The 56,667-nt window shown below is 62.4% G+C and carries 54 protein-coding genes (2 of these 54 cut by a window edge); 33 read left to right on the top strand and 21 right to left on the bottom strand.

Translation table 11 applies throughout. The features are described from left to right. The 4 genes from trpC to lexA all read left to right on the top strand — a co-directional run. On the top strand, window positions 1-456 hold the 3' portion of the coding sequence (trpC, locus tag Q1A91_RS07115) for an indole-3-glycerol phosphate synthase TrpC (RefSeq protein ID WP_299874932.1). The gene continues 357 nt to the left of window position 1, outside the view; only the last 456 of its 813 coding nucleotides appear in the window; its start codon lies beyond the left edge, outside the window; it ends in the stop codon at window positions 454-456. Next, on the top strand, window positions 453-926 hold the full coding sequence (gene moaC, locus Q1A91_RS07110) for a cyclic pyranopterin monophosphate synthase MoaC (RefSeq protein ID WP_299874929.1): 474 nt from the start codon (window positions 453-455) through the stop codon (window positions 924-926). Before trpC ends, moaC begins: the two co-directional genes overlap by 4 nt. Then, the gene (gene glp, locus Q1A91_RS07105) at window positions 923-2,095 is read left to right on the top strand and encodes a gephyrin-like molybdotransferase Glp (RefSeq protein WP_299874925.1); all 1,173 of its coding nucleotides are present in this window, start codon (window positions 923-925) and stop codon (window positions 2,093-2,095) included. Before moaC ends, glp begins: the two co-directional genes overlap by 4 nt. 65 nt (window positions 2,096-2,160) lie before the next feature. Continuing rightward, window positions 2,161-2,856: a transcriptional repressor LexA gene (gene lexA, locus Q1A91_RS07100; RefSeq protein WP_299874922.1), complete on the top strand. Its 696-nt coding sequence runs from the start codon at window positions 2,161-2,163 to the stop codon at window positions 2,854-2,856. A gap of 44 nt (window positions 2,857-2,900) precedes the next feature. Here lexA and Q1A91_RS07095 read toward each other — a convergent pair whose 3' ends face one another. Further along, window positions 2,901-4,943, bottom strand: a complete 2,043-nt coding sequence (locus tag Q1A91_RS07095) for a ComEC/Rec2 family competence protein (protein ID WP_299874919.1) — start codon at window positions 4,941-4,943, stop codon at window positions 2,901-2,903. 112 nt (window positions 4,944-5,055) lie between these two features. On the opposite strand from Q1A91_RS07095, the gene gltX reads away from it, so the two are divergent. The 4 genes from gltX (at window position 5,056) to Q1A91_RS07075 (ending at window position 8,610) form a co-directional block, all read left to right on the top strand. Continuing rightward, on the top strand, window positions 5,056-6,459 hold the full coding sequence (gene gltX / locus Q1A91_RS07090; RefSeq protein WP_299874916.1) for a glutamate--tRNA ligase: 1,404 nt from the start codon (window positions 5,056-5,058) through the stop codon (window positions 6,457-6,459). A 118-nt stretch (window positions 6,460-6,577) separates the two neighbouring features. Continuing rightward, a complete protein-coding gene (gltA, locus tag Q1A91_RS07085) occupies window positions 6,578-7,873 on the top strand; it encodes a citrate synthase (RefSeq protein WP_299874913.1) in 1,296 nt (431 codons plus the stop codon). A gap of 300 nt (window positions 7,874-8,173) precedes the next feature. Next, on the top strand, window positions 8,174-8,314 hold the full coding sequence (locus tag Q1A91_RS07080; protein WP_299874910.1) for a hypothetical protein: 141 nt from the start codon (window positions 8,174-8,176) through the stop codon (window positions 8,312-8,314). Further along, window positions 8,311-8,610: a hypothetical protein gene (locus Q1A91_RS07075; RefSeq protein ID WP_299874907.1), complete on the top strand. Its 300-nt coding sequence runs from the start codon at window positions 8,311-8,313 to the stop codon at window positions 8,608-8,610. The genes Q1A91_RS07080 and Q1A91_RS07075 overlap by 4 nt, the downstream gene beginning before the upstream one ends. A 28-nt stretch (window positions 8,611-8,638) precedes the next feature. On the opposite strand, the gene Q1A91_RS07070 is transcribed toward Q1A91_RS07075, so the two are convergent. From Q1A91_RS07070 to Q1A91_RS07025, 10 genes are all read right to left on the bottom strand, one after another. Beyond that, window positions 8,639-9,415, bottom strand: coding sequence for an enoyl-CoA hydratase-related protein (locus tag Q1A91_RS07070; RefSeq protein WP_299874904.1), 777 nt, complete (start codon window positions 9,413-9,415; stop codon window positions 8,639-8,641). A gap of 87 nt (window positions 9,416-9,502) precedes the next feature. Beyond that, a complete protein-coding gene (locus Q1A91_RS07065; RefSeq protein ID WP_299876141.1) occupies window positions 9,503-9,931 on the bottom strand; it encodes a cytochrome c-type biogenesis protein in 429 nt (142 codons plus the stop codon). A 20-nt stretch (window positions 9,932-9,951) separates the two neighbouring features. Continuing rightward, complete coding sequence (locus tag Q1A91_RS07060) at window positions 9,952-11,919, bottom strand: heme lyase CcmF/NrfE family subunit (RefSeq protein WP_299874901.1); 1,968 nt, start codon at window positions 11,917-11,919, stop codon at window positions 9,952-9,954. 74 nt (window positions 11,920-11,993) lie between these two features. Further along, entirely contained in the window at window positions 11,994-12,608 is a 615-nt protein-coding gene (locus tag Q1A91_RS07055; RefSeq protein WP_299874898.1) for a holin family protein, read from the bottom strand. Then, window positions 12,599-13,210 carry a holin-associated N-acetylmuramidase gene (locus Q1A91_RS07050; RefSeq protein ID WP_299874895.1) on the bottom strand — a complete coding sequence of 204 codons (612 nt, stop codon included), beginning with the start codon at window positions 13,208-13,210 and terminating at the stop codon, window positions 12,599-12,601. Before Q1A91_RS07050 ends, Q1A91_RS07055 begins: the two co-directional genes overlap by 10 nt. A gap of 87 nt (window positions 13,211-13,297) precedes the next feature. Then, a complete protein-coding gene (gene ccmE / locus Q1A91_RS07045) occupies window positions 13,298-13,747 on the bottom strand; it encodes a cytochrome c maturation protein CcmE (protein ID WP_299874892.1) in 450 nt (149 codons plus the stop codon). Window positions 13,748-13,760: 13 nt separating this feature from the next. Then, the gene (argC, locus tag Q1A91_RS07040) at window positions 13,761-14,789 is read right to left on the bottom strand and encodes an N-acetyl-gamma-glutamyl-phosphate reductase (RefSeq protein ID WP_299874889.1); all 1,029 of its coding nucleotides are present in this window, start codon (window positions 14,787-14,789) and stop codon (window positions 13,761-13,763) included. Window positions 14,790-14,840: 51 nt separating this feature from the next. Next, the gene (murI, locus tag Q1A91_RS07035) at window positions 14,841-15,650 is read right to left on the bottom strand and encodes a glutamate racemase (protein ID WP_299874886.1); all 810 of its coding nucleotides are present in this window, start codon (window positions 15,648-15,650) and stop codon (window positions 14,841-14,843) included. A gap of 14 nt (window positions 15,651-15,664) precedes the next feature. Then, entirely contained in the window at window positions 15,665-16,570 is a 906-nt protein-coding gene (locus Q1A91_RS07030) for a lysophospholipid acyltransferase family protein (protein ID WP_299874883.1), read from the bottom strand. Window positions 16,571-16,645: 75 nt separating this feature from the next. Further along, on the bottom strand, window positions 16,646-20,044 hold the full coding sequence (locus Q1A91_RS07025) for an indolepyruvate ferredoxin oxidoreductase family protein (RefSeq protein WP_299874880.1): 3,399 nt from the start codon (window positions 20,042-20,044) through the stop codon (window positions 16,646-16,648). 168 nt (window positions 20,045-20,212) lie between these two features. On the opposite strand from Q1A91_RS07025, the gene Q1A91_RS07020 reads away from it, so the two are divergent. The 3 genes from Q1A91_RS07020 (at window position 20,213) to purL (ending at window position 25,931) form a co-directional block, all read left to right on the top strand. Beyond that, entirely contained in the window at window positions 20,213-21,115 is a 903-nt protein-coding gene (locus tag Q1A91_RS07020; RefSeq protein WP_299874877.1) for a LysR family transcriptional regulator, read from the top strand. A 298-nt stretch (window positions 21,116-21,413) separates the two neighbouring features. Beyond that, complete coding sequence (locus Q1A91_RS07015) at window positions 21,414-23,672, top strand: mechanosensitive ion channel family protein (RefSeq protein WP_299874874.1); 2,259 nt, start codon at window positions 21,414-21,416, stop codon at window positions 23,670-23,672. A gap of 99 nt (window positions 23,673-23,771) precedes the next feature. Continuing rightward, window positions 23,772-25,931, top strand: coding sequence for a phosphoribosylformylglycinamidine synthase subunit PurL (gene purL, locus Q1A91_RS07010; RefSeq protein ID WP_299874871.1), 2,160 nt, complete (start codon window positions 23,772-23,774; stop codon window positions 25,929-25,931). 211 nt (window positions 25,932-26,142) lie between these two features. Here purL and Q1A91_RS07005 read toward each other — a convergent pair whose 3' ends face one another. Continuing rightward, complete coding sequence (locus tag Q1A91_RS07005) at window positions 26,143-27,411, bottom strand: VWA domain-containing protein (protein WP_299874868.1); 1,269 nt, start codon at window positions 27,409-27,411, stop codon at window positions 26,143-26,145. A 63-nt stretch (window positions 27,412-27,474) separates the two neighbouring features. After that, the gene (locus Q1A91_RS07000) at window positions 27,475-28,383 is read right to left on the bottom strand and encodes a MoxR family ATPase (protein WP_299874865.1); all 909 of its coding nucleotides are present in this window, start codon (window positions 28,381-28,383) and stop codon (window positions 27,475-27,477) included. A gap of 230 nt (window positions 28,384-28,613) precedes the next feature. Between Q1A91_RS07000 and Q1A91_RS06995 the strand changes: the two genes are divergently transcribed. The 9 genes from Q1A91_RS06995 (at window position 28,614) to Q1A91_RS06955 (ending at window position 39,260) form a co-directional block, all read left to right on the top strand. Continuing rightward, on the top strand, window positions 28,614-29,636 hold the full coding sequence (locus Q1A91_RS06995; RefSeq protein ID WP_299874862.1) for a glycosyltransferase family 2 protein: 1,023 nt from the start codon (window positions 28,614-28,616) through the stop codon (window positions 29,634-29,636). Continuing rightward, window positions 29,633-30,274 (top strand): sulfotransferase, encoded by a 642-nt coding sequence (locus Q1A91_RS06990; RefSeq protein WP_299874857.1) that lies wholly within the window; start codon window positions 29,633-29,635, stop codon window positions 30,272-30,274. The genes Q1A91_RS06995 and Q1A91_RS06990 overlap by 4 nt, the downstream gene beginning before the upstream one ends. Window positions 30,275-30,276: 2 nt before the next feature. Further along, window positions 30,277-32,634: a glycosyltransferase family 2 protein gene (locus Q1A91_RS06985; RefSeq protein ID WP_299874856.1), complete on the top strand. Its 2,358-nt coding sequence runs from the start codon at window positions 30,277-30,279 to the stop codon at window positions 32,632-32,634. A gap of 3 nt (window positions 32,635-32,637) precedes the next feature. Then, entirely contained in the window at window positions 32,638-33,687 is a 1,050-nt protein-coding gene (locus Q1A91_RS06980) for a glycosyltransferase family 2 protein (protein ID WP_299874853.1), read from the top strand. Between the two features lie 105 nt (window positions 33,688-33,792). Then, window positions 33,793-34,728 (top strand): phosphoadenosine phosphosulfate reductase, encoded by a 936-nt coding sequence (locus tag Q1A91_RS06975; protein ID WP_299874850.1) that lies wholly within the window; start codon window positions 33,793-33,795, stop codon window positions 34,726-34,728. 41 nt (window positions 34,729-34,769) lie between these two features. Then, window positions 34,770-35,804: a dihydroorotase gene (gene pyrC, locus Q1A91_RS06970; RefSeq protein ID WP_299874847.1), complete on the top strand. Its 1,035-nt coding sequence runs from the start codon at window positions 34,770-34,772 to the stop codon at window positions 35,802-35,804. Window positions 35,805-35,883: 79 nt separating this feature from the next. Next, window positions 35,884-36,561, top strand: coding sequence for an orotate phosphoribosyltransferase (locus tag Q1A91_RS06965; protein WP_299874844.1), 678 nt, complete (start codon window positions 35,884-35,886; stop codon window positions 36,559-36,561). 147 nt (window positions 36,562-36,708) lie between these two features. Beyond that, window positions 36,709-38,205, top strand: coding sequence for a replicative DNA helicase (locus Q1A91_RS06960; RefSeq protein WP_299874841.1), 1,497 nt, complete (start codon window positions 36,709-36,711; stop codon window positions 38,203-38,205). Continuing rightward, window positions 38,205-39,260: an agmatine deiminase family protein gene (locus tag Q1A91_RS06955; protein ID WP_299874838.1), complete on the top strand. Its 1,056-nt coding sequence runs from the start codon at window positions 38,205-38,207 to the stop codon at window positions 39,258-39,260. The genes Q1A91_RS06960 and Q1A91_RS06955 overlap by 1 nt, the downstream gene beginning before the upstream one ends. Window positions 39,261-39,366: 106 nt before the next feature. On the opposite strand, the gene Q1A91_RS06950 is transcribed toward Q1A91_RS06955, so the two are convergent. Continuing rightward, window positions 39,367-40,692 (bottom strand): dienelactone hydrolase family protein, encoded by a 1,326-nt coding sequence (locus Q1A91_RS06950; RefSeq protein ID WP_299874835.1) that lies wholly within the window; start codon window positions 40,690-40,692, stop codon window positions 39,367-39,369. Window positions 40,693-40,819: 127 nt separating this feature from the next. On the opposite strand from Q1A91_RS06950, the gene alr reads away from it, so the two are divergent. The 12 genes from alr to Q1A91_RS06890 all read left to right on the top strand — a co-directional run bounded on the left by alr (window position 40,820) and on the right by Q1A91_RS06890 (window position 51,825). Next, window positions 40,820-41,860, top strand: coding sequence for an alanine racemase (gene alr / locus Q1A91_RS06945; protein ID WP_299874832.1), 1,041 nt, complete (start codon window positions 40,820-40,822; stop codon window positions 41,858-41,860). Continuing rightward, window positions 41,844-42,317, top strand: a complete 474-nt coding sequence (locus tag Q1A91_RS06940; RefSeq protein WP_299874830.1) for a paraquat-inducible protein A — start codon at window positions 41,844-41,846, stop codon at window positions 42,315-42,317. Before alr ends, Q1A91_RS06940 begins: the two co-directional genes overlap by 17 nt. A gap of 71 nt (window positions 42,318-42,388) precedes the next feature. Then, window positions 42,389-43,756 (top strand): DNA repair protein RadA, encoded by a 1,368-nt coding sequence (radA, locus tag Q1A91_RS06935; RefSeq protein WP_299874827.1) that lies wholly within the window; start codon window positions 42,389-42,391, stop codon window positions 43,754-43,756. 40 nt (window positions 43,757-43,796) lie between these two features. Then, the gene (locus Q1A91_RS06930; protein ID WP_299874824.1) at window positions 43,797-44,354 is read left to right on the top strand and encodes a CvpA family protein; all 558 of its coding nucleotides are present in this window, start codon (window positions 43,797-43,799) and stop codon (window positions 44,352-44,354) included. A gap of 299 nt (window positions 44,355-44,653) precedes the next feature. Continuing rightward, a complete protein-coding gene (gene purF, locus Q1A91_RS06925) occupies window positions 44,654-46,135 on the top strand; it encodes an amidophosphoribosyltransferase (protein WP_299874822.1) in 1,482 nt (493 codons plus the stop codon). 43 nt (window positions 46,136-46,178) lie between these two features. Then, complete coding sequence (locus Q1A91_RS06920; protein ID WP_299874819.1) at window positions 46,179-46,619, top strand: hypothetical protein; 441 nt, start codon at window positions 46,179-46,181, stop codon at window positions 46,617-46,619. A 241-nt stretch (window positions 46,620-46,860) separates the two neighbouring features. After that, the gene (locus Q1A91_RS06915; protein ID WP_299874817.1) at window positions 46,861-47,124 is read left to right on the top strand and encodes a pilus assembly protein PilP; all 264 of its coding nucleotides are present in this window, start codon (window positions 46,861-46,863) and stop codon (window positions 47,122-47,124) included. Between the two features lie 42 nt (window positions 47,125-47,166). After that, complete coding sequence (locus Q1A91_RS06910; protein ID WP_299874814.1) at window positions 47,167-47,802, top strand: SDR family oxidoreductase; 636 nt, start codon at window positions 47,167-47,169, stop codon at window positions 47,800-47,802. 80 nt (window positions 47,803-47,882) lie between these two features. Further along, window positions 47,883-48,668: a 5'/3'-nucleotidase SurE gene (gene surE, locus Q1A91_RS06905; protein WP_299874812.1), complete on the top strand. Its 786-nt coding sequence runs from the start codon at window positions 47,883-47,885 to the stop codon at window positions 48,666-48,668. After that, window positions 48,665-49,321 carry a protein-L-isoaspartate(D-aspartate) O-methyltransferase gene (locus Q1A91_RS06900; RefSeq protein ID WP_299874810.1) on the top strand — a complete coding sequence of 219 codons (657 nt, stop codon included), beginning with the start codon at window positions 48,665-48,667 and terminating at the stop codon, window positions 49,319-49,321. The genes surE and Q1A91_RS06900 overlap by 4 nt, the downstream gene beginning before the upstream one ends. A gap of 56 nt (window positions 49,322-49,377) precedes the next feature. Beyond that, window positions 49,378-50,622: a peptidoglycan DD-metalloendopeptidase family protein gene (locus Q1A91_RS06895; protein WP_299874807.1), complete on the top strand. Its 1,245-nt coding sequence runs from the start codon at window positions 49,378-49,380 to the stop codon at window positions 50,620-50,622. Between the two features lie 177 nt (window positions 50,623-50,799). Continuing rightward, on the top strand, window positions 50,800-51,825 hold the full coding sequence (locus Q1A91_RS06890; RefSeq protein ID WP_299874804.1) for a Hint domain-containing protein: 1,026 nt from the start codon (window positions 50,800-50,802) through the stop codon (window positions 51,823-51,825). Here Q1A91_RS06890 and Q1A91_RS06885 read toward each other — a convergent pair. Genes Q1A91_RS06885 through Q1A91_RS06870 form a run of 4 tightly spaced genes read right to left on the bottom strand, consistent with a single transcriptional unit; the run spans window position 51,818 to window position 54,284 of the window. Continuing rightward, window positions 51,818-52,669: an ATP-binding protein gene (locus Q1A91_RS06885; protein ID WP_299876139.1), complete on the bottom strand. Its 852-nt coding sequence runs from the start codon at window positions 52,667-52,669 to the stop codon at window positions 51,818-51,820. The genes Q1A91_RS06890 and Q1A91_RS06885 overlap by 8 nt on opposite strands. After that, entirely contained in the window at window positions 52,669-53,598 is a 930-nt protein-coding gene (gene tatC / locus Q1A91_RS06880) for a twin-arginine translocase subunit TatC (RefSeq protein ID WP_299874801.1), read from the bottom strand. Before tatC ends, Q1A91_RS06885 begins: the two co-directional genes overlap by 1 nt. After that, the gene (gene tatB / locus Q1A91_RS06875; RefSeq protein WP_299874798.1) at window positions 53,595-54,059 is read right to left on the bottom strand and encodes a Sec-independent protein translocase protein TatB; all 465 of its coding nucleotides are present in this window, start codon (window positions 54,057-54,059) and stop codon (window positions 53,595-53,597) included. Before tatB ends, tatC begins: the two co-directional genes overlap by 4 nt. Before the next feature lie 3 nt (window positions 54,060-54,062). Further along, the gene (locus Q1A91_RS06870) at window positions 54,063-54,284 is read right to left on the bottom strand and encodes a twin-arginine translocase TatA/TatE family subunit (protein WP_299874795.1); all 222 of its coding nucleotides are present in this window, start codon (window positions 54,282-54,284) and stop codon (window positions 54,063-54,065) included. 174 nt (window positions 54,285-54,458) lie between these two features. Between Q1A91_RS06870 and Q1A91_RS06865 the strand changes: the two genes are divergently transcribed. After that, complete coding sequence (locus Q1A91_RS06865; RefSeq protein ID WP_299874793.1) at window positions 54,459-55,133, top strand: YafY family protein; 675 nt, start codon at window positions 54,459-54,461, stop codon at window positions 55,131-55,133. Between the two features lie 201 nt (window positions 55,134-55,334). On the opposite strand, the gene Q1A91_RS06860 is transcribed toward Q1A91_RS06865, so the two are convergent. The 3 genes in view from Q1A91_RS06860 to Q1A91_RS06850 are tightly spaced (each overlapping or abutting the next) and all read right to left on the bottom strand, a layout consistent with a single transcriptional unit that may run on beyond the window. Then, entirely contained in the window at window positions 55,335-55,703 is a 369-nt protein-coding gene (locus Q1A91_RS06860) for a Lin0512 family protein (RefSeq protein ID WP_299874790.1), read from the bottom strand. Continuing rightward, window positions 55,696-56,058, bottom strand: coding sequence for a Lin0512 family protein (locus Q1A91_RS06855; protein ID WP_299874787.1), 363 nt, complete (start codon window positions 56,056-56,058; stop codon window positions 55,696-55,698). The genes Q1A91_RS06860 and Q1A91_RS06855 overlap by 8 nt, the downstream gene beginning before the upstream one ends. After that, a protein-coding gene (locus Q1A91_RS06850; protein ID WP_299874785.1) for an ABC transporter ATP-binding protein crosses the window boundary here: on the bottom strand, window positions 56,051-56,667 show its 3' portion. It continues 487 nt past the right edge of the window; only the last 617 of its 1,104 coding nucleotides appear in the window; the start codon falls outside the window, past its right edge; its stop codon occupies window positions 56,051-56,053. Before Q1A91_RS06850 ends, Q1A91_RS06855 begins: the two co-directional genes overlap by 8 nt.

Genomic DNA, 56,667 nt, shown 5'->3' with positions numbered 1-56,667 from the left:
CGCAAGGATTTCATGTACGACACCTATCAGGTCGCCGAAGCCCGCGCTCTGGGGGCTGATTGCATCCTGATCATCATGGCTTCCGTTTCCGACGCCCAGGCGCAGGAACTCGAAGCGGCGGCTGCGGACTGGGGGATGGATGCGCTCATTGAAGTACACAGTGCGGAGGAGCTGGAGCGTGCCACCCGGCTCAAGAGCCGCCTGATGGGCATCAACAACCGCAACCTCAATACCTTTGAGACCACCCTCGACACCACGCGGACTTTGTCAAAACAGGTGCCTGCGGACCGGACAATCGTCTGTGAAAGTGGCCTCAACACGCCGCAGGACCTGGCCGACATGGCCATGTACGGCGCGCGCACCTTCCTGATTGGCGAAAGCCTGATGCGGCAGGCGGATGTGGAAACCGCCACGCGCACCCTGCTCGCCAACCCGCTGCAAGCAGGAGGCATGTGATGCTGACGCATTTCGATGCCAAGGGGGATGCGCATATGGTCGATGTCTCTGACAAGGAGATCACCGCGCGGGTCGCCGTGGCCGAAAGCCACATCAGGATGAAACGCGAAACCTTTGAGATCATTACCGAAGGCCGCGCCAAAAAGGGTGACGTGATGGGGGTGGCGCGGCTTGCCGGGATCATGGCGGCCAAGGAAACATCGCGCCTGATCCCCCTCTGCCACCCGCTGCCGATCAGCAAGGTCACCGTTGATCTGGAACCAGACGCCGACCTGCCCGGCCTGCGCATCACCGCCACGGTCAAAACCACCGGTCAAACCGGGGTGGAGATGGAAGCGCTGACAGCGGCCTCCCTCGCCGCGCTCACCGTCTACGACATGGCCAAAGCCGTGGACAAAGGCATGGAGATCGGCGGCACGCGGGTCGTGTTGAAAGACGGCGGCAAATCCGGCCGATATGAGGCCCCATGATCCCCGTTGAAGAGGCGCTTGAGAAAGTCCTCGCCCTCGTCAGCCCCCTGCCCGCCGAAGACGTGCCCCTGCGCACCGCCGCAGGTCGTGTGCTGGCCCATGATCTGGCTGCAAAGCGCACGCAACCGCCCTTCGCCGCCTCCTCCATGGATGGCTACGCGCTGCGCGGGGATGAGGTGGAGCCGGACGCGATGTTCAAGGTGGTCGGCGAAGCGGCTGCTGGTCATGCCTACGCCGGAGACGTCCGGCCCGGTCAGGCCGTGCGCATCTTCACCGGGGCCCCGGTGCCCGAAGGCGCTGATTTCGTTGTCATTCAGGAAGATGTGACGCGGCGTGGCGATCTGATTACGCTGGGCCACAAGATCGGCACCAAAACCAACATCCGCCCCGCTGGCGGGGATTTCAAAGCAGGCGACGTGCTGTCTGGCCCCCGCATCCTGCGCCCCGCCGACATCGCTCTGCTCGCCTCGATGAACCACGGCACCGTGCCTGTGGCGCGCAAGCCTGTCATTGCGGTGCTCGCCACCGGCGATGAGCTGGTGCAACCGGGCGAAGACCCCGGCCCCGACCAGATCGTCGCCTCCAACAGCTACGGGCTTGCCGCCCTGCTGGAAGCCGCAGGGGCCGAGGTGCGCATGCTGCCCATCGCGCGCGACACCACCGCATCGCTGACCGAAGCCTTCCGGCAAGCGCGCTGCGCGGATCTGATCCTGACCATCGGTGGTGCCTCCGTCGGGGATCATGATCTGGTTGCGGGCGTGGCCGGTGAGATCGGCATGGAGCAGGCGTTTTACAAAGTCGCCATGCGTCCCGGCAAACCTTTGATGGCCGGACGCATCGGCGATGCCGCGATGATCGGCCTGCCCGGCAATCCGGTTTCCGCCATGGTCTGCGGCGTGGTCTTTGTCCGTCCGGTGGTGCGCCGCATGCTGGGTCTGACGGACCTGCACGATCAGACGCGCCACGCGCCACTGGCCTGCGACATCGACGCAAACGGCCCCCGCACGCATTACATGCGCGCCCGGCTTGAGGATGGGAAACTCACCCCGGCCGACAGTCAGGACAGCTCCCTGCTCGGCGTGTTGTCCGAGGCAAACGCCCTGCTGATCCGCCCCGTTGACGATCCGGCCCGGACCGCAGGCGACAGCGTTGCATACATCGAAATCTAAACACACTTGACACAAAACGGGAACATCCATAGAACAAAGCAAAACTCTGTTCGGAAGGATCGCCCGTGCTGACCAAGAAACAACTCGATCTGCTTGCTTTTATTCACAAGCGTGTTCAACGCGATGGCGTCCCGCCCAGCTTTGATGAGATGAAACTGGCGCTGGATCTGCGGTCCAAGTCCGGCATTCACCGTTTGATCACAGCGCTTGAGGAACGCGGGTTCATCCGCCGCCTTGCGCACCGCGCCCGTGCGATTGAAGTGGTGAAACTGCCTGAAAGCCTTGGTGGTCCTGCGGGCTTCACCCCACGTGTGATCGAAGGGGACAAACCTGACGCTCCGCCGCCGCCAGCGGCGCAAACGGTATCCTCCGGCAGCGCGACGGATCTGCCTTTGATGGGCCGGATCGCAGCGGGTGTGCCGATAGAAGCGATCAGCGACGCCGCACAGGCGATTTCCGTGCCCAACGGCATGCTCGCCGGATCCGGCAGCCACTATGCGCTTGAGGTCAAAGGGGATTCGATGATCGAAGCCGGGATCAACGACGGCGACGTTGTGGTCATTCGGGAGACATCTGTGGCCGATGACGGTGACATCGTCGTGGCCTTGGTCGAAGACCATGAAGCGACGCTGAAACGCTTCCGCCGCAAGGGGGCGTCTGTCGCTTTGGAAGCGGCAAACCCCGCTTATGAAACACGGGTGCTGCCCTCGGACAAGGTCAAGGTTCAGGGCCGTCTGGTCGGCCTGATCCGCACCTACTGAAACCCCCTGTACGGCGTGACCCTTGAGAGGGTCCGCCTCTCTCCCTACCGCGCATCCTCCGGCCAATGGGTCCAGGGGCGCGCACCTGTCATTTCCCGTGCGGTGGTGATACGCCAGCCGTCCTGTGCGGCGGACAAGGCCAAAGCCCCCGTTTCCCGCAACGTCACCGGATCAAATACCCGGCATCCTTGCGCTTTCAGCGCATCTGCCGCGACGCTCGCCACGATGATCTGATCCTCACCGCATGCCTCGACCTTCGCCAGCGCGCGTTTGCCCGACACATGCACAATCTGCCCGGCCGTCCAGCGTCCTGCCGCCCAGGTCTGACTGCTGCCGTCGCCGTCATTCTCCAACCAGTTCCGCGCCACAAATCCCGCGCCTTTCGGCTTGCTCAACGCGCGGCCCTGCGCGGTCATCACCCCCACCAGCGTGCCATTCTCCGCCACCAACACATCCGGCCGGGTCGCCCCCTGCCACAGTACAAAAGCGCCCGCCATCAGCGGCACGCCCACCCAGCGCCCGCGGCCCTGCCACAGCACAAGCATCAAAAACCCCAGCACCAGCACCGGCAGCACCCATGGGCCGGGTGAAACGACATAGCCCCGTGCGCCCTCCCAGCCTGCCACGGTATCTGACACCCAGAGGATCCAGCGCAGCCCAAGGCCCATGACCCACAGCCCCAGCACTTCCAGCCCCAAGGGGGCCAGCACCACCGCAACCACCGCCGCAGGCATCACCAGAACGCCCATCAGCGGTACGGATGCAAGGTTGGCAATCAACCCGTAATGCGCAATCGCGTTGAAATGCGCGGCAGCCACGGGGGCCGTCGCCAGCCCCGCCACAGCGGAGGACACAAAGACCCCGAACACAGGGCGGAGCCACGCAGGCAGCCACGCCACTTCAATCCCGCGCAACCATCCAAAGACCGCAACCAGCGCCGTGGTGGCGGCAAAAGACATCTGAAACCCCGGCCCCATCAGCGCCTCCGGCCGCAGCACCAGCACAATCGTCGCCGCCACGGCCACGGCGCGTAGGGACAAGGCCCGCCGCCCCAGCATCAGCGCGCCCAAAGCGACCGCGACCATGATAAACGCCCGCTCCGTCGCGACGTTGCCGCCGGACAGGGCAAGATACCCGGCCGCGGCAATCAGAGCGCCGCCCGCCGCGATCCCTTTTGTCGGCCAATTGAGCGCGGTATGCGGGATGGCCGCCAGGATGAGGCGCAACGCGCCAAAGACGACCGCGCTCAGCAATCCCATATGCAGCCCGGAGATTGCCAGCAGATGCGCCAGATTGCTGGCCCTCAGCGCCTCCAGCGCAGGTTGGCTGATGGCGGAACGGTCCCCGGTGGTGATCGCGGCAGCAAAACCACCCACATCCCCCGGCAATGCCGCCTGCACCCGCGCAGATGCGGCCATGCGCAGCCGGAACACTGCCAGCCCCGCGTGCCCTTCGGACGCCGGCGCGGCCCCCATCAACGGCACGCGCGTATACCCCACAGCGCCCAGTTGCGCGAACCAGGCATGGCGTTGGAAATCAAAGCCACCGGGCTCCACCGGACCGCCGGGCGGCGACAGATGTCCGGTGGTCATCACCCGCAGGCCCGGTTCCGGCGTGATGCCGTCAGGTCCATGCAGCGACACGCGCACCCGCTCAGGTGTGCGCGCGGGCGGCACGCGGTCCAGCCGCACGTCATCCAGCGTGATGCGTAGCGCGTCCGACCCGCTGCGGTCCATCGCCACAATCCGCCCCTCAATCGCGCCGTAGTACCGCCAGCCCAGCACCGGCGCCGACAGGCTATGCGCCCGCGCACCCGCGATGAGAAAACCAATCAGGCAAAGGCTGATGCCAACCGCAAAGGGGGACACCGCCTCCGGCATCCGCCGCGCCAGCACGCCACAGGCGACGGCCCCCAGCCCAAGCAGGCAAAACTGCACCAGCGAAGGCTCCACCACCAGACTGAAATAGCAGCCAATCCCCAGCGCCAGACACACCGGCACCCAGCCGATCAGGTGACCCCGCTGCGCCAGCATCGTGCCGACCGCCCTGTCAAAACCGCTGCCGATGACGGCTGCGCGCGCGCCCATGCTTGCCCCCGTTCCCTGCACTGGATAGACAGGCGCAAACCTAGGCGCGCCATGGTTATCAAATGGTAAACGCCGCCGCCCAAGCACTGCTTTTCAAAGGAAACCGCCGCTGATGTCTTCCCCCGTTGTCACCCGTTTTGCCCCGTCCCCCACTGGCTTTCTGCATATCGGCGGCGCGCGCACCGCGCTTTTCAACTGGCTCTACGCCCGTGGCCGGGGCGGCCAATTCCTGTTGCGGATCGAAGATACGGATCGTGCCCGCTCCACCCCGGAGGCGACGGATGCCATCCTGCAAGGCATGGCGTGGCTCGGTCTGGACCATGATGGAGAGATCGTCAGCCAGTTCGACAATGCTCCCCGCCATGCGGAGGTGGCGCTGGACTTGCTCGCGCAGGGCAAGGCTTACAAATGTTTCTCTACGCAGGAGGAGATCGCCGGGTTTCGCGAGGCCGCGAAGGCTGAGGGCAAAAGCACCCTCTACCGGTCGCCCTGGCGCGATGCGGCGGCGGCGGATCACCCCGATGCGCCCTATGTCGTCCGCATCAAGGCACCCCAAGACGGCACGACCGTGATCCGTGACCGCGTGCAGGGCGATGTCACCATCCAGAATACCACATTGGATGACATGGTTTTGTTACGTTCAGATGGCACGCCCGTCTATATGTTGGCGGTTGTTGTAGATGACCATGATATGGGCGTGACCCATGTGATCCGGGGCGATGATCACCTCAACAACGCCGCGCGGCAGATGATGATCTATGACGCCATGGGCTGGGACGTGCCGGTCTGGGCCCATATCCCGCTCATTCATGGGTCGGATGGCAAGAAACTCTCCAAACGCCACGGGGCCTTGGGCGCGCAGGAATACCAGACCATGGGCTATCCCGCGGCGGGCATGCGCAATTATCTGGCGCGGCTGGGGTGGAGCCATGGGGACGACGAATTCTTTACCGATGCGCAGGCGCAGGAGTGGTTCGATCTGGATGGCATCCGCAAGAGCCCCGCGCAGTTCGACCTCAAGAAGCTCGAAAACATCTGCGGGCAGCATATCGCGGCCGGGGATGACGCTGCATTGCGGCACGAATGTGAGGCATATCTGCGCGCCAACGGAGAAACAGCACTGACGCCCGCACAGGCCGACGGGTTGGAGCGTGCGATGTATTGCCTCAAGGAACGGGCCAAAACGCTTCCGGAACTCCTTGAAAAAGCACAGTTTGTCCTGACCTCCCGGCCCATTCAGCCGGATGAGAAGGCCGCCAGGAACCTTGATACGGTATCCCGTGGTATACTGAATGATTTGACGCCGCAGTTGCAGAATGCTAGCTGGGACCGTGAGACGCTGGAGGAGGTGATGAACGGCTTTGCTGCCGCGAAAGACACCAAGTTCGGCAAACTCGCAGGGCCGCTTCGTGCGGCCTTGGCCGGGCGCGCAGTGACCCCTTCGGTTTTTGACATGATGCTTGTGTTGGGACAAACCGAAGTTCTGGCCCGGCTGAGCGACGCAGCGGCGGACTGAGGTCTGGTTCACCGCATGTTAACGCTGACTGCGACAAAGACGCGGGGCGGCCCATGTTCAGGGCCACCCGGTGCGGAGGCCACTTCGGCACCGCAACCAACAGACGGGAAGGGACCGCATGACTGAGAGCAACAAATCCGCAACGCTGACCATTGATGGCAAGGACTATGACCTGCCCATCTTCTCGCCGACCGCTGGGCCTGATGTGCTCGACATCCGCAAACTCTATGCCCAGGCAAATGTGTTTACCTACGATCCCGGTTTCACCTCCACAGCCTCCTGTGACAGCACCATTACCTATATCGACGGCGCCGAGGGCGTTCTGCTGCACCGGGGCTATCCGATTGACCAGCTGGCGGGCAAATCGCACTACCTCGAAGTCTGCTATCTGATGCTCTACGGGGAGCTTCCGACCCCGGCGGAGCTGGAAGACTTCGAAAGCCGTGTGACCAATCACACCATGCTGCATGAGCAGATGATGAATTTCTTCCGTGGCTTCCGCCGCGACGCACATCCGATGGCCGTTATGGTGGGTGTGGTTGGCGCAATGTCCGCCTTCTATCACGATTCAACCGACATCAACGATCCATGGCAGCGCGAAGTGGCCTCCATCCGCCTGATCGCCAAGATGCCGACGATTGCGGCGATGGCCTACAAGTACACCATCGGTCAGCCCTTCGTGTATCCGCGCAATGATCTGGATTATGCGTCGAACTTCCTGCGCATGTGCTTTGCCGTGCCTGCCGAAGATTATGTGGTCGATCCGATCCTCAGCCGGGCGATGGACCGTATCTTCACCCTGCACGCAGATCATGAACAGAACGCCTCGACCTCCACCGTGCGGCTGGCGTCTTCCTCCGGCGCGAACCCGTTTGCCTGTATCGCGGCGGGCATTGCCTGCCTCTGGGGTCCGGCCCACGGCGGTGCGAACCAGGCCTGCCTTGAGATGCTCAAGGAGATCGGCACACCCGACCGCATTCCTGAGTTCATCGCGCGGGCCAAGGACAAGGAAGACCCCTTCCGCCTGATGGGCTTCGGCCACCGCGTCTACAAGAACTTCGACCCCCGCGCGACCGTGATGAAGGAAAGCGCTGACGAGGTGCTGGAGCTTCTGGGTGTGGACAACAACCCGATCCTGCAAGTCGCGAAGGAGCTGGAGAAACAGGCGCTGGAAGATCCGTATTTCGCGGACAAGAAGCTGTTCCCGAATGTGGACTTCTACTCCGGTATCATTCTTGAGGCGATGGGCTTCCCCACGTCGATGTTCACCCCGATCTTCGCACTGTCGCGCACGGTCGGGTGGATCTCCCAGTGGAAGGAAATGATCGCCGATCCACAGAACAAGATCGGCCGTCCCCGCCAGTTGTATCTGGGTGAGACACAGCGCGATTACACCGATATCGAAACGCGCTGAGCGCGCCGCTCCCTTTCAGATCTTTGCAACCGCCCCGCCTGAAACGCGGGGCGTTTCGCGTTCCCCGGGTGGCTACAACATCTGTTCCGAATCAACCCATTAACCACCAGATACAGACCTGAACAATGCCGCGATTTCCCCGCGATTGTTTCCCCCGCCTTTTCACGATCCGAAACACGAACCCGTGAATAAGGGCCAAATTGTGTCATTGTTTCTGAGGCCCCGACAATCACCCCCCGCTGCTTGACCGAGTCCAATATCAGGCATTACTGATTCAGTATTGATTAGGGGGTATTGGTCATGTTGGGGCTGGACGCGGCGTTGTTTGTCGCAGGGATGTTTGTAGGGGCAGCGTTATTGACGCTGCTGAAACGGAATGAAGACCGCAAGGCCCGTGTGGCCGCACAGGCGCGGATGCGCCGTCAGAGGTCAGAAACATGAACAAGCAAGTGATCTTGCCCGGCCTGCGCTGGGACACCGCCACTGCCGTCTATCCGATGAATGATGCCAAAGCCCCCGTTCCGCAGGGCCTTCTTGTACCAGACGCCACGCAGAAATGCGATCATGTGGCCGTTGTGTTTGACAAAGGCCAGACGCCGCCGGAAATCACGATCAAACAGGTCTCAGGCACCGTGCATACCGTGCTGGCCGATGGGATTGCCGTGGCTGTCGTGGCGCGGGCCACTGGCCCTGCGCCGTCTGCTGAGGACGTCTTGCTGGTTGAGCGTCACGTCTGACCCCGGCATCGACCGGAGCAAAGCGCGCTTACCGGCCTTCGAAGGACGCAGGCCGCTTTTGCGTAAACGCCATCACGCCTTCCTTGAAATCGCGTGAGGCACCGCATTTGCCCTGCTCGCGTGCTTCCAGCGCCAGTTGCTCTTCCAGCGTGTTGTCCCAGGAGCCGCGAATAACCTCTTTCGCAGCGCGGTAGGCCGCTGTGGGTCCGGAGGCCAGATGCGCTGCCTTGGCCTTCCAGTGGGCCTCAAACTGCGCGTCAGGCACCGCTTCCCAGATCATGCCCCAGTCATCGGCCTGCCGCGCGCTGATCTTGTCGGCAAACAGCGCCGCGCCCATCGCCTTGGCCGTGCCCATCTGGCGCGGCAGCGTATAGGTGCCGCCCGCATCCGGGATCAGGCCGATGCGTGTGAAGGCTTGCAGGAAATAGGCGCTTTCCGTCGCAAAAACCACATCCGCAGCCAGCGCAAGGTTGGCCCCTGCCCCTGCTGCGGGTCCGTTCACCGCGGCAATCGTCGGCACCGGGCAGTTGATGATCGCATGCAGCATCGGCGCATATTCATCGCGCAGCGTGCGTTCCAGATCGACCGAGGCCGCGTCTGCCCGGTCCCCCAGATCCTGCCCAGAACAAAAGGCATTGCCCGCCCCCGTGATCACCAGCACCCGCGCGTCCTTGCCCGCCTGTGCGGCGGCATGGGCCACCTCTGCCCGCATCTGGGTTGTCAGCGCGTTCATCTTTTCCGGACGGTTCAGGGTCAGAACCGCGATGTCCTGCGCAACCTCATAGGTGATGGTCTGGTATTCCATGGGCGTGATATCCTCTTTAGCGTTGCCCCTTGATAGCAAATGCCGCTGGCAGGGCCAGCGAAACCGCACGTCACGCAGCCCACAGCACTATTGCTTGAGAATATCGTCCAGCCGCGCCTGCTCTTCCGCGCTGAGGGGCGCTTCCGTGACGGGTTTGGCCCTTGCCCGGCCACGCAGGTACACCAACCCGCCACCACCGGCCAGCAGCAGCATCAGCGGCCCCGCGCCCCACAGCAGCCAATTGGCGCCTGACACGGTCGGGTTCAGCAACACAAACTCCCCATACCGCGCGACGATGAATTCCACTGCTTCATCGTCCGTATCGCCCGCCACCAGACGTTCGCGCACCAAAAGCCGCAGGTCGCGCGCAAGGCTTGCGTCGCTTTCATCAATGCTCTCATTACGGCACACCAGACAGCGCAACCCCTTGGACAGTTCGCGCGCGCGTTCTTCCAGCACCGGATCATCCAGGATCTCATCGGGTTGCACCGCGGCCAGCGGCGTGGCCAGCAGCATCAGGATCAGCGCGAGCCGCCTCACTCTGCCGGCACCGGTGTGGCCGATGACTTGCGCGCGCCTGCCGCCACGCGGAAGCGTCTGTCACTCAGGCTCAGCAAACCACCAAATGCCATCAGCGCGGAGCCGATCCAGATCCAGTTGGTCAACGGCTTGATGTAGGTCCGCACCGTCCAGCCGCCGTTCGACTGCTGATCGCCAATCACCACATAGACGTCCCGCGCCAGGTCATAGTCGATCGCCGCTTCAGTCGTGGGCATCTGCGCCACCGGGTAGAACCGTTTCTCCGGCACCAGCTGCGCGACCACATCGCCGCCCTGGGTCAGCAGGATCTCCGCCCGCGTTGCCAGATAGTTCGGTCCGCGCACCTCTTCCACCGACTGGAGCGTCAGCTCATAGCTGCCCACGCTGAACGGCTGATCAATCTGCGCCACCCGGATGTCGTCAATGGTCCAGGCCGTCAGACCGGCCACGCCCGCCATGGTGATCCCCAGACCGCCATGCGCCACCGCCTTGCCCCAATCGGCGCGCGGCAGGCGCGTGAGCCGCGCCAGACGGTTGTCGCCCCGCCCGGTGCGTTGGGCCAGTTCCATCACCACGCCCATCAGGATCCACGCCGCCAGGAACATGCCAATCGGCCCAATCAGGCTGCGGCCCGTCTGCATGGCAAAGGCCAGACCGCCCACCGCAATCGCCAGCACAAAGACATAGCGCAGCGGTTTCATCGCCTTCAGCAGCCGCGCGCGTTTCCACGGCAGCACAGAGCCCACCGGCAGGATCAGCCCAAGCGCCACCATGAAGGGGGTGAAGGCCGCGTTGAAGAACGGTGGCCCGACGCTCAGCTTACGGTCAAAGAACATCTCCGCCACCAGTGGCCACATGGTGCCCACGAAGACCACAAAGCTGGACACCGCCAGCAGCAGGTTGTTCATCACCAGCGCCGATTCACGGCTGGCAAGGCTGAAGACGCCTTTCGCCTCCATCACGCCCGCGCGGATCGAAAACAGCACCAGCGCGCCGCCCATGAAGAAGCCCATGATCAGCAGGATCCAGATGCCCCGCTCCGGATCATTGGCAAAGGCATGCACGGAGGTCAGCAGGCCCGACCGCACAATGAACGTCCCGATCAGCGAAAAGCCGAAGGCGAGGATCGCCAGCAGAATCGTCCAGCTTTTCAACGCCTCGCGTTTCTCCACCACTATGGCGGAGTGCAGGAGTGCGGCAGCCAGCAGCCAAGGCATGAACGACGCATTCTCAACCGGGTCCCAGAACCAGAAACCGCCCCAGCCCAATTCGTAATAGGCCCACCAGGACCCCAGCGCGATGCCGATGGTCAGAAACACCCAAGCCGCCAGCGTCCAGGGCCGCACCCAGCGGCCCCAAGCGGCATCCACACGGCCTTCGATCAGGGCCGCCACAGCAAAGCTGAACGCCATGCTGAGGCCCACATAGCCAAGGTACAGGAACGGCGGATGGAAGGCCAAACCGGGGTCCTGCAACAGCGGGTTCAGGTCCTGCCCGTCAAAGGGCGGTGTCTCCAACCGGATGAAGGGGTTTGAGGTGAACAGGATAAACGCAAAAAACGCCACCCCGATGGCCGATTGCACCGACAGCACCCGCGCCTTCAGGCCGGGTGGCAGATTGCCGCCAAACCACGCTGCCATCGCGCCAAAAAGCGTCACGATCAGCACCCAAAGCAGCATCGACCCTTCGTGATTCCCCCATGTGCCGCTGATCTTGTAGAGCATCGGCTTGGCCGAATGGCTGTTGGCCACAACCAGTTGCAGGCTGAAATCGGAGACGATGAAGGCGTACATCAGCGCCCCGAAGGACACCAGCGTCAGCGCGAACTGGGCATTCGCCGCAGGCTCAGCCACGGCCATCCAGGAACCCCATCGTTTCTGGGCTCCAATCATGGGGACCACCATCTGCACGATGGCGACCAAAAAGGCGAGGATCAGGGCGAAGTGACCAAGTTCTGTAATCATACCCGCTAGTATATGCCGCATGGCGCATCCGCGCCATAGACCTCACGCATCCGTTGGTGCGCAAAGCGTCGCAGTCAGCGGCGCGCGGCCTTCCAAGCATCCAATGCCGCGTTACCCTGTGGATGCCAGACCGGCTGCTGCGCAACCACCGGCACGATCTTTGACAGCATCACCGGGGCAGGCAGCACCGGTGCGATCTGCGGTGCAGGCGCATCAGCGCTGCGATCCAGCGCGCGGATCGCCTCGATATTCTCCAGCACTTCCGGCACCCGCGCCATCGACCCCACCAGCCCGCGCTGGAATTCCTGTGCTTTCAACTGATGCCGGGCACCAAAGTAGAAGGACACGATGACCCCCAGCAGCCACCACAGCGGCTCCGGCACCAGCGCGATCCCCTGCATGCGTTCGGAAAACCACAAGGGCGCCACCATGGCCGAGACAAACAGCCCCAGCGTTCCCAGCGCCAGTGCGGGCCGTGGCAGGCGGTTCAGCCCATCCATGAACCTGTCAAACCGGCCCCGCCGGGCCACGGCAAACTCGGCCCCGAATTGCGCCAAAGCCTTGCCTTGCAAGTCAGAGGCGCGCTTGGCCCCGCCTTCCGCATTCTCCCGAAACACCTCGACGGTGTCGCGCACCACGTTCTGCCCGCCCCCGAAGACAAGGCTCAACACCCGTTCCATCAACCCCATGACGCCGTCCTCTTGTTGAAATCCGCCATGCTCAGGTGAAACCTGGCCGAGATAAAATCTTCCGCCCGCGTGATCCAGCCACCCTTGCCCCCCGCACGGCTGCGCGCATACTTGCGGCTGGCTTTGCGGCTGTCCGCAAGGCGGAAATAGTAGTTCCGCCGCGCAATGCCGTAGGCATCAACCACCAGATCGGGCGCGGTCTGCATGGCCTCATCCGCCGCTTGCGCGGTGCGGCCGCCCAGCTGGCCATCAACTTTAAGGGCAAAGCCCATCTCGTTGAAAAGCCTCTGCAAAATCTTCACAGCATTGCCGCCTGCATTGACGTACATGTCAAACACACTGGCTTGCAGGGCCTCCGGCAGCATCGCGATGCCGGGCTTCTCAAAATAATGCTTGATAAAGATATCCGTGGCCTGCGCGCGGGTCAGCAGCTTCACATCAGCGGCGCCCACCTTGCCATCCCCGCTCAAATCCAGCCCCAAACGCCGCATGGTATGTATGGTCACACCAAACTTCGTCGCCCCGCCCGGATCGTCAGGGTCGTTCACATAGCCGCCTTCGCGGGCAACAATCTGGGTGGCAATATCTCGAACCATTGGCATCGCAGCGCTCCTCGTCGTGATTGACGGGAACAAGCTGCGTCAGATGTGGTTAACAAGCCGCACAGGCACCGTGCGCAGGGTGTGTGCTCAGGCGTCGGGGTCGATGTAGACGCCCTGCTCCTTCAGCGCATCGATCACCTCAGCCGGCATATAGCTTTCGTCGTGTTTGGCAAGGATTTCAGTGGCTTCAAAGACACCATTGACGTAGCTTCCGGTGCCAACCATGCCTTCGCCCTCGCTGAACAGATCCGGTGGGATGTCATCGCCCACGTAATGCACCGGCACAATCGCCCCACCATCGGTGACAGAGAAGAAGAACTTCTGCCCGGTATCCGGACGGATCGAATCCTCCACCACCAGCCCGCCGATCCGCAGCACTTCGTTCGGCGCGGGCGGCTCCGCGATGATCTGTGTGGGCGACATGAAGAAGTTGATCCCATCCCGCATCGCGTAGCCAATCAGCGCGGTGGAGCCGATCAGCGCCACCACCGCCAATGCAATGATCTGGATACGTCGTTGCTTTTTCAGGTTCTTCATGGCGCCATCAGCCTTACGGGAAGAGCGGGGCCATCATCAGCCCCTCTGTCTCCGCTATATTTAACATCAGATTGGCGTTCTGCAACGCCTGCCCGCTTGACCCTTTGGTGAGGTTATCAAGGGCCGCCACCACAATCGCGCGGCCCGCAATCCGGTCTGCAGTCACCCCGACATGGCAGAAGTTCGATCCCCGCACGTGATGCGTGCTGGGCGCCTCACCGAAAGGCAGCACTTCGACAAAAGGCTCATCCGCATAGGCCGAAGCCAACGTCTCATGGATCGCATCCGCTTCACCCGACACATAAGAAGTGGCCAGTATCCCCCTGTTTACAGGCAACAAATGCGGCGTGAACTGCACCTGAACAGGCCGTCCTGCCACGGCAGAGAATTCCTGATCAAACTCCCCCAGATGCCGGTGCGTGCCGCCCAGGGCATAGGCGTGATAACCTTCAGAGAGCTCCGCATGCAGCAGGTTTTCCTTCAACGCCCGTCCCGCGCCGGACACCGCGCATTTCATGTCGAGGATGATATCCTCCAGCCCGATCACGCCACCCGCGATCAATGGCCGCAGGGCAAACTGCCCGGTCGCCGCGTTGCATCCCGTGCCCGCGACCAGCCGGGCGGCGCGGATCTCCTCCCGGTAGAATTCCGTCAGGCCGTAGACCGCCTCTTCCTGCTGCGCGATGGCCGTATGCGGGTTGCCGTACCATTTCTCATATGCTGCCGGATCACGCAGCCGGAAGTCCGCCGACAGGTCCACAATCTTCAAGGTCTTCGGCAGGGCCGAGATCGCTTCCTGAGAGGTCTTGTGCGGCAGCGCGCAAAAGCACAGATCGATGCCGTCAAAGTCGATTTCATCAATCTTTTGCAGCACAGGCAGGTCCATTTGGCGCAGGTGTGGGAACACCTCCGCAACACTCATACCCGCTTTAGAGTTCGCGCCCAATGCCTTGATCTGCATGGAGGAATGGCCAGCAATCAGCCGGATAAGTTCAGCCCCGGTATAGCCGGAGGCGCCAAGGATGGCGATGGAATAGGTCATGGTGGTTTCCCTTTGGGAAGTGGCCCTGTTCGGGCGTCTGGTACGTCAGGTTTAAGCGGCAGTAAAGATCATCTGTCGTCGCAAAAACTGCGTGGCCCGGCTGCTGACCTGAGCGGGATCACCCGTGGTCAGGCAGGCCGCCTCGCCTTTGCCCAGCATTTCCGGGCGTCTTGCCAGATAATCGGCAAGGCTTTCGGCCACCAGATCGGCCTGAGAGAACACCTTCACATCCGCACCCAGCGCTTTCTGGAACGCCTCCTGCATCAGCGGATAATGGGTACAGCCCAGAATAGCCGCATCCGGGTCCGGCATCTTGCGCTTCAGCGCGTCCACATGGCTCTGCACCAGCGCTTCGGCAAGGATCATGTCCCCGTCCTCAATCGCATCCACAACACCGCCACAGGCCTGCGCTTCTACGTCCACGCCAATCGCCCGAAACGCCAGTTCGCGCTGGAACGCCCGGCTGGAGACGGTCGCAGGGGTCGCGAACAACGCCACATGCTGCACCGCAACCTCACGCGGCGGGGAATTGTCCCCCCACTGCCGCTCCGTCAGCGCTTCGATCATCGGCACAAACACGCCCAGCACCCGTTTGTCCGACGGCACCCAGCGTTCCTGCATCCGCCGCAAGGCCGCCGCAGAGGCCGTGTTGCAGGCCAGAATCACCAGATCGCAGCCCGCATCGAACAAGCGCTGCACCGCTGCTGTGGTCAGATTGTAGATATCATCCGGCGTCCGCACGCCGTAAGGCGCATGCGCGCTGTCGGCGAGGTAGACGAAATCCACCTCCGGCAGGCGCGCCTGCACGGCATTCAGCACGGTCAGCCCGCCAAGGCCGCTGTCGAAAATTCCTACTGCCATGTCTCACTCAGACGCTAGGCGCGATGCCGTTGTTCAAACTCAAACCCCAGATCGGACGCACCGACGGGGTCTGGCGACAACTCATAGGTCGCTTTGCGCAGGAAATCCATCATCGCTTTGCCGTCGCCTGCAAGCGGGTCCAAAACGTCACGGGTCAGGGGCGTTCCGATGCCGACGCGCACCGGGGTATCCACGCGGCGGTGGAATTCCTTGATCAGCAGCCCCATGCGCAGGGTGAAGTGCATGTGGCTCGCAATCTGGAACAATCGGCTGGTGTGGCCGTGGAAATAGACAGGGACCGCTGTGGCGCGGCTTTTGGCAATCATACGGGCGGTGAAACTGCGCCACACCGGGTCGAGCGGGCGGGAGAACGGCTTCACCGCTGTGCTGACCGTGCCTCCCGGAAAGACGCCGATTGCGCCACCCTGCCCCAGATAGTCCAGCGCAGTGCGCCGCGTGCGCAGGTTCAGCGCCAGCGCGTCCTTGGTCTCATCAAAGCTGATCGGCAGCAGTGTCCGGTTAAGCTCCGGCGCGCGGTTGAACACCGCATTGGCCAGAATGCGAAAATCCCCCCGCGTCTGCGCCAGCATCTGCCCCAGCATCAACCCGTCCAGAATGCCGTAAGGGTGGTTCGCAATCAGGATCACTGGCCCGGTGCGCGGGATCAGGTCCAGCGATCCGCTGACCACGTCCAAACTCAGCCCATAGCGATCCACCATGACCGAAAACAGATCCTGCCCTGCACGGATGTCATCCTCATACCCCCGCGCCCGCCGGATCAGCCCCACCCGGCCCGAGGCATTCTCCATCAACCGGATCATCGCGCGCCCGCCGCGCGTCTGGGCCGCGCCTGCATAGGTGAGGTCACTTACCGCCTTGCGGGTTGATCGGTTCAGGCGTCTGCGGCGTGTCAGGGGCATCCGGTCAGCCTCCTCTGGGTTGCTCTCTTTCAGATGTGGGAGTTTATCCGCGAAACGCAACAGTTCCGTGAACCCCTACTCCGCCGCCTCCGCCACCTGTGGCCCGCCTGCATTGATCACGCTCAGCAGCTCCTCACGCCGCTTGGCCGCCTTGGCTTCATTAGCCTGTTTCACCGGGCCAAAGCCGCGAATATCCAGCGGCAAACGCGCCAGCGCCACAACCGCATCCCGCGTCGCGTCAGACAGCTTCGGCAGCGCTGCTTTCATATCCATTTCATATTGTTTGATCAGCGCCCGCTCCATCTTCCGCTCTGCCGTGTAGCCAAACACATCCAGCGGCGTGCCGCGCAGGCGTTTCAGCCGCGCCATCATCCGCAAAGGGCGTTCCAGCCAGGGACCGAATTCGCGCTTCATCGGACGGCCATCCGGCCCGGTCTTCGACAGCATCGGCGGGGCCAGATTGAAGGTCAGCTTCAGATCGCCTTCAAATTCCGCTTCCGCCTTCTCCCGACTGCTCAGCAACAGCCGCGCCACTTCGTATTCATCCTTGTAGGTCAACAGCTTATGATAGCCTTCCGCCACCGCAGCCCGCACATCCTTATCGTCAATCCCGTCCAGCATCTTGCCGTATCGCTTGGCCAACCGCTTGCTCTGATAGGCCACCAGATGGTCTTTGCGAAACGCGATCTTTTCGTCCAGTGTCTTGGGCAATTCAATCACATTGGGCGTCAGCACCGCCTCGGCCTCCGCCGGATAGAGCACCGCCCAGCGCCCCAGTTCAAACGCGCGCAGGTTCCGCTCCACCGCAGCCCCATTCAGCCGGATCGCGTCCTGAATGGCCTCCAGCGTCAGCGGGATCAGGCCCCGCTGCCACGCGCCACCAAAGATCATCATGTTGGAATAGATCGAATCCCCCAGCGTCGCCTTGGCAAGGTCCGAGGCGTCAAACAACACCACATCGTCCTTCAGCCGCGCTTCCAGCGCCAGTTCCATCCGGTCATAGGGCATCTGGAATTCCGTATCGCGGGTGAAATCGCCCGTGATGATCTGATGCGCGTTGACCACCGCGCCCGTCCTGCCCGCTGACGTCAAACCAAGCGTCTTGTTCCCGGCCGAAGTCACCAGATCGCCGCCAATCAGCGCGTCACACTCCCCCGTCGCCACGCGAATGGCAGAGATATCTTCTGGCCGCTCCGCCAGACGGCAATGGATGTTCACCGCACCGCCTTTCTGGGCCAGCCCTGCCATCTCCATCATGCCAGCACCTTTGCCGTCGATCTGTGCCGCCTGCGCCAGCACCGCACCGATGGTGACGACGCCTGTGCCACCGACACCCGTAATCACCACATTGAACGTGCCATTGATCGGCGGCAGATCCGCTTCGGGCAGATCCGGGATCACCACGTCGGTTGTCGGCTCCTTGCGGATTTTCGCGCCTTCGATGGTCACAAACGACGGGCAGAACCCTTTCACGCAGGAGAAATCCTTGTTGCAGGACGATTGATCAATCGCCCGCTTGCGGCCCAACTCCGTCTCTTTTGGCACAATCGACACGCAGTTCGACTGCACCCCGCAATCGCCACAGCCCTCACAGACGTCTGAATTGATGAACACACGCTTGTCCGGGTCCGGGAACAACCCACGCTTGCGGCGGCGACGTTTTTCCGCCGCGCAGGTCTGGATGTAGACAATAGCGCTGACGCCGGGGGCCTTGGCAAAGCGCTCCTGTACGTTCATCAACTCCGCCCGTTCAAAGGTCTCTATCCCCTTGAAGGCGTTGAAATCCACGTCCTCTTTTTCATCGTAGACCACGGCGAGGGTCTTCACCCCCATCGCTTTCAACTCCGCCACGATGCGCGGCGCGTCCAGATCGCCTTCGTTGTGCTGACCGCCCGTCATCGCCACCGCATCGTTGTAGAGGATCTTGTAGGTGATGTTCGTCCCCGCCGCCAAAGCCGCGCGAATGGCCTGCACGCCGGAGTGGTTGTAGGTCCCGTCCCCAAGGTTCTGGAACACATGCGGCGTGTTGGAAAACGGTGCCTCCCCGATCCAGTTCGCCCCTTCGCCACCCATGTGGGTGAAACCCAGTGTCTCCCGGTCCATCCACTGCGCCATGAAGTGACACCCGATGCCCGCATAAGCGCGGCTGCCATCGGGCACTTTGGTCGATGAATTATGCGGACAGCCCGAACAGAAATACGGCAACCGCGCCGCCAACTCCTCAGCGTTATCTGCCCGCCGCGCTTCGTCCAGACGTGCCAGACCGGCTTTGATCCCGTCGGTCTCACGCCCCTCTTCACACAGCACGTCGCCCAGTTTCTGAGCAATATCAATCGGATCAAGCGCCCAGCGCGCGGAAAAGAACTCTTCGCCGTTCTTCGTGCCGCCGTACACCCGCCGCCCGCGCCGGTCATCAAAGATCGCTTCCTTGATCTGCACCTCGATGAGCTTGCGCTTTTCCTCAACCACCACGATCAGGTCCAGCCCCTCGGCCCAGTCGTGGAAACCCTTCATGTCCAGCGGCCATGTCTGGCCCACCTTATAGGTGGTGATCCCCAACCGCTCCGCTTCGTTCTCATCAATGTTCAAGAGCGACAGCGCATGCACCAGATCAAGCCAGTTCTTGCCCGCCGCCACAAACCCGATTTTCGCCCCCGGTTTGCCCCAGATGCGTTTGTCCATCTTGTTGGCGTGGCTGAACGCTTCGGCAGCATGGCGCTTATGGTCGATCAGCCGTGCCTCCTGCGCGATGCGGTCATCGACAAGGCGGATATTCAACCCGCCTTGCGGCATCGGGTAATCCGGCGTGACAAAGGACAACCGATGCGGATCGCCATCCACAACGGAGGTGACCTCCACCGTGTCCTTCATCGTCTTCAGCCCCACCCAGACGCCCGCATAGCGCGACAGCGCCCAACCGTAGAGACCGTAATCCATGATCTCCTGCACCCCCGCAGGGGACACCACAGGCATGTAGGCATCGACCATCGCGAATTCCGACTGGTGCAGCACGGTGGAGGATTCGCCCGTATGGTCATCCCCCATCGCCATCAGCACACCGCCAAGGGCGGAGGTGCCCGCCATGTTCGCATGCCGCATCACATCGCCGGAACGGTCCACACCCGGTCCCTTGCCGTACCACAGGCCAAAGACGCCGTCGTATTTGCCCTCTCCACGCAGTTCGGCCTGTTGCGCGCCCCACAGTGCCGTCGCTGCCAGATCCTCGTTCAGCCCGGCCTGAAAGGTCACGTTCCCTTCGGCCAATTGCTTCTCCGCCCGTGCCATCTGCATATCAACTGCGCCCAAGGGGCTGCCGCGATACCCGGTGACCAAGCCAGCGGTATTTTGCCCCGCCGCCTTGTCACGGGCCGATTGCATCAACATCAACCGCACCAGCGCCTGCGTGCCGTTGAGCAGCACGGGCGACTTCTCCAGATCAAAGCGGTCGTTGAGTGAAATCTTCTGCGTGGTCATGATGACCCTCCCCGGTCATTTTGGCGTTCGCTAGATATAGACCCATGATAGGTCACAAATGCTGACCTGTATAGCAGATTTTTGCCTGGCCCTAACCATTATTTACAAACCAACCCCTGTTCTCCGTCCCGATATAAGGTAGGACGTTCTCAGCCAGGAGAAAGTATCATGGACTGGGACAAACTGCGCATCTTTCATGCGGTGGCCGATGCAGGCTCACTGACCCATGCGGGGGACAAGCTGAACCTGTCCCAATCCGCCGTGTCCCGTCAGGTGCGCGGGCTGGAAGAGCAGCTGAACACCAACCTGTTTCACCGCCACGCGCGCGGGTTGATCCTGACCGAACAGGGGGAGCTGTTGTTTGACGCGACCTCCGCCATGACCAAACGGCTTGATGCGGCAGCAGCCCGCATTCGCGACAGCGAAGAAGAAGTGTTCGGCGAATTGCGCGTGACCACCACCACCGGGTTCGGCACGCTCTGGCTCGCCCCGCGCCTGTCGAAGCTCTATGATCTATACCCCGACCTCAAGGTCGATCTGATGCTGGAAGAACGGGTGCTTGACCTGCCCATGCGCGAAGCGGATGTGGCGATCCGGTTCAAGGAGCCGTCTCAGGCGGACCTCATTCGCAAACGGCTGATGACCGTGCGCATGTGCCTGTTTGCGACCAAGAAATACCTCGAAGAAAACGGTACACCTGCCTCCATCGAAGACCTCAGCGAACATCGCCTGATCTGTCAGAACACCGACAGCGATCAGGTGGGCGCAGGCCTCAACCTGATCCAGAGCCTGCTGATGAACGACGTCCGCTCGCTCCTGACGGTGAATAACTACTTTGGCGTGCTGCAAGGCGTGTTGCACAACCTTGGCATCGGTGTGCTGCCGGATTATGTTGTGCAGGAGTTCGCAGGCCTTGTCCGCGTCCTGCCGGAGACTGAGTCGGCAGAGGTGCCGGTATTTTTGGCGTATCCCGAAGAACTGCGCCAATCCCAGCGGGTTGCCGCCTTCCGGGACTTTGTCCAGGAAGAGATCATTTCATACCGTAAAGCATTGAGAGATCAGCGAAAATAGCCTGATATGCGCCAGACGCATAGCGGGTTTGCTTGGCAAAGTTTGCCAACTGCCTTGAAACAGACATCTTCGCCGCCTAATTCAACATCATGAAGAGGGCAGCCTCCGGGCGCGCCACTTCATACCTCCCTGTTGGACTTGGCCGAGCATCTCGCTCGGCCTTTTTTTTGGCCCCGTGCCAGGGATTTAGGGGGTCGAGGCCAATCCGATTATTGATCTTCGCGCGATTTGCGGCTCTGGTGTGTCGATTAACCCTGGGGGCGGTATGGGACATCTTCGGATTTTGTGCATTTGGCTGATGGGCCTTTTGATCGCGCTTGCGCCGGTGGCAAGCCCGCAGGGCCATGCGCAAATGCTGCCAGGCACCTCCACCACCGCGCAGGACGCGCCGCTTACCCTGCCAGATCCGCTCACCCCTGAAGCGGCCAATGCCTTGCTGTCGCGGCTGTCGGATGCGGATGTGCGCGCCTTGCTGCTGGACCAACTCAACACGCAGGCTGCTGAATCCGCTGTCGAAGTCGATCAAGCCGTCAACGATTTCCTCTTTCACGCCACCTCCGGCGCGGTGCAATCCATCACCGTGCCCATCGAACGCCTGCCTGTATTGTTCACCAAACAGGGCGAAGCGTTTTCGACCTTCTATGCCAAGATCGGCGGGTTCTCAGGCCTGCTGACCCTGCTTGGCTACATGGCTGTCGTCTTTGGCATCGCCGCGGCTGCGGAACTGTTGTTCCGCCGCCTGACGCGGGATTGGCAAATCCTGCCGCCCGCCGATGCCGATAACCTTACCCTGCGCGAAACCATCCAGCTTCTGACCCAGCGGCTGACCACCCAGGTCGTCGCGGTGGTGGTCTTTGTGCTGGTGGCCCGCGCGGTTGGCTTCGCGATCCTGCCAGATACCTTCTTGCCGATCACCCAGTTGATCGGCATCTATCTGATCGGCTTTCCCCGGTTCATGCTGGCGGTGGCGTTCTTCTTCTTCGCGCCGCTGAACCCTGAGTACCGCCTGCTGAACGTCAACACGCCTGCTGCGAAGGCGTTTTGCTATCACCAGTTCTGGCTGGCTTTCCTGCTGGGGTTTTCAGCCGCAATCGTCGTTTTCAATCAGAACAATGGCGTGGCACCGGGCGAAACCCGTCTGGCCTTCTGGCTGAACCTTGCCCTGCACATTTATCTCATCGTGATTTTCTGGCGGTATCGTGACGACGGCGTGATGATGATGCGTGGCGCGGACCCCGACGTGACCCCGATGGAAGAACGCATCGCCCGCTCCTACCCTTACATGAACATCGCCATGTTTGTTATTGTCTGGTGGGTCATCAACATCGTTGTCAGCTACGAGAACTTTGAACTGCTGGCCAGCGCCCCTCACTACAAGACCATGCTGTTGCTGATGTTCGCCCCCGCAATGGACACCGCCATTCGCGGTCTTGTCCGCCACCTGACCCCCGCGATGACAGGCGAAGGCAGCGTCGCCGAACGCGCCTATTATGCCACCAAACGCGCCTATATCCGCATCGGCCGCGTTGTGATCTTTGCCATCGTTGTGCTGTCCATCGCTGAATTCTGGGGGATGAGCGCCACAGCCATCGCGACCGCTGGGGTGGGTGCGCGGTTCGCGGCCTCCATCATTGAATTCCTGATTATCATGTCGATCGGCTATCTGCTCTATGAAGCGGTCTCCCTGATCATCAACCGCAAGCTCGCGGCAGAGATGACAGCCAGCGGCATTGACCCTGACACCGCCGACGTGGGCGGCGACGGCGGCGGTGCGGGTGGCTCGCGGCTGTCGACGGTCCTGCCGCTGATCCTGCTGGTGGCGCGCAGCTTCATCGTGGTGCTGTTCCTGCTCCTGGGGCTCAGCAACATCGGCGTGGATACAACCCCGCTGCTGGCGGGTGCCTCCATCGTCGGTCTGGCGATTGGTTTTGGCGCGCAAAAGCTGGTGACGGATGTGGTCTCCGGCGTGTTTTTTCTGGTCGATGACGCCTTCCGCACCGGCGAATACGTGGAGGTCGAGGGCACCATGGGCACGGTGGAGAAAATCTCCATCCGCTCCATGCAGCTGCGCCACCACAAAGGCCCCGTGCACACCATTCCCTACGGGGAAATCCCCAAGGTCACGAATTTCTCCCGCGATTGGGTGATCATGAAGCTGCGCTTCACCGTGCCCTTCGGCACCGATCCCAACAAGGTCAAGAAGATCTTCAAGAAGATCGGTCAGGACATGCTGGAGGTGGAAGAGTTCAAGGACGATTTCATGCAGCCGTTCAAATCCCAGGGTGTGCTGGAAGTGGACGACGTCGGCATGGTGATCCGGGGCAAGTTCATGTGCAAACCCGGCGCGCAGTTCATGATCCGCAAGGAGATCTTCAACCGCGTGAATGCCGCCTTCGAGGAAAACGGTCTGGAATTTGCCCGCCGCGAAGTGCGCGTGGCGCTGCCCTCCCATGGCAACTTGGAAGACCTCACGCCAGAGGACACCGCCGCGATCTCCGCCGCGGCAACACAGGCGGCGCAGGAACAGGCGGGCACGGCCCAAAAAGACGACCGTTAAACACCGAACCGGCTTGGGCTGCGCTTTTTTGCGCCCCCCGTCTTCCCCCTCCCCGCGCCTTCCACTAAGACACGGGCCAAATGCTTGAGGGGGCTGCCCATGACCGATCCTGCCATCACCGACGACGTTATTGCCGCACATGGCTTCACGCCGGAGGAATACGCAGAGGTCAACACCATCCTGGGCCGCGCGCCCAACTACACGGAGATGGGCATCTTCTCCGCCATGTGGAACGAGCATTGCTCGTATAAATCCTCCAAGAAATGGCTCCGCACCCTGCCCACGACCGGCCCGCAGGTGATCTGCGGCCCCGGCGAAAACGCGGGCGTGGTGGACATCGGCGACGGTCAGGCGCTGGTCTTCAAGATGGAAAGCCACAACCACCCCTCCTACATCGAACCCTACCAAGGGGCAGCGACCGGGGTCGGGGGCATCCTGCGCGACGTCTTCACCATGGGCGCGCGCCCGATTGCCTCGATGAACTCCCTCAGCTTCGGCCGCCCCGATCACCCCAAGACCCGCCAGCTGGTGCACGGCGTCGTGGCAGGGGTCGGCGGCTACGGCAACTGCTTCGGGGTTCCTTGTGCAGGGGGCGAAGTCCGTTTTGACACCGCCTATGACGGCAACTGCCTCGTGAACGCCTTCGCAGCTGGCCTCGCCGACGCCGACAAGATCTTCTACTCCGCCGCGTCCGGCATCGGCATGCCTGTGGTCTACCTTGGTGCGAAAACCGGCCGTGACGGCGTGGGCGGGGCGACCATGGCAAGCGCCGAATTCGACGACACGATCGAGGAAAAACGCCCCACCGTGCAGGTCGGCGATCCGTTTACGGAAAAGCGCCTGATGGAAGCCACGCTGGAGCTGATGGCCACCGGTGCCGTGATCTCCATTCAGGACATGGGGGCCGCGGGCCTGACGTGTTCTGCCGTCGAAATGGGCGACAAAGGCGGCTTGGGCGTCAAACTCAATTTGGAGGCTGTTCCCCAACGCGAAGAAAACATGACCGCCTACGAGATGATGCTCTCAGAATCCCAGGAACGCATGCTCATGGTTCTCAAACCAGAATTAGAGGCCGAGGCGCGTGCCGTCTTCGAAAAATGGGACCTCGATTTCGCCATTGTCGGCGAAACCCTCCCCGAAGACCGCTTCCTGATCACCCACAACGGCGAAGTCAAAGCCGACCTGCCCTTGAGCAAACTCGCCTCCACCGCCCCCGAATACGACCGCCCTTGGGTGGAAACCCCTGCTGCCGACCCCTTGGGCGATGTCGCGGGTGTCGACCCGATTGATGGGCTGAAGGCACTGATTTCCGACCCCAACTACGCTGCAAAAAACTGGGTGTTCGAACAATACGACACCATGGTCATGGCGGATTCAGCGCGCACCCCCGGCATCGGGGCGGGCATCATCCGCATCCACGGCACCGACAAGAGCATCGCTTTCACCTCCGACGTGACCCCGCGCTATGTGAAGGCCAACCCGGTCGAGGGTGGCAAACAGGCGGTGGCGGAAAGCTACCGCAACCTCACGGCTGTGGGGGCAACCCCCCTGGCCACCACCGACAACATGAACTTCGGCAACCCCGAAAAGCCTGAAATCATGGGGCAATTTGTCGGTGCCATCAAAGGCATCGGTGAAGCTGTGAGTGCGCTCGACATGCCCATCGTCTCCGGCAATGTCTCCCTTTACAATGAAACCGATGGTGCCGCGATCCTGCCCACGCCAACCATCGGCGCAGTGGGCCTGATCGCCCACCCCGATGACATCATCGGCAGCGAGGTCCGCGAAGGCCATGTCGTCCTTGTCCTGGGCGACACCACCGGCCACCTCGGCCAATCCGCCCTGCTGGCCGCAGTGCATGGCCGCATCGAAGGCGACGCGCCGCCCGTTGATCTGGCAGCCGAAAAAACCCATGGCGATTTCATCCGCGCCAACCGCGCGCTGATCAAAGCCTGCACCGACCTCAGCGATGGCGGCCTTGCCCTCGCCGCATTCGAATTGGCCGAAGCCGCAGGTGTCGGCGTCACCCTCGACACAGACGACACCGCCCAACTCTTCGGCGAAGACCAGGCCCGCTACCTGATCGCCTGCAACTTCGACCAGGCCGAAGCCCTGATGATCGCTGCAGGCCGCGCAGGCGTGCCCCTCACCACCGTGGGCAAATTCGGCGGCAGTGAGGTGAGCTTCGGCACCACCTCCGCCCCCCTCGCCGACCTTTCCGCGATCTACCGCGGCACCTTCGCCGATACCTTCGCCTGAACCTTTGGTTTCGGAGCCATCCTTGCTTGAGGACTGGCGGACATGAGGCTGACGGTTTGCCAAGAAAAATCGCCGAGGGACCCGCTTGCGGGATACGGCTATTTTTCTTGGCAAATCGGCGGGCTTATGTCAGGCGGGGATCAATCAAGGATGGATTCGAAACCGCTTTGGTTTTGGTGAATCCGAAGCCCCGCCGTCCCCGCGAAGACGCCTACGGCGGATGAGCCGCCATCGCCGCCATCAACCGCCCCTTCTCCCCCACATCATCCGGCTTTGAAATCACCTCCGCCAGCGCTTCCAATGAAGCAATCGAATGGCCTGCCCGGAAACTGTCCACATGGGGCAGCATCGCCATGATGCCCGCCGCCTTTGGCGCGAAACCATCCCAGCGCAGCAAAGGGTTCAGCCAGATCAGACGCCGGGCGGTCAGACCCAGCCGCTGGGTCTGACGGGCCAGTTCGGCAGGATCATCCCGGTCCAGCCCGTCGGTGATCAGCAGCACCACTGCGCCCTGTCCCATGACCCGCCGGGACCAGTCGCGGTTGAAGGCTTCCAGACAGGCCCCGATGCGCGTCCCACCTTCCCAATCCTGCGCCTCCGCGCCTGCGGCGGCCAGGGCCGCATCCACATCGCGCGTGGCCAGATGGCGGGTGATGTTGGTCAGCCGGGTGCCAAAGGTGAAGGCATGCACCTTGGCCCAGCCCGCCCCGCGTGCGTTGCTGACGGCATGCAGGAAGTGCAGGATGATCCGGGAATACTGGCTCATGGAGCCGGAGATATCGCAGAGCACCACCAGATTGGGATAGCGCGGGCGCTGGGTCTTGAGCGCCAGTTCGTGCATCTCCCCTCCGCGCCGCAGCGCAGCCCGCAAGGTGCGCTGCGCATCCACCCGGCCCAGATGGGCCGCCTGGGTGCGCCGTGAGGGCAGGGGTTTGACCGGCAGGGTCAGCCGCGCCAGCATGCGCTTGGCCTCGTTCATCTCCGCCAGACTCATCTGCTCAAAATCCAGCGTGCGCAGCCGTTCCTGCGTGGACATGGTCAGGCTGGCGTCGATCTCCAGCAGCGTTTCCTCATCGGAGCCCTGCTCCTCTTCGTCCCTGGGGGGCGCTTCGGCCCCATCGAGCAGTGCCTCGGCTGCGCGTTTCTCCGCGGCTTGTGCCGTGCGTTCCTCCTGCACACCCCGGATCGCGGGCAGCATCGCGGCCATCATATGTTCCATATACCGCGGATCGCGCCAGTAGAGCCGAAAGAGCTGCGCAAAAATCCGGCGGTGTTCAGGCTTGTTCACAAAACAGGCGTGCAGGGTCCAGTAGAAGTCCGGTTTGTTGGAAAACCCCGCCGCCTGCACCGCGCGGATGGCGTCGATCACCCGGCCCGGACCGATGGGCAGGCCTGCCCGGCGCAGGGCGCGGGCGAAATGGGTGATGTTGCCTGCCAGTTTCGGATCGTCCGGCAGGTCGAGGGGGGCGTATTCAGGCAAGATTGCCTGACTGGAGGGTTTTACCCTCCAGACCTCCCAGGTTTTTTTTACCATTTGGAAGGATCATGCGGGCTCCAGCGCGGCTTTGGCCTGATCAAGGATGCGTTTGGCTTCCGAGCCGTGCAGCTTGGCGATGTCGTCCTGATATTTGAGGATCGCGCCCAGGGTGTCGGCGATGACCTCGGGGGACAGCTGGATGACGTCGAGGGCCAGCAGGCATTTGGCCCAGTCGATGGTTTCGGCCACGCCGGGTTTCTTGAACAGGTCTTCGGTGCGCAGGGCCTGCACAAAGGCCACCACTTCGCGGCTGAGTGCCTCGGCCGCTTCGGGGGCGCGGGCGGCGAGGATTTCCATCTCACGCTCAAAGCCCGGGTAGTCGACCCAGTGATACAGGCAGCGGCGTTTGAGGGCGTCGTGCACTTCGCGGGTGCGGTTGGAAGTCAGGATCACAATCGGCGGCTCTGGCGCCTTGATGGTGCCCATTTCGGGGATCGTCACCTGAAAATCGCTGAGCGCTTCGAGCAGGAACGCTTCAAAGGGCGCATCGGTGCGGTCGAGTTCATCAATCAGCAGGATCGGCGCGCCGTTCTCATCCGGGCGCATGGCCTCCAGCAGGGGCCGTTCGATCAGGTAGTCGTCGCTGAACAGCTCTGTTGTCAGGGCGCTGCGGTCCGCACCACCTGTGGCTTCCGCCGTGCGGATGGCAACCATCTGGGCCGGAAAGTTCCATTCATAGACGGCAGATGACGCATCAAGCCCTTCGTAGCATTGCAAGCGGATCAACTTGCGGCCCAGGGCGGCGGCCAGCGCTTTGGCGATCTCGGTCTTGCCCACGCCTGCTTCGCCTTCCAGAAACAGCGGTCGGCCCAGCGTGAGGCTGAGGAACACCACCGTGCCCAATGCGCGCCCGCAAATGTACCCTTGCGCGCCCAGCATTTCCTGCACCGCGTCGATCGAGGTTGGTTTGTTCATGTGGTGTCGTCCTCCCGTTCCCACCCAACCTGCATCTTGACCTGCCGGGGTCAAGGGCTGGACCCGTGCCGATTTACCACGACATTGCGGGATGCCCCCCGAAATGTTGACCTGATTCGGTGGGGCTGGCATACATCTTGCACAATCAAGAGGACCGGGGCGCTTTTGCACACCCGACCCAGAGGCGGATATGAGACAGAACACCCCCTGCCACGGCAGGACAGGCTGACATGCGCATAACAGCTGTGACCTGCGTCAAGAACGAAGGCCCTTTCCTGCTGGAATGGATCGCCTTTCAGCGCGTCATCGGGGTGACGGATTTTCTGTTTTATTCCAACGATTGCACCGATGCGACGGACCGGCTGCTGGACCGTCTGGCGGACCACGGCATTTTGACCCATCTGCCCAACCCTGCCACCAACCGCAACTACCAGATGCAGGCGCTCAAGGACGCCAAGACGCAGCAGGTCGTCAAACAGGCCGATTGGGTCTGGGTGGCGGATGTGGATGAATTCCTCAACATCCATGTGGGTGATCATACAATCCCCGCGCTGATTGCGGCCTGCGGCAATCCGCAAGCCATCTCCGTCACCTTCCAGTTCTTTGCCAACAACGGGGTGGAAGCGTTCGAGGACGCGCCCGTGATCCGGCAATTCCAGCACAGTCACAATCCCGACATCTGGTGCGACCAGACCGCGATTGAGGTCAAAAGCCTGGTCCGCGCGGATTTCCCGCTGGCTTACTATGGCGCGCACCGTCCGTTCCATGATGAGGACAAACACGGCGCGCCCCTCTGGACAGATGGGTCGGGCCGCCCGGTGCCGCCGCGCTTTCGCAAGCGCGCCAACAAACGCCGCATCCGCGCCTTTCCCGCGCGTGATGCCCGCGCACATGCCACGCTGAACCACTACGCGCTGCGCAGCCTCGACAGCTATCTGGTCAAGAACGACCGGGGCGACGTGAACCGCGAACACCGCGCCTTTGACGACAGCTATTGGCGCGAACGCAATGACAATGGATATCACGATCCGTCGATCCTGCGCTACGCCGCGCCGCTTGAGGCGGAAATGGCGGCGCTCAAGGCCCTGCCCGGCATCGCGGATCTGCACGATGAAGCCGTCGCCCTGCACCGCGCCAAGCGCGACGACCTGCTGGCGCAGGACAGCTATCAACAGATGCGCGATCAGCTGCGCGCCGCCTCCCCTTTTCCGCCGATGGAAGACGCCCTGCGCAAGGAGCTGGAGATCACATGACCCGCCCGATCATTTCCCTGTCGCTGCCGAAATCCGGCACCACCACCCTGGCCGATGCATTGCGGCAGGCAGGCCTGCACGTGGCCGACTGGCGCATCAGGCGGCATGAAACAGACAGCGTTCATCTGCACGACCGGCTGGTGGCGGAGCTGATGTATGAAGATTACTTCGACAGCGGTGATCCGCTGGCGCGGCTTGGCGAATATGACGCCATCACCGAGATGAATGCAGTCAACAAGAACGTCTGTTTCTGGCCACAGATGGATGTGGGCCTGCTCACCGCCATTGAGACACATCACCCGAACGTGCGCTTCCTGCTGTCCCGCCGCAATCCGGAGAAAACCGCCGAAAGCATGCTGAACTGGAACAACCTCGCCAAGGAACGGCTGCCACGCAACAATGTGCCCGGTCTGCCCCGGCCCTATGGCGATCAAAAACCGCATCTGGTGCGCTGGATCACGTCGCATTACGCCTTTTGCGACCGCATCTTTGAGGGGCGCACACACTTCCTTGCCGTCGATCCCGAAGACCCCGCAGCGGCTGAGAAAATCTCGGGCTTTCTGGGCGTTGATCTGCCGTGGTGGGGCAAAAGCAACACCACTGCGGAATGGCTGGCAACCCAGCGGCAGGAAGGCTGAGCATGGCGCGCAAGATCACCCTGCTGATCGGCCCGGTGGAGCGGGCAGCGGCGCGGATGCGCACCCTGCTGGCGCAGAATGCGGATACGCTCGCGGCGGCTGGCATCGCCGCCCCCGACTGGAACCACGTCCGGCTCTATGCCGCCTGCGCGGACCCTGATGCGGGCAGCGTGCTGCGCTACAAACGCGGGCTGGATGGGCCGCTGGTGGGAGAGACCTTGCAGGCGGAGTTCACCGCCAAACTGGCGCGCGAGGTCCCTGAACTGGCGGTAGATCATGTGGTGATCTCAGCCGCCCAGATGGGCTGTTACCTGACCACACCGGCAGAGCTCAAACGCCTGCACGCGCTCCTCTCTCCACACTTCGATGATATCCAGATCGCCCTGCACGTGCAGGCGCAGGCGCGCATGGCGCTGGATCATTATACCTATGCCGTGATGGAAGGCCGCCGCACCGGGTTGGACGCGGAACTGGCATTGGCCGCAGGCAAGGACTGGGGCCCCTGTGCCATGGCTCTGCGTGGCGAATGCGCGCCCTACTTCGGTCTGTTCGATGACATCCAGCATCCGCCGCCGTGGCTGGACTTCACTGCCCTGCTCAAGTTCTGGGAAGGCACCTTTGGCAAGGGCAACGTCACCCTGCATCCGCTTGATATGGACCGTCTTTGGAGCGCTGATGGCGCGCAGGTGTTGGGGGAGACCCTTGGCATCCCACTGGCCCCCGCCAAACCCGAACGCCCTCCCACACCCGAACCGGCGGCCTCGCTCACCCGCCTGCGGCAGTTCAACGACATCCTCATCCGCTACATGCAAAAGCGCGAGATCATCTGCCCGCGCGAGGTCTGGCAGCAAATGCGCATGAACGTCCGCGTCACGGGCGCGCCGGTTGACCCCGGCAGCCTGCACGCCATTTCCACCCATTTTGCCAACAAGAACAAAACCCTGATCAAACGCTTTCCTGCGCTGGCCACGGCCCTCAAAGCGCCGCCCAAAGCCGATACCTATGCCGAAGCGGACCCGACGCTGGGCTACCGCGCCTCGCAATACCTCACGGCTTTTGCCTTCGGCATCAACCGCGCGGCCACGCCGCTGGCCGACCGTCTGGCCGAGGCGCGCGAAGCCAAGGAGGCCGCGCGGAAATTCACCGCGCTGCTGAACCCAGATGCCGCAAAACCCGATGAAAAGGCAGAGAAAAAGCAGCTCCTCACCCGCGTGAAAGTGAACCACCAGATGGTGCTGGGCACACAGTTCCGCCCGCATAACAACCTCGGCGCGGTGGACGAAGAACAACTCGCCGCCGCCTATACGCCGCTGGCCAAACGCGACCTGCCCAAAGGCTCCACCGGCAATGTCATCGTCGGCTGCATGAAGAACGAAGCGCCCTATATCGTGGAGTGGATCGCCTATCACCGCGCCATGGGTGTCGATCACTTTCTGATCTACACGAACGATTGCTCTGACGGCACCGACGAGGTGTTGGGCCGCTTGCAAGAGATGGGCATCGTCCAGCACCGCAACAACGATCAATGGAAGGGCAACTCGCCCCAGCAACACGCGCTGAACCAGTCCCTGAAGGAACCGTTGATCCAGAATGCCGAGTGGATCATCCACATCGACGTGGATGAATTCATGAACGTGCGCACCGGCAACGGCACGCTCAGTGACCTCTTCGCCGCCGTGCCGGATGCGACCAACTTTGCGATGACGTGGCGGCTCTTCGGCCACAACGGCGTGACCGAACTCAACGACGCATTCGTCATCGACCAATTCGATGCATGCGCGCCCGCCTATTGCCCCAAACCCCACACCGTCTGGGGGTTCAAAACGATGTTCCGCAACATCGGGGCCTATGCCAAAATCTCCTGCCACCGCCCCAACAAACTGGACCCTGCGTTCGCCAAGAAGGTCAAATGGGTGAACGGTTCCGGTCAGGACATGACGCCGGATGCCGTCAACAACGGCTGGCGCTCATCAAAGAAAACAATCGGTTACGACCTTTTGCAACTCAACCACTACGCTTTGCGCTCCGCTGAAAGCTTCCTGATCAAACGCCAGCGCGGCCGTGCGCTGCACGTCGATCGCTCCATCGGGATCAACTACTGGATTCGCATGGATTGGTCCGATTTCCGCGACATCACCATCAAACGCAACCTGCCCCGCCTGCGCGCCGAATACGACGCGCTGATGGCCGATGAGACGCTGCGCGCCGCCCATGACGCAGGTTTCGCATGGCACAAGGCCAAGGCAAAGGAACTCCGCAGCCAGCCCGAATTTCAGGACCTCTACGCCCAGGCCTTGCAGGTCAAACTGAACGAGACGGAACGTGTCGCCTACGCCCTCTCCCTCGACATGGAAAGCTGACAGGTGCGCCACCTCGCCATCCTCTGCGTCCGGAACGAGGCCGCCTTTCTGCTCGAATGGCTCGCCCATCACCGCGCCGTCGGGTTCACGGATTTCCTCGTCTTTTCAAACGATTGTCAGGACGGCACCGATACGATGCTCGACCGGCTCGAAACCCTCGGCCACCTCACTCACGTGCCCAACGACGGCCCCTACGACAAAGGCGGTATCCAGTTCACCGCCCTCAAGGCTGCCGCCAAACACCCGCTCACCAGGCAAGCCGACTGGATCCTGCCCCTTGATGTGGACGAATTCGTCAACATCCACACCGGCGATCATACCCTGTCTGCCCTGCATGCCGCCCTGCCCGATGCCACCGCCATCACGCTCACATGGCGGCTTTTTGGCTTCTCGGGCCAGGTCCGCTACCAGGACACCCCCGTCACGGATACCTTCACCCGTTGCGCCCCCGCTGTCATGCACTGGCCGTGGCGCGCGGCGATGTTCAAGACCCTCTACAAAAACGATGGCACCTACCGCAAACCCGGCGTGCACCGCCCCCGCGACCCCGATGACGCCAAACTGTCAGACGCCCGGTGGTTTGACAGCCACGGCCGCGCCCTGCCCCCGCAGTTCCGCACCGCGCGCATCTTCTCCACCTATGGCCGCGACAATTACGGTCTGGCGCAGTTGAATCACTATCCCCTTGGCGCCGCAGAGAGCTATGTGCTGAAAGCCGCCCGTGGCCGCGCCGTGCATGAGGCAGACACCCTCGGCCTCGACTACTGGGTGGAGCGGAACTTCAACACCGACACAGACACCTCCATCAGCAGCCTGGCACCTGCCCGCAACAGCGCGCTGGCGCAGCTCAAGTCTGACGAAACGCTCGCGCAACTCCATGAAAACGCTGTGAAATGGCGCAAGGCGCGTTTCCTTGACCTGATGCAGGACGAACCCTACCGCGCGCTCTTTGGACGGCTGATGATGACACCGCCGTCGCAACCGATCCCGCTCAATGCCGCGCGGTTCCTGACCCACCACGCCAACCTCGGGCGGCAAAACGCGCGGAATTGACCCGCTCCCCTTGTCTTTTCTCCACATTCTCGCCTTATTCTACTAATATTGCACGAGCGTCAGCACGCGCGACAAGCAGGCGACATGGGACCCGAGGACCGAGTGATGAAAGACCAGACCACAACGCTCGACACGTCACTGACCGATCTGCCGCGCGCAGACTGGCTGGAAGCGGTTGCCGAGGTGACGGAGGAAGACGGTTTTTTCCAGACGCTGGGCCCCCGCCATTTCGCCGCCTTCGCCGAAGACGGCGCCACCCTGTTGGTCACCTTCGAGACGATGCAGGGCATTCATGCCCTTTCCGATCTGGCACAACCTCTGGGCTGGGACATGCTCAAGGCGCACCATTGGTCGCATCTGTGTGTCGGCAGTGACGGGGATACATGGTTCCGGGATCCGGCAGTCTATGCGTTCTTTGACCGCCTCGTCGATGACGGGTTCTTCGATGAATTCGACACCGTGGTTTTCTACGGCGCCGGTCCCTGTGCCTATGCCGCCGCTGCCTATTCCGTGGCGTCCCCAGGCGCGCGGGTGCTGGCGATCCAGCCGCAGGCAACGCTTGATGCCCGCCTCACCGAATGGGATCCGCGTTTCACACCGCTGCGCGCCTGCGATTTCACCACGCGCTACGGCTATGCGCCGGACATGCTGGACGCGGCCCACAGCGCCCATATCCTCTATGACCCGCGCGAACAGCTTGATGCGATGCACGCCGCCCTGTTTACCCGCGCCAATGTCACCAAACACCGCATGCGCTTCATGGGCGACGCGCTGCAAACCGACCTTCTGGAGATGAACCAATGGGTGCCGCTGCTGCTGGCCGTGGCCGAAGACCGCCTCGACCCGGTTGCCTTTGCCCGCATCTTCCGCGCCCGCCGCGACTACCGCACCTATCTGCGTTGCCTTCTGGGCGCGCTCGAAGCCGAAGGCCGCGATCACCTGGCCGCCATGGTCTGCCGCAACGTGACCAGCCGCATGCGCGCGCCCAAATTCGGCAAACGCCTCGCTGAAATCGAAGCCCGCATCGCGGAGAACGCCTAACACTCTGGCGCCCTGCACGCCTCCGTGCTAGCCCGGTCGCCATGAGTGATACCCTGACCCTGCGCCGCCCCGATGACTGGCACCTGCACCTGCGCGATGGCGATATGCTGCGCGCCGTGCTGCCCCACACCACCGCCCATTTCGCCCGTGCGATCATCATGCCCAATCTGGTGCCGCCCGTGGTCACGCTGGCCGATGCGCAGGCCTATCACGCCCGCATCATGGCCGCCCTGCCCGAGGGCGCGGCGTTCACCCCGCTGATGACGCTCTACCTCACCGAAGACACCGACGCGGATGACGTCGCAGCCGCCCATGCCTCGGGCCTCGTGCATGCCGTCAAACTCTACCCCGCAGGCGCCACCACTAATTCCGCCAGCGGCGTGACCAATTTTGACAGGGTCGCGCCCGTCCTCGAACGTATGGCCGCCATCGGCCTGCCGCTGTGCTGCCACGGCGAAGTCACCGACCCCGACATCGACATCTTCGACCGCGAAGCCGTCTTCATCGACCGCGTCCTCGACCCGATCCGCCGCCAACACCCCGACCTGCGCGTGATCATGGAACACATCACCACCGCCAACGCCGTCGACTACGTGCATGCCAATGACACCAATCTTGCCGCGACGATCACCACGCACCACCTGGTGATCAACCGCAACCACATCCTCGCCGGTGGCATCCGCCCGCATTACTACTGCCTGCCCGTGGCCAAACGCGAATCCCACCGCCTTGCCCTGCGTGCCGCCGCCACCTCCGGCGACGCGCGCTTCTTCCTCGGCACCGACAGCGCCCCCCACACCGACGCACGCAAACTCCAGCCCTGCGGCTGCGCCGGCTGCTTCACCGCACCCAACACGCTCTCCATTCTGGCCGAAGTGTTTGAGCAGGAAGGCGCCCTCGACCACCTGGAAACCTTCACCTCCCGCAACGGCCCCGCCTTCTACGGCCTGCCGGTGAACGCGGACACCATCACCCTCACCCGCGAACGCCCGACATACCCCGACCACATCGACACCCCCGACGGCCCCGTCACCGTCTTCGACCCGGACATGCCGCTCCATTGGCGCGTGACCTGATCTTCCAAATGGTTCAAAAAACCCCGCCGGAGGCCTGAAATCTCTTCCGGCGCCCCCTCACCACAAGGACCCCGCTGCAATGATCCCCACCAGCTTCCCCACCGCCGATGAAATGGCCCGCCTCACCGCCCGTATGCTGCTGGAAATCGAAGCCGTGCATTTCAACGCGGATGAGCCTTTCACCCTCGCCTCCGGCCTGCCCAGCCCGACCTACATCGACTGCCGCAAGCTGATCTCCTTCCCCCGCATCCGCGCCACGCTGATGGATTTCCTGACCGTCACCGTGATGCGCAACGCAGGGTTTGAGGCCTTCGACAACGTCGCAGGCGGGGAGACCGCAGGCATCCCCTTCGGCGCTCTGGTGGCCGAACGCATGGCGCTGCCCATGACCTATGTGCGCAAGAAACCCAAGGGATACGGCCGCAACGCCCGTATCGAAGGGGTGATGACGGAAGGCCAGCGCGTGCTGCTGGTCGAGGATCTGACCACCGATGGCGGCTCGAAACTCAGCTTTGTCGATGCCATCCGCGAGACGGGTGCCACCTGCGGGCATACCGCCGTCATCTTCTACTATGACATCTTCCCGGAAACGACAAAAACCTTGGGCGATCACGGCGTTACACTGCACCATCTGTGCACCTGGTGGGACGTTCTGGCCGAAGCGAAAGCGCAAGGCGCTTTCAATGAGGCGACGCTTACAGAGGTTGAAAAATTCCTGCACGCCCCCAAAGACTGGCAAGACGCAAGAACCCGCTGATCTCCCTCTAAATCTTGACAGACACACCTCAAAAATCGCAAGATGTAGCCCCGGCATCCACAAACCGGCTTATCCACAGGTTATACATTTTGCGCAGCAGCCCGCGCCTCGTTAAGACCTGTTAAAGGGCAAGAAACGGGTGAGACAATGAACGAGATTACATCGCTGAACGCGACCGATATCGCTGTGCAGGCCCCAGATACGATGCCGCATTCCATCGAGGCGGAACAGCAGCTTCTGGGGGCGATTCTCACCAACAATGACATCTACGACCGGGTGGCCTCCATCATCGGGCCGAAGCATTTCTATGACCCCGTGCACGCGCGGATCTTTGACATCGCCTCCCAGCGGATTGCCAAGAACAATCTCGCTTCTCCCGTGACGCTCAAGGCATTCATGGAGGAGGACGAAGGCCTCAAGGAACTTGGCGGTCCGGCCTATCTTGCGCGCCTTGCGGGGGCCGCGATCTCTGCCTTTGCGGTGCGCGATTATGCGCAGATGATCTACGATCTGGCGGTGCGGCGGGACCTCATTCAACTGGGCCGCGACATCTCTGCCAAAGCCGCCACGGTGGATGTCTCTTCCGAGCCGCGTGAGCAGATTGTCGAAGCCGAACAGCAGCTCTACAAGCTCGCGGAACAAGGCCAGGTCGAAAGCGGATTTCAAAGCTTTCTCAAAGCGGTAACAGACGCGGTGAATGTCGCCAACGCGGCCTATCAGCGTGACGGTGGCCTCTCGGGTGTCTCCACCGGCCTGATCGACATGGACAAGAAACTCGGTGGTTTGCACCGCTCTGACTTGTTGATCCTCGCAGGGCGTCCCTCGATGGGGAAAACCTCGCTTGCCACCAACATCGCCTTCAACGTCGCCAAAGCCTACAAACGCGGCGTGACCGCCGACGGCTCCGAAGGCGCCATCGACGGCGGCGTCGTGGGCTTCTACTCGCTTGAGATGAGCGCCGAACAGCTTGCTGCCCGTATCCTGTCCGAAGCCGCAGAAATCCCCTCCCAGCAAATCCGCTCCGGCGACATGACCGAAGTCGAATTCCGCCGCTTCGTCGACGCCGCCAAAGCGCTGGAAGCCTGCCCGCTTTTTATCGACGACACACCCGCCCTGCCGATCTCCCAACTCGCCGCCCGCGCGCGTCGTTTGAAACGGACCCATGGCCTTGATGTGCTGATCGTGGACTACCTCCAGCTGGTGCGCGGCACCGGCAAATCTGAAAACCGGGTGAATGAAATCTCCGAAATCACCATGGGTCTCAAGGCCATCGCCAAAGAACTCGACATCCCCGTCATCGCCCTCTCGCAGCTCAGCCGTCAGGTGGAAAACCGCGAGGACAAGCGTCCGCAGCTTTCAGACCTGCGCGAATCCGGCTCCATCGAACAGGATGCCGATGTGGTGATGTTCGTCTTCCGCGAAGAATACTACAAAGAGCGCGAAAAACCCGGCGATCACGATCTGGAAGCCATGGCCGCCTGGCAGGAAGAGATGGAGCGCCTGCACGGCCGCGCCGAGGTGGTCATCGGCAAACAGCGTCACGGCCCCATCGGGACAGTGGATCTCAGCTTTGAGGGCCGCTTCACCCGCTTTGGCAACCTCGTCAAACCCTGGCAGCAGGGCGGCGACGAACAGGAGTTCTGATGCGCCGCCGTGACCTGATGCTTGGCGCGGCTGCATTTGGCGTTACAGCAAAGGGGTCTGCCATGGCCGGATCACCGCTCCATATCCCGCCCGAAGAAGCACCCCATGCGCAGACCTTCATGATGTGGCCCAGCAGCCTGCCGGTCTATGGGGACAGGGTTTTCCTGCGCATGGCGCAGCGGACCATTGCCGATATCGCCAATACCATCGCGCAGTTTGAGCCGGTGATTCTGCTGGCCGATGCCGCGCAGCACGCCACCGCCCGCAAATGGCTCAGCGATGCCGTGACCCTGTGGGACGTGCCCACCGAAGACCTCTGGGCGCGGGACGCAGGCCCGCTTTTTGCCTTTCAGGATGGGGAATTGGTGGTCAGCCACATTCAATTCAACGGTTGGGGGAACAAGCAGCAGCACCGCCATGATGGTCAGGTCGCGGCGCGCGTGGCCGCCCGGATGGGCATTCCGCTGATCGACAGCGGTCTGAAGGGCGAGCCCGGCGGGGTCGAACATGACGGCCACGGCCTGCTGATGGCCCATGAAAGTTCCTGGGTGAACCCCAACCGCAATCCGGGGCTGAGCCGGGGTCAGGTCGAAGACCGCCTGCTGGCCGCCTACGGGGCGGAGCGGATGATCTGGGCGCGCGGGGTCTACGGGGAGGACATCACCGACTACCACATCGACGCCCTTGCCCGTTTCACCGGACCGGGCCGCGTGTTGATGAACCTGCCGGATGCACCTGTGACCGACGACCCCTTTCATCTGGCCGCGCTGGAGACCCATGACGCGCTCAAAGCCGCAGGCCTTGAGATCGACGTCATTCCGGAGCCTGAAATCCGCCGGGTCGCGTCGATTGAATTTGTCGCCTCCTACGCCAATTACTACGTCTGCAACGGCGCGGTGATTGCCGCGCAATTTGGAGATGAGACAGCAGACACCATCGCGGTGGAGGCCCTGCAACGACATTATCCGGGACGCGAGGTGATCACGCTGAACGTCGATGTGCTGGGGGAGTTGGGCGGCGGCATCCACTGCGCAACGCAGCAGATGCCCGCCTGATTTTGCCAATCTGTCCCCGCGGGGACAGGTTTTAACCCTTAATTAATCGCTGTGCAGCCTAGACTTACACCGCGCTCTTAAGGTTAACGCGCGCGGAGGCAGCGCCTTATTGCGGCACTTTCACTTCATAGCGCAGACCCTTGGCTGTGCCTTCGGCGAAGCCTTTCCAGTAGGAGTGATCCTCCTTCTCGGTCCCGTCGTCTTCCTTGGACCAGACACCGTCGTTGGAATTCTCTACCAACTCAAGATAGCTTGCCGCTTCGGCGTCCGTCTTCAGGTGGCGGTCCATCCAGGCGGTGACGAAATGCTGCGCGATGTTGTTCATGCGCGCACTGTCCCAGACCGGGTCGCTGTAGTGTTCGGAGATGTCGAAGCCTTTGTCTTCGTTGAAGTAGTAGCTTTCCTTGGGAGCCGGCATCGGCGCGCCGGAATTGTGACCACCGTTTTCATATGTCAGAAGTGCCGCCTCGACGTTGCTGACGCCGTCCCAAAGTGCGCGCACGCCGTTTTCATATAGCGACACATCATCCTGCGATCCGGCAATGAACAGCATCGGGATCTGCACCCCTGCCAGCCCGTCCGCGTCCCAGAACCCCGTGTTCATACCCCACGGCCCAAAGGCCACGGCGGTCTTGATCCGCGCGTCGGGCAGCGCATTGTGGCTGTCGCTGCCTGCAAGGTGGATGCCCAGCGTGCCATGCGGCCCGCCCCATGGGTAAGCGACGGAGGCTTCGGTCACGCCGCCCCCTGCGGTGATCACCGCGCCATAGCCGCCCATGGAATAGCCGATCAACCCGGCGTTGCCGGCGTCAAAAAGACCCGCCATCTCGCCGCCGTCCGCCGCCATCTGGGCCATTTCCTCCAGCACAAAAAGCTGATCGAGCGAGCGGTTCACCAGTGTGGATCCAAACGCCGCCTGTGTGCGGTAGGTGCTGTCGGTGTGGTCGATGGAGGCCACGACATAGCCTTTGGACGCGAGGTTCTCGGCGATATGGCTCAGCAGGAAGCGGTTGCCCGGATAGCCGTGGCTGATGATCACCAGCGGATAGGCATCGTCGGGCGTGGCGGGCGCGGCGTCACGCATGGCGCGGCCTTGCAGGTCCACTTCGGTGGTGCCGTCACGCAGGAAGGCTTTGAGCGTGGTGTCGCCGCTTGCGCCATCGGCAGCGGGATACCAGACCTCGACCGTCAACGGGCGGTCGTAGCGCGGCAGGGGATCGGGTTTGTCGGCAGCGGGATCAATGGCGAGGATGTTGATCTGGTCGGGGTTTGTCATTTCAATCTGACGCACGCCAACGGGCATGTCGCCGTAGGCCGCAAGGGCCGGTGCTGAGGGCAGTTGCGTGTCGATGCGGTTCTCCGCCCAGAGCGCGGAGGCGGCAACGCCAAGTGTCACGGCAAGGGGCAGTGTTGTCAGTTTTGCAGATGTCATGGTGGGTCCTCCCTGGGGTTATAGGTACGGTAGCGGCTGAACCGTGCGGGGCAAGCGGCAATTCCGGCCCGGTCCGCAACGTCACCTGATGCTTGACCCGGCGGGGAAATTGCCTAAAGCACCGGGGATGAGTGTTGCACAACTGACAATTGATCTGGCGGCTGTCGTGGCCAACTGGCGCGCGCTGGACCGCGCGGGCAGCGCGGAGACCGGCGCGGTGGTCAAGGCGGATGCCTACGGTCTGGGGATCGACGATGTCGGCCCGGCACTGGCCAAGGCCGGGGCACGGCATTTCTTTGTGGCCGCGGCGGAGGAAGGTGTGGCGCTGCGGCGCGCGCTGGGACCGGGGCCGGTGATCTATGTGTTCTCGGGCCATATGGCGGGGGATGCGGATGTGATCCGCACCGCCGCTCTGGTGCCGTTGATCAATTCGGTCGATCAGTTGCTCTGCCATGTGGAAAGCCTGCCGGGGCATCCCTTTGGCGTCCAGTTGGACAGCGGCATGAACCGGCTGGGGATGGAGCCATCGGAATGGGCCGCGCTGCGCGATCTGGCACTGGCGCAGAAGCCTGAGTTGATCATGTCCCATCTGGCCTGCGCCGATGAGCCCAAGCACCCGATGAACACGCAACAGCTGAACACCTTTCTGGGCATGACACAGGATGTGGATGTGCCGCGATCGCTGGCCGCGACGGGGGGCATTCTGCTGGGGCCGGCCTATCATTTTGAACTGACGCGCCCCGGTGTGGGGCTGTATGGCGGGTTGCCGTTTGTGGATGCCGTGCCGGTGGTGACGCTGGACATTCCGGTCATTCAGACGCGCGAGGTGCAGGTGGGCGAATCCGTGGGCTATGGCAATGCCTTTGTGGCCGACCGGGTGACCAAAGTGGCCACGATTGCAGCCGGTTATGCCGATGGTCTGATCCGCGCGATGGGGCCACGGGCGGCGTTGACGGCGGAAGGTGTGAAGGTGCCCGTGATTGGCCGGGTGTCGATGGACATGCTGACGGTGGATATCACGGATGTCGCCGGGGAGCCTGAGAGTTTGCAGATGCTGGGGGCGCATCAGTCGGTGGACACGGTGGCGGAATATGCCGGCACGATTGGCTATGAAGTGCTGACGTCGCTGGGCGCACGGTACAAGCGGACCTATGTCCCGCACACTTAAGATCTGCAATCTGGCACTTTTGGTGCTGTACCCGCTGGCGTGGTGGGCGCCGCTGATGAAAGCGGGGTTGCTGCCGCTGTTTTCGCTGAACGAGATTTCGGTGCTGACGGGTCTGCAATCGCTTTGGGGGTCGGATATCTTTCTGGCGCTGGTGGTGACGGTGTTTGCGCTGTTTGCGCCGTATTTGAAGACGATTGGGCTGGCCTTGGTGCATTTCGGGTTGCTGAGCGGGCGCGCCTTGCCTGCGCTCCATGTGATGGGCAAGCTGGCGATGGCGGATATCTTCTTGATTGCGCTCTATATTACGCTGGCCAAGGGGATTGGTGTGGGGCGGATTGAGACGGCCTGGGGATTGTATCTGTTTACAGGGTGCATTCTGGCGTCACTGTGGATTTCATGGGGAACCGAACGGTTGGAAAGGGGCGGAATTTTCGAAAATTCCGAAACGAATTCTTAGAAGAATTCGGACCGATCTTTTCAATAAGATCGGGTGATTGACGAACGCGGAGTGCTCCGCCACAAGACCCCATGGCGAAATCATCCAAAACCTTTTCCTGCTCTGCCTGCGGAGCCTCGTTCAACAAATGGTCGGGGCGCTGTGACGGCTGCGGCGAATGGAACTCCATCGTGGAGGACAAAGGCATTTCGGCGGGGCCGCCTTCGAAGTCTCTGGGGGCAAAACGCGGGTCATCGGTACAACTGACCGATTTGTCCACGCAGGAGGTGCCCCCTCCGCGCAAGATGTCGGGCATTGGTGAACTGGACCGGGTGCTGGGCGGTGGTCTGGTGGCGGCCTCCGCGATTCTGGTGGGGGGCGATCCCGGCATTGGGAAATCCACCCTGTTGTTGCAGGCGGCGGCGCATTTTGCACAGAAGGGGCTCCGCACCATCTATGTCAGTGGCGAGGAAGCCAGTGCGCAGGTGCGGATGCGGGCGCAAAGGCTGGGGCTGGATCAAGCCCCGGTGAAGCTGGCGGCAGAGACCAACCTGCGCGATATTCTGACCACGCTGGAGGTGGAGAAGCCGGATCTGGCGATCATCGATTCCATTCAGACCATGTGGGCGGACAATGTGGAAAGCGCGCCGGGGTCGGTGTCTCAGGTCCGGGCGGCGGCGCATGAATTGACGGCCTTTGCCAAGCGGCGCGGCGTCTCGGTGGTTTTGGTGGGTCACGTCACCAAGGAAGGGCAGATCGCCGGGCCACGGGTGGTGGAGCATATGGTGGATACGGTGCTCTACTTTGAGGGAGAGCGCGGGCATCAGTTCCGGATTTTGCGCAGCGTGAAGAACCGTTTTGGCCCGGCAGATGAGATCGGCGTGTTCGAGATGACAGGCGGCGGTTTGGCCGAGGTGACCAATCCGTCTGCCTTGTTCTTGTCAGAACGCGGGGCGCCTGCGGCGGGGTCGGTGGTGTTTGCAGGCATTGAAGGTACACGGCCCGTCCTGGTTGAATTGCAGGCGCTGGTGGCCCCCTCGCCACACTCACAGGCGCGGCGCACGGTGGTGGGCTGGGACGGGGGCCGTCTGGCGATGATCCTGGCGGTGCTGGAGGCGCGCTGTGGCATTCCGTTTGCGGGGCTGGATGTGTATCTGAACGTGGCGGGCGGGATGAAGGTGTCGGAACCGGCGGCAGATCTAGCGGTTGCAGCGGCCCTGCTGAGTGCACGCGAAGATGTAGCGCTGCCTGCGGAAACCGTGGTTTTTGGGGAAATCAGCCTGTCGGGTGCGCTGCGCCCCGCCACTCAGACGGAAAATAGGTTGAAAGAAGCCTCAAAACTTGGTTTTACCAGCGCCATCGCGCCTGCTGGTGGAAAAACAGTGGGCACATCTGGTCTGAAGCTGAATACAATGTCGGACCTGACCGGGTTTGTGGGTGAGATTTTTGGGGCCGGGTGACGGTCTCTCATCATAAGAAAACGAGCAGAAAGCAGGGCAGATGGAAGGTTTTACGATCATTGACGGTGTGGTGGCACTGGTCATCGTGTTGTCTGCGCTGCTGGCCTATGGCCGCGGGTTGGTGCGTGAACTGATGGCGATTGTCGGCTGGGTGGCCGCTGCGGTGCTGGCCTATATGTTCGCGCCCCGCATTGAGCCTTTGGTGCGCGAATTGCCCTATGTCGGTGAATGGCTGGCGAACAATTGCGAGATGTCGATTGTGCTGGCGTTCTTTATCGTGGTGGCGGCGGTGCTGATCATCGCGTCGCTGTTCACGCCGCTCTTCTCTTCGATTGTGCAGCGATCGGTGCTGGGCGGGCTGGATCAGGGCCTTGGGTTCCTGTTTGGCGTGGTGCGCGGCATTCTGTTGGTCGCTGTCGGGTTCTTTGTCTATTCCATCGTTGTCACGCCCGGAGAGATCACCATGGTTGATGACAGCCGGTCCGCGAAGGTCTTCGGTCAGTTCACGGGGCAGATCGAGGAGCGCAATCCCGAAGAAGCGCTGGGATGGATTGAAGCGCGTTTTGTGGAGCTGGTTGGCAACTGCGGCGCGTCCTGACCGATGCCGCATCCGGTTGATCCGGTGCGCCGGGATATTTAGAGCCAAAAAGAGAAGCAGCGGCAGGGGCGGTTGGCCCCTGCTGCGCTGCGGTATGCCGTTGCAGGCACCGGTTGAGAAGGCGGGCGCGCGGATTGATGGCCGGGCGGGCGTTTTTTCCAATCCACCCTGCCCCTGCGTAAACCTTTGCGCAGTGGGGTGACAGCACTGCCCATAGACCGTAAACCCGTCATAATCCTTCTTGCCCGGATTCGGAGAGCTGCCCTTTGCCGAAGCACCCTGCCCCTCGCGCCCCGCTCATGCCCCCTGCCCATCCGTTTGATGCCAGTTACATCGACGATATTGATGGAGACAAACTCAAGGAAGAATGCGGCGTCTTTGGCGTGGTCGGCGTGGCCGATGCGGCGAATTTCGTGGCCCTTGGCCTGCATGCCTTGCAGCATCGCGGGCAGGAAGCGGGTGGGATTGTCAGCCATGATCCCAAGCTGGGGTTTCAGTCGGCGCGGCGGTTTGGCTATGTCCGGGACAACTTCACCTCGCAGGATGTGATGCAGCATCTGCCGGGAGAACTGGCGATTGGGCATGTGCGGTATTCCACCGCAGGCTCCAAGGGGCAGACGGCGATCCGCGATGTGCAGCCGTTTTTTGGTGAGTTCGCCATGGGCGGGGCGGCGATTGCGCATAATGGCAATATCACCAACGCCAATGCGCTGCGTAAGGAACTGATTGAGCGCGGGTCGATCTTTCAGTCCTCCTCTGACAGTGAGTGTATCATTCATCTGATGGCGCGGTCGATGCAGCGCACGATCCCGGAGCGGATGGAAGATGCCCTGCGTCGGGTGGATGGGGCGTTTTCCATCGTGGCGATGACGCGGACCAAGCTGATTGGCGTGCGTGATCCGCTGGGCGTGCGCCCGCTGGTGTTGGGCAAGGTGGGCGATGGCTATGCGCTGAGTTCCGAGACCTGTGCGCTGGACATCATTGGTGCGGAGTTTGTGCGGGAGATCCGGCCCGGCGAGATGGTGGTGATCACGCCCGAGGGCATCCAGACCCATTTCCCGTTCCGGCCGCAGCCGTCGCGGTTCTGTATCTTTGAGCATGTCTATTTCTCACGCCCTGACTCTATTCTGGGCGGGCGGTCGGTTTATGAGACGCGCGAGAACATTGGCCGTGAGTTGGCCAAGGAAAGCCCGGTGGAGGCGGATCTGGTCTGTCCGGTGCCGGATAGCGGGACACCCGCGGCGATTGGATATTCGTTGGAATCGGGGATTCCTTACGCGATGGGGATCATCCGCAATCAATACATGGGGCGGACGTTCATTGAACCGACAGAGCAGATCCGCAACATGGGTGTGCGGTTGAAGCTGAACGTGAACCGGGCGCTGATCCGAGGCAAGCGGGTCATTCTGGTGGACGATTCAGTGGTGCGCGGCACCACCAGCCGCAAGATCAAGGAGATGATCCTGGATGCGGGGGCCAAGGAGGTGCATTTCAGGATTGCCTCCCCCCCCACAGCCTGGCCGTGTTTTTACGGGGTGGACACGCCGCAGCGGGAAAAGCTGCTGGCGGCGACCATGTCGGAAGAAGAGATGCGGGAGCATCTGGCGGTGGACAGTCTGAAGTTTATCTCGCTCGACGGGTTGTACCGTGCGGTGGGCGAAGCGAAGGGACGCGATGCGGCTTGCCCGCAGTATTGTGACGCCTGTTTCTCGGGGGAATACCCTGTGGCCCCGGCGGACAAGATCGAAGAAGGGTTTGTCATGAAACCGGCCGCTGAATAGGCTGCTGCCCGAAACTGTCAGCAGCCTGTGTTAGGGTGGTGATATGGAAAACCCAGAGACAGCTTTGAACGATGTGATTGCCGGGTGGCCGGTGCCTGCGGCGCAGAAGGCAGCGGCGTGCCGTGCGGTGTTTCTGGACGCGGCACGGGCGGCGGATGTGGGGCCTTTGGCCGAAAGTCTGAAGTGGGGGCAGCCTGCCTGGCGGCCTGTCACACCGCGGATGGGGTCGACCTTGCGGATGGATTGGGATGCGGGGCAGCCGGGACAGCTTGCGTTGTTTGTGGATTGCAAAACCGATCTGGCGGCACGGATGCGGGATTTGTACCCTGATCTGCCGGGCAATGACGGGCAGCGGCGGATCGTGATTGATCTGGAGGCCCCCTTGCCGGAACAGGCGATTGCGCATCTGGCGGAGATGACATTTGGGTATCACCGGGCGAAGCGGCAGCGGGGGGTGAACGCAGGCGTGGTGCTGCGGGGCTGAGGGATCGCCAAAACAGATTTCAAGCCTCCGGCGGGGTATTTTTTGCCATTTGGAAGGGGCTTGAGAGGCTGTGCTCCGGGGTCTTCGGGAGGCTCTCTTGGCAGGTGTTGTCGGGGGAATGCGCTGAAAATCGCCGGTGGGGTGGCGGGGGGGCGCCGTGCCGTTACGTCGCCTCTTTTTTCCCGGGTCTGGCGTTGTTACCTGCCGCTCTGGATCAGAGACAACGCGAAGTTTTCACATCATGGCAACAACAGATACGCAGGCCACCCCGACGGGTGTGGCCCAATTGGCGACGGAGCGTGTTCATCTGGACCGGGTGGCGCTTTTGGGGATATTCGGGACGCAGAGCGCGCCTGCGGCATTGGTGCGGGAGGCGGATGGCGACACCGCGCGTGTGCAGGTGGGCGACCGGGTTGCAGGCGGTACGGTGACGGCGATTGGTGAAGACCGGGTGGTGGTCAGCCGGGCGACCGGGCAAAAGGTGCTGCGCCTGCCCAAGGGGTGAGAGGGCCTTGACCCGCCGCGCCCCAGCGGGCAAAGGGCAGGCATGACAAAAACCGCTTTGATCACCGGCGCATCGCGCGGCCTTGGGGCCGCTTTGGCAGAGGCGCTTGCCCCCGCATATCACGTCATTGCCGTGGCGCGCACCACCGGCGCGCTGGAAGAGCTGGATGATCGCATTCAGGCCAAGGGCGGTCAGGCGACGCTGGCGCCGATGGATGTCACCAATGCAGATGCGATGGCGGTGCTGTGCCGGGGCATCCATGACCGGTGGGGCCGCCTTGATCTGTGGCTGCACACGGCGGTGCATGCGGCCCCCATGGCCCCGGCGGGCCATATTGATACCAAGGACATGGCCAAATCAATTGCCTGCAACGTCACCGCAACCGCGACCTTGATTGCCTATGTCGCCCCGCTGCTGGGGCTGGAGGGCAAGGCGGTGTTTTTTGATGATCCACGGGCGGGGAGCAAGTTCTTTGGCGCTTATGGTGCGACCAAGGCGGCACAGATCGCGATGGCGCGGTCGTGGGAGGCGGAGACGGTGAACACCGGACCAAAGGTGCGGGTCATGACCCCTGCCCCGATGCCCACAGCCACCCGTGCGCGGTTTTTCCCCGGTGAGGACCGCAGCGCGCTCAATGACATTCACGGCCAGGCGGCTGAGGTTTTGGCGCAACTCTGATTGCTGCAAAACCCGTCGCGATCCTGGCCACCTTGCCGGGTGTGGCCCCCTCGCCTATCAAGATCAAAAAAGGCGGCGATATGCGCATTCTCATCACCAACGACGACGGTATTTCTGCGCCGGGTCTCATGACCCTGAGCGCCATCGCCGAGGAACTGGCAGGCCCGGACGGCGAGGTTTGGACCGTGGCCCCGGCGTTTGAGCAATCGGGCGTGGGCCATTGCATCAGCTACACCCATCCGATGATGGTCGATCAGCGGGGGCCGCGGCTGTATGCGGCGGAAGGCTCTCCGGCGGATTGCGTGTTGGTGGCCATTCATGACGTGCTGAAGGACAGCCCGCCGGATCTGGTGCTGTCGGGGGTGAACCGGGGGAACAATTCGGCGGAGAATACGCTTTATTCCGGCACCATTGGCGGCGCGATGGAAGCGGCCTTGCAGGGGTACCCGGCGCTGGCCTTGTCGCAGTATTATGGCCCGGCCAACCGCGATCTGGCCGATCCGTTTGAAGCAGCGGCGCGACATGGCGCGGAAGTGGTGCGCCGGGTGCTGGCCCATACGCCGAAGGAAAAGGGTGGCTATTCGTTGTTTTACAACGTGAATTTCCCACCTGTGGCAGCAGCGGACGTGCGCGGTATCCGGCTTGCCACGCAAGGGCGGCGCCCCGGTGTGGTTTTTGCCGCTGAGCCGCATCTGTCGCCCTCGGGGCGGCGGTTCTTGTGGATCAAGGGCGGCAATCAGCAGGTCGGCACGGCGGCGGGCAGTGATGCGGCGGTGAACCTTGATGGATACATCTCCGTCACGCCCATGCGCGCGGATCTGACCGCGCATGACATGATGGACCGCTTGAGCGACATCAACACATGAATGAGCCGCCCCTCTCTGACGCGGAACGCAAGATGCAGTTTCTCTACGCGCTGCGCTCCAAGGGGGTGACCAATGCCCGCGTGCTGGGCGCGATGGAGAGCGTGGACCGGGGGCCGTTTGTCAAAGGCATCTTTGCGCAGAGGGCTTATGAGGACATGCCGCTGCCGATTGTCTGCGGGCAGACGATCAGCCAGCCCTCTGTGGTGGGGTTGATGACACAGGCGTTGGAGATTTCTCCGCGTGACAAGGTGTTGGAGATCGGCACCGGGTCCGGCTATCAGGCGGCGATCCTGAGCAAGCTGGCGCGGCGGGTCTATACCATCGACCGCCATCGCCGTTTGGTGGTGGAGGCGCGGGAGGTGTTTGACAGCCTCAAGATGACCAACATCACCGCGCTGGTCGCCGATGGCAGTTTTGGGCTGGCCGAACAGGCCCCTTTTGACCGGATCATCGTGACCGCTGCCGCCGAAGACCCGCCCGGCCCGCTGCTGGCGCAGCTCAAGGAAGGCGGGATCATGGTTCTGCCGGTGGGGCAATCGGATGCGGTGCAGCATTTGATCCGGGTCCGAAAGACCGCTGATGGGCTGGAGTATGACGAAATGCGCGCAGTGCGCTTTGTGCCTTTGCTGGAAGGCTTGGGTAAGGACGGATAATAGGGTATAAGGCCCCAAATCCCGGATACACGGGGTAAGCAGACGAGGACATGCAGATGCGTCACGATATTTCGCGCCCGATGACTGTGTGCCGCAAGGCGCGCCTGATGCTCATTCTGGGCGGCAGTGCCCTGGCCCTTGCGGCCTGTGAGAACCAACCGCTTGATCTGGACCTGCGCGGCGGGTTGGGATCGTTTTCGACAGCGCAGGCGGCGACAGCGCCGCTGGCAGACCGGCCACGCCCGGACAGCCGGGGGGTGATCTCCTATCCCAACTATCAGGTGGTTGTCGCACGGCGCGGCGACACGCTGGCGGATGTTGCGCAGCGGGTTGGGGCAGATACTGCGCAGCTGGCGCGGTACAACGGGATCGACCCTTCCGTGCCCCTGCGCAAGGATGAGATCATCGCCCTGCCGTCCCGTGTGGCTGAACCCTCCCCTGCGACGGGTGCTGCGGGCACCGGCCCCATCCAACCTGTTGATATTTCTAGCCTTGCAGGCAATGCGATTGACCGCGCACTGGCACCGGCCGGGGTGCAGACGGCCAGCCTGCCGCCGGCCAGCGGTGCTGCGGCTGCCGCCCCCAGCAAACCTGCGCAGACCGGTAAGGAGCCTGTGCGCCACCGGATTGAGCGGGGCGAGACGGCCTATACCGTTGCGCGTCTTTACAACGTGCCGGTCAAGGCGCTGGCGGAGTGGAACGGGCTGGGCGCGGATTTTTCGGTGCGCGAAGGCCAGTTCCTGCTGATCCCCGTGGCCCAGCAGGCGCCGCCCCAGCGCACAGCAGCGCTTGAACCCAAGACCACCCTGCCCGGTGCCGGCAGCCCGACGCCGACGCCGCCTTCGGCCACCAAGCCGTTGCCGCAGGATGACACCGCCAAGCCGAAACCTGTCGCCCAGAAACCAGCCAAGCCGGTTGCGGATGTGGGTCAGGTGACCAAACCGTCAGCGGTGACAAAGATGATCACCCCCGTACAGGGCAGCATCATTCGCGGCTATACCAAGGGCAAGAACGAGGGCATCAACATCAAGGCCGCCAATGGCGCGCCGGTGAAAGCCGCCGATGACGGCACTGTTGCGGCCATCACCAAGAGCGCCGAAGGCGTGCCGATTGTCGTGCTGCGTCATGAAGGCAACCTGCTGACGGTCTATGCCAATGTGACGGATGTGTCGGTCAAGAAAGGCGACGCGGTCAAACGTGGCGCGCAGATTGCCAAGCTGCGCACCGGCACGGATGCCTATGTGCATTTCGAGGTCCGCAAAGGGTTCGACAGCGTCGATCCCACGCCCTACATCCAGTGATGTGACATTTTGCGAGAACCGGCGCTTCGGCGCCGGTTTTTGTGTTTTGAGACCCCAAAACCGCCAAAAACCACGCTGAATTCTTGCTTTTGACACAAATCAAAGGCTTTCGGCAAATTCAGGCCTTGTTCATCCCCTATCCCATTCGCGACGCAGAAAGCGCGATTGGCCCCAACCATGCCGGTATTTTACGGCTATACAAATGCGATCTTTGGCACGCAGAGCACGGTTAACGGCTCTGCGTTTGACTACAATTTTGCCCCGCCCAGCGGCTCCACCTGGCGTTTTACCGGTCCCGACACCTGGTTTGTGGTGGAGGAAAACGATGGTGCGACGAACTTCAACGGCGATCCCACCAATGAAACGGTCAGCGCGCAGGAGCAGATCGGCGGGGCGTGGCAGCAGACCGTTGATATCGGTGGCACACAGCAGCAGGTCGTTTACGATTACACCTTCACGGTGACTGACGGCACCGACACCTGGCGGGTGTCGGTGATCGACGTGGATCTGAACAATGACGACGATCTGAGCGATGCAGGTGAAGACGGATACTACCTGATCTTCCCCGATGGGATGCCGCCTGCGGATACGGACCTGACGGCGGGCGGGATCAGCGACAACAGCACCAGTTTCCTGCATGCGGATGCCGGGGCGACGGTTGTCTGCTTTGCGCAGGGCACGTTGATAGAGACCGCAGACGGGCCACGTGCGGTTGAAACGCTGGCCCCCGGCGATCTGGTGTTGACGCGGGATGCCGGCATGCAACCGCTTCGCTGGCTGGGGCAGACGCAGGTTGCGGCCCAAGGGGCGCTGGCCCCCATTGTGATTTCCAAAGGCGTGCTGGCCAACAGCCGCGACCTGACCCTTTCGCCACAACATGCTGTGTTGCTGGACGACTGGCGGGCAGAGATGCTCTTTGGCGCATCAGAGGTGCTGGTGCGGGCCTGTGATCTGCTGAACCACGACGGGGTGTACCGTAAGCCCGGTGGCGTGGTGACCTATTGCCATCTGCTGTTTGACGCGCATCATCTGGTGTTGTCGGAAGGCGCGTGGACAGAGAGCCTCTATCCCGGCGACATGACCCTGCAAAGCGTGAACCCCGACGCGCGGAAGGAAATCACGCGGCTGTTCCCCGATCTGGGGGCCTATGGCCCCAAAGCGGTGCCCTGTCTGCGATCGTTTGAAGCGCGCTGTCTCAGCTGAGGGCGATGCCCTTGCGCCCGGCAAGATCCACAAAGAACTGCCAGGCCACCCGGCCTGACCGCGATCCGCGCGTGGCCTGCCATTCGATGGCTTCGGCGCGCAGGGTGTCTGCGTCGATCTGCACGCCAAAGGCCGCGCAATAGCCGTCGATCATGTCGAGGTATTGCGTCTGGTCGCAGGCGTGGAACCCCAGCCACAGGCCGAAACGGTCCGAGAGGGAGACTTTTTCCTCCACTGCTTCTGCCGGGTTGATGGCGGAGCCTCGTTCGTTTTCGATCATGTCGCGGGGCATCAGGTGGCGGCGGTTAGAGGTGGCGTAGAGAACCACGTTTTCCGGGCGGCCTTCGATGCCGCCATCCAGCACGGCCTTGAGGGATTTGTAATGCGCATCGTCATGGCCGAAGCTGAGGTCGTCGCAGAACAGGATAAAGCGCTGCGGCACATGGCGCAGGTGGTTGAGCAACCGGCCGACACTGGGCAGGTCCTCGCGCTGCAGCTCCACCATGCAGAGCGCTTCATGCTCTGCCTGAACTGCGGCATGTACTGCTTTGACCAAGCTGGATTTTCCCATGCCCCGCGCACCCCAGAGCAGCGCGTTGTTGGCGGGCAGGCCGGCGGCGAACTGGCGGGTGTTGGCCAGCAAGGTATCGCGCGCGCGGTCGATACCGATCAGCAGGTCAAGCGCCACGCGGGAAACCTCTGGCACCGCTTCCAGCCGGTCCGGGTCCGTGTGCCAGACAAAGGCGGACGCGGCACTGAGGTCAGGGGCGGCCATGGGTGCGGGGGCCATCCGTTCGAGGGCCGCCGCGATCCGTTCAAGGGCTGCTGTGCCCGCTTCGTCCATCACTTCTGGATGTCCTCACCTTCGCCATCGTCGAATTCGGCCTGCAGGTCGTCTTCGTCGTCGTAATACCCTTCGGCGCGCAACTGCGCCTCGCGCTTCTTCTCGACCCATTTGACCAGCTGGATGGAGATTTCATAAAGCCCGTAGACCACCACAAAAAGGATCAACTGGGTAATGACATCCGGCGGTGTGACGAGTGCGGCCAGCACCAGGATCGCCACCACGGCATATTTGCGCACGTTCCCCAGCCCTTCGGAACTGACCAGACCCGCCTTGCCCATCAGTGTCAGCAGCACGGGAAGCTGGAAACACAGCCCGAACGCCATGATGAATTTGAGCGTGATGTCGAGGCTTTCGTTCACCTTGCCATTGAAGGTGATGATCGCGGCGCTGCCTTTTGCGGGTTCAATCGCGCCCCCGGACGCAGCGGAGATCACGTTGGTCATGAAAGAAGACGCATCCGCAAAACCCAGCAGGAATGTCATTGCCAGGGGCGTCACGACAAACTGGGCAAAGCTCGCCCCCAGAAAGAACATCAGGGGGGAGGCGATGATAAACGGCAAAAACGCGTTCTTTTCGTTCCGGTACAGCCCCGGTGCCACAAAGCGCCACAGCTGAAACGCGATCACCGGAAAGGCCAGCGCAAAGCCGCCCACAAGGGATACCCGGAACACGGTAAAGAGGTATTCCTGCGGGCTGGTGTACTGAAGCGCGGGGTTTTCATCGCCCATGTCGCGCAGGGTCTCCACCACCGGGGTGAGCAGGAAATTCATCAGATGTTCGGCAACAAAGTCCCCGTTGATGGGGACAAACAGCACGATGATCGCCACCAGCAACGCCAGAACCGACCGGATGAGCCGGGTGCGCAGTTCTGCCAGATGCTCAATCAGCGGTGCGGCGCTGTCGTCCATGTCTTCATTGGCACTCATGTATCGGTCTTTTCTGCCGGTGGGCTTGGTACTTTGGCTTCCAGCTCTTCGGCCTTGGCCATCGCCTCTGCCGCTTCGCGTTGCTTGCGTTCAGCAGCGGCGCGGGCGGTGGCGGCCTGAATTTTGGCCGCGTCTTCCTTGCGTTTCGCGGCCAGCTTGCCGGTCTCACTCTCCGGGTCGATGTCGGTCATCGCCTTGGCGGCGGATTTCACGCTGTCTGTCGCGGCGCCGATGGGGTTGGTCGCGGCTTTCAGCGATGAATTGAGGGTGTTGGACATCTCACGCACGCCGGATTGGTCCGCGGCATCATTCATCGCGCTGCTGAATTCGCGCGCCATGCCTTTTGCCTTGCCGACAAACTCCCCGACGCGGCGGAACAGGATCGGCAGATCCTTGGGGCCGACCACGATCAGCGCCACAATGCCGATCACAAGAAGCTCCGGCATCCCCAGATCGAACATGGGTTACACCTTGTCTTTGGGTTGTTCCGCGTCGGTCGCGGTGCCTTCGATCTCTTCCGCCTGGTCGGCCAGTTCGCTTTCGCCGTCCTTGATGCCTTTCTTGAAGCTGGTGATGCCTTTGCCCACTTCGCCCATCAGCCCTGAAATCTTGCCACGGCCAAACAGCACCAGCACGACGATCGCGATCAGCAGAATGCCCGGCAATCCGATATTTCCGATACCCATGTCTCTCTCCTAAGGTTTGCCACGGGCGGTTTTGGCGCGCGGCTTCAGCGCAGACACTAGAAAAGCCGGAGGGAGGGGCAAAGGTGGATTTGCCAAGGCGGGACCTGAAACACGGTGTTTTTGGGGGACGTGAGATACTTGATCTGCACTCCTGACAAGTTTATGTCAGTTGTCATGGGCAAACAGAGCATTCACCAGCGCGCCGACCGGTTGTTTGAGCTGATGCGCCTGCTGCGCGGCGGCGGGGTGCACCGGGCGGAGGATCTGGCGGCGCGGCTGGAGGTTTCCGTGCGCACGATCTACCGCGATGTGGCGCGGTTAGAGGCCAGTGGTGTCGCGGTCAGCGGGACGCGGGGGACGGGGTATGTGCTGCGCGATGAGATGACCCTGCCCCCGCTGAGCCTGAGCGCAGAGGAAATCGAAGCGCTGAACCTGGGGCTGGCGGTGCTGAGTGAAGCAGGCGATGACGGGTTGCGCCGCGCGGCGGGCAGTCTGGCGGGCAAGATTGACGATGCCCTGCCGGCCGAAGGGCTGGCGCAGCGCGATGCGTGGAAGACGGCCTTTGTGCCATTCGCCGATGCCGGGCGGACCCTGGCGCATCTGCCGCTGCTCCGCTCCGCCATTGCCGCGAAACAGAAGGTCGCGCTGACCTATACCGGGCCGTCAGGCGACGTGACGCGGCGGGTGATCCGCCCTTTGCGCACCGACTACGTGGCGCGCAGCTGGACGCTGACCGCCTGGTGCGAGTTGCGCAACGACATCCGGGAGTTCCGACTTGACCTCATCGAGAGCGCCGAAGCCCTGCCGGAACTGTTTGTCGAGGACAGTGGCACTGGCCTGCACAGCTGAGCGCCATGGGCCGATGATAGTCTCCCCCCTTCACAACCGGTGCCTGCCACATCGCCTCCCACGACACGGCGCATGACCACGCACCGTCCTGCCCCCTCTTTTTGGCCAAAAATATCCCTGCACAGCATCAGCCACAGGCCGACCATCGCCTGTGAAGCGCCGCCCTGCCAACCCCCTTGAAAATGCCGCGAAACCCGCAGGCTACCCCTTGCGGCGCCATCCGGTTTGCAGCGGCAGGAAGGCTTCCACGCTGGCCTGCGCGATCACGATGGTATCGCCGCCTGTGGGCACGTTCAGACCGCCGTGGACCACCTCCACCGTTGCCTTGCCGCGCGGCAGCTTGGCCACCAGCGCCTCCGCATCCACTCTGTCCGGCTCCTGCACACCCACGGTCACCTGAACGCGCATCTCTGCGTGGCTCAGCCCGGTGACAGAGAAAAGCGGCAGGGACGAATGACGAAAGGCATCCTCAATCGCGCGGGCGGCGGCCTTGGTATAGTCCATCCCGTGCAGGTCGTTGCCCATGCCCATTTCGATGATGACGCGGTGATCTGTGGGGGCTTCAGCCATGGGATTTCTCCATCTCAAACCCGACGGACAAGGCGACGTTTGCCATGATGGTGGGATGACCGCTGCCCTCCTGTCCTGCGGGGCGCGGTGTGTCCAGCCCGCCTTTGCAGACGCGGACGGTGACATTGCCATAAGGGAAGACCGCTTTCAGCGCCTCCACATCCACGCGGTCCGGCTGCTGCACACCCACGTCGAGGGTGATCTGCATGTCGGTTTTGTCAAATCCGAACAGTTCTGCCAGGTTGATCGAATTGTGCCACAGCGCGTCCTTGACTGCGCGCTCCGCCGCCTGGGTGTAATCGCCCCGGCGCAGGGAGGTGCCCATGCCGAATTCGACCAGTAGTGTTTCAGCCACGTTTCTCTCCTCCGCTTGCGGGAAATACAAAACACCGGTCGCGGCGGACCGTCAGCCACATCACCGCACCGGGCTGTGGCAGAAAGACATTGGGCACTGTGGCGCGCAGGGTGGTGGCGTCGTGGTCCATGACGAACTCCACAAGGCTTTCGTTGCCCATGAACCGCGACCGCGCGACCACCGCGCGCGCGGGCGTGCCATCGGTCGCTGTGGGGCGCGGCCCCTGCCCGGCGCGGTCAAAATCGATGCGCAGGTGCTGCGGGCGAAAGACGATGTCCACATCCGTGCCATCGGGCACGCCGGGGGCCAGAAAATCACCAAAGACCGTGGGGGCCAGCGCCCCCTGAACCGTCGCCTGCAACACATTGGCGTCCGAAAAGAACGCCACCGCCGCCCGGTCGATGGGGCGCGTGTAGACGTTGTAGGGCGCGCCTTGCTGCACGATCCTGCCGTCGCGCATCAGAGCGATCTCATCGGCCATGCGCATGGCCTCTTCGGGTTCATGGGTGACCAGCAGGACGGCGGTGTCCTCTTCCTTCAGGATCGCCAGCGTGTCATCCCGGATGCCGTCGCGCAGGCGGTTATCCAGGCCGGAGAACGGCTCATCCA

Source organism: uncultured Sulfitobacter sp. (assembly GCF_947500075.1).
Classification (GTDB): Bacteria; Pseudomonadota; Alphaproteobacteria; order Rhodobacterales; family Rhodobacteraceae; genus Sulfitobacter.
Note: the sequence above shows the minus strand (reverse complement) of the source record. Positions and strands in the feature narration are given on the sequence as shown.

Excerpts from the sequence above, each read along its gene's own strand:
- Q1A91_RS06990 (WP_299874857.1), top strand. The coding sequence starts at position 29,633 with ATGACCCGCCCGATCATTTCCCTGTCGCTGCCGAAATCCGGCACCACC.
- argC (WP_299874889.1), bottom strand. The coding sequence starts at position 14,789 with ATGACCTATTCCATCGCCATCCTTGGCGCCTCCGGCTATACCGGGGCT.
- Q1A91_RS07050 (WP_299874895.1), bottom strand. The coding sequence starts at position 13,210 with ATGCCAATGGTTCGAGATATTGCCACCCAGATTGTTGCCCGCGAAGGC.
- Q1A91_RS07075 (WP_299874907.1), top strand. The coding sequence starts at position 8,311 with ATGAACAAGCAAGTGATCTTGCCCGGCCTGCGCTGGGACACCGCCACT.
- Q1A91_RS06900 (WP_299874810.1), top strand. The coding sequence starts at position 48,665 with ATGAATGAGCCGCCCCTCTCTGACGCGGAACGCAAGATGCAGTTTCTC.
- Q1A91_RS06975 (WP_299874850.1), top strand. The coding sequence starts at position 33,793 with ATGAAAGACCAGACCACAACGCTCGACACGTCACTGACCGATCTGCCG.
- Q1A91_RS07065 (WP_299876141.1), bottom strand. The coding sequence starts at position 9,931 with ATGCTGCTGGCCACGCCGCTGGCCGCGGTGCAACCCGATGAGATCCTG.
- Q1A91_RS06950 (WP_299874835.1), bottom strand. The coding sequence starts at position 40,692 with ATGACATCTGCAAAACTGACAACACTGCCCCTTGCCGTGACACTTGGC.
- Q1A91_RS07070 (WP_299874904.1), bottom strand. The coding sequence starts at position 9,415 with ATGGAATACCAGACCATCACCTATGAGGTTGCGCAGGACATCGCGGTT.
- tatB (WP_299874798.1), bottom strand. The coding sequence starts at position 54,059 with ATGTTCGATCTGGGGATGCCGGAGCTTCTTGTGATCGGCATTGTGGCG.
- surE (WP_299874812.1), top strand. The coding sequence starts at position 47,883 with ATGCGCATTCTCATCACCAACGACGACGGTATTTCTGCGCCGGGTCTC.
- murI (WP_299874886.1), bottom strand. The coding sequence starts at position 15,650 with ATGGCAGTAGGAATTTTCGACAGCGGCCTTGGCGGGCTGACCGTGCTG.
- Q1A91_RS06985 (WP_299874856.1), top strand. The coding sequence starts at position 30,277 with ATGGCGCGCAAGATCACCCTGCTGATCGGCCCGGTGGAGCGGGCAGCG.
- Q1A91_RS06930 (WP_299874824.1), top strand. The coding sequence starts at position 43,797 with ATGGAAGGTTTTACGATCATTGACGGTGTGGTGGCACTGGTCATCGTG.
- Q1A91_RS07015 (WP_299874874.1), top strand. The coding sequence starts at position 21,414 with ATGGGCCTTTTGATCGCGCTTGCGCCGGTGGCAAGCCCGCAGGGCCAT.
- Q1A91_RS06960 (WP_299874841.1), top strand. The coding sequence starts at position 36,709 with ATGAACGAGATTACATCGCTGAACGCGACCGATATCGCTGTGCAGGCC.
- glp (WP_299874925.1), top strand. The coding sequence starts at position 923 with ATGATCCCCGTTGAAGAGGCGCTTGAGAAAGTCCTCGCCCTCGTCAGC.
- tatC (WP_299874801.1), bottom strand. The coding sequence starts at position 53,598 with ATGAGTGCCAATGAAGACATGGACGACAGCGCCGCACCGCTGATTGAG.
- gltX (WP_299874916.1), top strand. The coding sequence starts at position 5,056 with ATGTCTTCCCCCGTTGTCACCCGTTTTGCCCCGTCCCCCACTGGCTTT.
- Q1A91_RS07030 (WP_299874883.1), bottom strand. The coding sequence starts at position 16,570 with ATGCCCCTGACACGCCGCAGACGCCTGAACCGATCAACCCGCAAGGCG.
- Q1A91_RS06895 (WP_299874807.1), top strand. The coding sequence starts at position 49,378 with ATGCGTCACGATATTTCGCGCCCGATGACTGTGTGCCGCAAGGCGCGC.
- purL (WP_299874871.1), top strand. The coding sequence starts at position 23,772 with ATGACCGATCCTGCCATCACCGACGACGTTATTGCCGCACATGGCTTC.
- Q1A91_RS06915 (WP_299874817.1), top strand. The coding sequence starts at position 46,861 with ATGGCAACAACAGATACGCAGGCCACCCCGACGGGTGTGGCCCAATTG.
- pyrC (WP_299874847.1), top strand. The coding sequence starts at position 34,770 with ATGAGTGATACCCTGACCCTGCGCCGCCCCGATGACTGGCACCTGCAC.
- Q1A91_RS06870 (WP_299874795.1), bottom strand. The coding sequence starts at position 54,284 with ATGGGTATCGGAAATATCGGATTGCCGGGCATTCTGCTGATCGCGATC.
- Q1A91_RS07095 (WP_299874919.1), bottom strand. The coding sequence starts at position 4,943 with ATGGGCGCGCGCGCAGCCGTCATCGGCAGCGGTTTTGACAGGGCGGTC.
- Q1A91_RS07020 (WP_299874877.1), top strand. The coding sequence starts at position 20,213 with ATGGACTGGGACAAACTGCGCATCTTTCATGCGGTGGCCGATGCAGGC.
- Q1A91_RS06940 (WP_299874830.1), top strand. The coding sequence starts at position 41,844 with ATGTCCCGCACACTTAAGATCTGCAATCTGGCACTTTTGGTGCTGTAC.
- Q1A91_RS07000 (WP_299874865.1), bottom strand. The coding sequence starts at position 28,383 with ATGAACAAACCAACCTCGATCGACGCGGTGCAGGAAATGCTGGGCGCG.
- Q1A91_RS06890 (WP_299874804.1), top strand. The coding sequence starts at position 50,800 with ATGCCGGTATTTTACGGCTATACAAATGCGATCTTTGGCACGCAGAGC.
- ccmE (WP_299874892.1), bottom strand. The coding sequence starts at position 13,747 with ATGAAGAACCTGAAAAAGCAACGACGTATCCAGATCATTGCATTGGCG.
- Q1A91_RS07080 (WP_299874910.1), top strand. The coding sequence starts at position 8,174 with ATGTTGGGGCTGGACGCGGCGTTGTTTGTCGCAGGGATGTTTGTAGGG.
- Q1A91_RS06955 (WP_299874838.1), top strand. The coding sequence starts at position 38,205 with ATGCGCCGCCGTGACCTGATGCTTGGCGCGGCTGCATTTGGCGTTACA.
- Q1A91_RS06865 (WP_299874793.1), top strand. The coding sequence starts at position 54,459 with ATGGGCAAACAGAGCATTCACCAGCGCGCCGACCGGTTGTTTGAGCTG.
- Q1A91_RS06885 (WP_299876139.1), bottom strand. The coding sequence starts at position 52,669 with ATGGACGAAGCGGGCACAGCAGCCCTTGAACGGATCGCGGCGGCCCTC.
- alr (WP_299874832.1), top strand. The coding sequence starts at position 40,820 with ATGAGTGTTGCACAACTGACAATTGATCTGGCGGCTGTCGTGGCCAAC.
- purF (WP_299874822.1), top strand. The coding sequence starts at position 44,654 with ATGCCCCCTGCCCATCCGTTTGATGCCAGTTACATCGACGATATTGAT.
- Q1A91_RS07060 (WP_299874901.1), bottom strand. The coding sequence starts at position 11,919 with ATGATTACAGAACTTGGTCACTTCGCCCTGATCCTCGCCTTTTTGGTC.
- Q1A91_RS06965 (WP_299874844.1), top strand. The coding sequence starts at position 35,884 with ATGATCCCCACCAGCTTCCCCACCGCCGATGAAATGGCCCGCCTCACC.
- Q1A91_RS06860 (WP_299874790.1), bottom strand. The coding sequence starts at position 55,703 with ATGGCTGAAGCCCCCACAGATCACCGCGTCATCATCGAAATGGGCATG.
- gltA (WP_299874913.1), top strand. The coding sequence starts at position 6,578 with ATGACTGAGAGCAACAAATCCGCAACGCTGACCATTGATGGCAAGGAC.
- Q1A91_RS06910 (WP_299874814.1), top strand. The coding sequence starts at position 47,167 with ATGACAAAAACCGCTTTGATCACCGGCGCATCGCGCGGCCTTGGGGCC.
- Q1A91_RS06920 (WP_299874819.1), top strand. The coding sequence starts at position 46,179 with ATGGAAAACCCAGAGACAGCTTTGAACGATGTGATTGCCGGGTGGCCG.
- Q1A91_RS07055 (WP_299874898.1), bottom strand. The coding sequence starts at position 12,608 with ATGGGGTTGATGGAACGGGTGTTGAGCCTTGTCTTCGGGGGCGGGCAG.
- Q1A91_RS06995 (WP_299874862.1), top strand. The coding sequence starts at position 28,614 with ATGCGCATAACAGCTGTGACCTGCGTCAAGAACGAAGGCCCTTTCCTG.
- Q1A91_RS07025 (WP_299874880.1), bottom strand. The coding sequence starts at position 20,044 with ATGACCACGCAGAAGATTTCACTCAACGACCGCTTTGATCTGGAGAAG.
- radA (WP_299874827.1), top strand. The coding sequence starts at position 42,389 with ATGGCGAAATCATCCAAAACCTTTTCCTGCTCTGCCTGCGGAGCCTCG.